This is a genomic window from Dactylosporangium sp. NPDC050588, from assembly GCF_040654975.1.
GTDB classification, from domain to species: domain Bacteria; phylum Actinomycetota; class Actinomycetes; order Mycobacteriales; family Micromonosporaceae; genus Dactylosporangium; species Dactylosporangium maewongense.
This window is the reverse complement of record NZ_JBFAJA010000024.1, coordinates 54,818-109,743: the sequence shown is the minus strand read 5'-3', so window position 1 is coordinate 109,743 and position 54,926 is coordinate 54,818. Positions and strand designations below refer to the sequence as shown.

General features: G+C 74.2%; 51 protein-coding genes and 2 pseudogenes (2 of these 53 running past the window's edge). 31 read left to right on the top strand and 22 right to left on the bottom strand.

Annotated elements, in window-relative coordinates:
• The 3 genes in view from AB0I21_RS18775 to AB0I21_RS18765 are tightly spaced (at most 5 nt apart) and all read right to left on the bottom strand, a layout consistent with a single transcriptional unit that may run on beyond the window.
• On the bottom strand, positions 1–891 hold the 5' portion of the coding sequence (locus AB0I21_RS18775; protein WP_360562612.1) for an ornithine cyclodeaminase family protein. It extends 36 nt beyond the left edge of the window; 891 of the gene's 927 nt are visible here — the first part of the coding sequence; the start codon lies at positions 889–891; its stop codon lies off the left edge, out of view.
• Between the two features lie 5 nt (positions 892–896).
• Positions 897–2,009 (bottom strand): alanine racemase, encoded by a 1,113-nt coding sequence (locus tag AB0I21_RS18770; RefSeq protein WP_360562610.1) that lies wholly within the window; start codon positions 2,007–2,009, stop codon positions 897–899.
• Positions 1,996–2,646, bottom strand: a complete 651-nt coding sequence (locus AB0I21_RS18765; protein ID WP_360562608.1) for a helix-turn-helix transcriptional regulator — start codon at positions 2,644–2,646, stop codon at positions 1,996–1,998. Before AB0I21_RS18765 ends, AB0I21_RS18770 begins: the two co-directional genes overlap by 14 nt.
• A gap of 83 nt (positions 2,647–2,729) precedes the next feature.
• Here AB0I21_RS18765 and AB0I21_RS18760 point away from each other — a divergent pair, with 83 nt between their 5' ends.
• The 6 genes from AB0I21_RS18760 to AB0I21_RS18735 all read left to right on the top strand — a co-directional run bounded on the left by AB0I21_RS18760 (position 2,730) and on the right by AB0I21_RS18735 (position 8,870).
• Entirely contained in the window at positions 2,730–3,803 is a 1,074-nt protein-coding gene (locus tag AB0I21_RS18760; RefSeq protein WP_360562606.1) for an NYN domain-containing protein, read from the top strand.
• A gap of 91 nt (positions 3,804–3,894) precedes the next feature.
• Positions 3,895–5,922: an RICIN domain-containing protein gene (locus AB0I21_RS18755; RefSeq protein ID WP_360562604.1), complete on the top strand. Its 2,028-nt coding sequence runs from the start codon at positions 3,895–3,897 to the stop codon at positions 5,920–5,922.
• A 56-nt stretch (positions 5,923–5,978) separates the two neighbouring features.
• On the top strand, positions 5,979–7,295 hold the full coding sequence (locus AB0I21_RS18750) for a PP2C family protein-serine/threonine phosphatase (RefSeq protein WP_360562603.1): 1,317 nt from the start codon (positions 5,979–5,981) through the stop codon (positions 7,293–7,295).
• Between the two features lie 52 nt (positions 7,296–7,347).
• Entirely contained in the window at positions 7,348–7,905 is a 558-nt protein-coding gene (locus AB0I21_RS18745) for a DUF5709 domain-containing protein (protein WP_360562601.1), read from the top strand.
• 3 nt (positions 7,906–7,908) lie between these two features.
• Positions 7,909–8,703: an MBL fold metallo-hydrolase gene (locus tag AB0I21_RS18740; RefSeq protein WP_360562599.1), complete on the top strand. Its 795-nt coding sequence runs from the start codon at positions 7,909–7,911 to the stop codon at positions 8,701–8,703.
• 11 nt (positions 8,704–8,714) lie between these two features.
• A complete protein-coding gene (locus AB0I21_RS18735) occupies positions 8,715–8,870 on the top strand; it encodes a hypothetical protein (RefSeq protein ID WP_344499508.1) in 156 nt (51 codons plus the stop codon).
• A 14-nt stretch (positions 8,871–8,884) separates the two neighbouring features.
• On the opposite strand, the gene AB0I21_RS18730 is transcribed toward AB0I21_RS18735, so the two are convergent.
• The 4 genes and pseudogenes from AB0I21_RS18730 to AB0I21_RS18715 all read right to left on the bottom strand — a co-directional run bounded on the left by AB0I21_RS18730 (position 8,885) and on the right by AB0I21_RS18715 (position 10,771).
• Positions 8,885–9,559 carry a hypothetical protein gene (locus AB0I21_RS18730; RefSeq protein WP_360562597.1) on the bottom strand — a complete coding sequence of 225 codons (675 nt, stop codon included), beginning with the start codon at positions 9,557–9,559 and terminating at the stop codon, positions 8,885–8,887.
• Between the two features lie 7 nt (positions 9,560–9,566).
• The gene (locus tag AB0I21_RS18725; RefSeq protein ID WP_360562595.1) at positions 9,567–9,785 is read right to left on the bottom strand and encodes a hypothetical protein; all 219 of its coding nucleotides are present in this window, start codon (positions 9,783–9,785) and stop codon (positions 9,567–9,569) included.
• A pseudogene (locus tag AB0I21_RS18720) lies at positions 9,779–9,913 on the bottom strand (YciI family protein); the annotation flags it as partial. The pseudogene AB0I21_RS18720 and the gene AB0I21_RS18725, both read right to left, overlap by 7 nt.
• A gap of 30 nt (positions 9,914–9,943) precedes the next feature.
• A complete protein-coding gene (locus tag AB0I21_RS18715) occupies positions 9,944–10,771 on the bottom strand; it encodes an NAD(P)H-binding protein (protein WP_360562594.1) in 828 nt (275 codons plus the stop codon).
• A 51-nt stretch (positions 10,772–10,822) separates the two neighbouring features.
• Here AB0I21_RS18715 and AB0I21_RS18710 point away from each other — a divergent pair, with 51 nt between their 5' ends.
• The 4 genes from AB0I21_RS18710 (at position 10,823) to AB0I21_RS18695 (ending at position 15,059) form a co-directional block, all read left to right on the top strand.
• Positions 10,823–11,197: a helix-turn-helix domain-containing protein gene (locus AB0I21_RS18710; RefSeq protein ID WP_360562592.1), complete on the top strand. Its 375-nt coding sequence runs from the start codon at positions 10,823–10,825 to the stop codon at positions 11,195–11,197.
• Complete coding sequence (locus AB0I21_RS18705) at positions 11,194–12,531, top strand: hypothetical protein (protein WP_360562590.1); 1,338 nt, start codon at positions 11,194–11,196, stop codon at positions 12,529–12,531. The genes AB0I21_RS18710 and AB0I21_RS18705 overlap by 4 nt, the downstream gene beginning before the upstream one ends.
• A 46-nt stretch (positions 12,532–12,577) precedes the next feature.
• Positions 12,578–13,768 (top strand): M20 family metallopeptidase, encoded by a 1,191-nt coding sequence (locus AB0I21_RS18700; protein WP_360562588.1) that lies wholly within the window; start codon positions 12,578–12,580, stop codon positions 13,766–13,768.
• Between the two features lie 64 nt (positions 13,769–13,832).
• A complete protein-coding gene (locus AB0I21_RS18695; RefSeq protein ID WP_360562586.1) occupies positions 13,833–15,059 on the top strand; it encodes an MFS transporter in 1,227 nt (408 codons plus the stop codon).
• On the opposite strand, the gene AB0I21_RS18690 is transcribed toward AB0I21_RS18695, so the two are convergent.
• From AB0I21_RS18690 to AB0I21_RS18680, 3 genes are all read right to left on the bottom strand, one after another.
• Positions 15,040–16,536, bottom strand: a complete 1,497-nt coding sequence (locus AB0I21_RS18690; protein ID WP_360562584.1) for a hypothetical protein — start codon at positions 16,534–16,536, stop codon at positions 15,040–15,042. The two genes, AB0I21_RS18695 and AB0I21_RS18690, sit on opposite strands and share 20 nt — an antisense overlap.
• 510 nt (positions 16,537–17,046) lie before the next feature.
• Positions 17,047–19,092 carry a hypothetical protein gene (locus AB0I21_RS18685; protein ID WP_360562582.1) on the bottom strand — a complete coding sequence of 682 codons (2,046 nt, stop codon included), beginning with the start codon at positions 19,090–19,092 and terminating at the stop codon, positions 17,047–17,049.
• Between the two features lie 151 nt (positions 19,093–19,243).
• Positions 19,244–20,350: a hemerythrin domain-containing protein gene (locus AB0I21_RS18680; RefSeq protein ID WP_360562580.1), complete on the bottom strand. Its 1,107-nt coding sequence runs from the start codon at positions 20,348–20,350 to the stop codon at positions 19,244–19,246.
• 70 nt (positions 20,351–20,420) lie between these two features.
• Here AB0I21_RS18680 and AB0I21_RS18675 point away from each other — a divergent pair, with 70 nt between their 5' ends.
• Positions 20,421–21,065: a helix-turn-helix domain-containing protein gene (locus tag AB0I21_RS18675; RefSeq protein WP_360562578.1), complete on the top strand. Its 645-nt coding sequence runs from the start codon at positions 20,421–20,423 to the stop codon at positions 21,063–21,065.
• On the opposite strand, the gene AB0I21_RS18670 is transcribed toward AB0I21_RS18675, so the two are convergent.
• Positions 21,037–23,649: an EAL domain-containing protein gene (locus AB0I21_RS18670; protein ID WP_360562576.1), complete on the bottom strand. Its 2,613-nt coding sequence runs from the start codon at positions 23,647–23,649 to the stop codon at positions 21,037–21,039. The genes AB0I21_RS18675 and AB0I21_RS18670 overlap by 29 nt on opposite strands.
• A 97-nt stretch (positions 23,650–23,746) precedes the next feature.
• On the opposite strand from AB0I21_RS18670, the gene AB0I21_RS18665 reads away from it, so the two are divergent.
• The 4 genes from AB0I21_RS18665 (at position 23,747) to AB0I21_RS18650 (ending at position 27,533) form a co-directional block, all read left to right on the top strand.
• On the top strand, positions 23,747–24,268 hold the full coding sequence (locus AB0I21_RS18665; RefSeq protein ID WP_360562574.1) for a SigE family RNA polymerase sigma factor: 522 nt from the start codon (positions 23,747–23,749) through the stop codon (positions 24,266–24,268).
• Positions 24,268–25,056 carry a hypothetical protein gene (locus AB0I21_RS18660; RefSeq protein WP_360562572.1) on the top strand — a complete coding sequence of 263 codons (789 nt, stop codon included), beginning with the start codon at positions 24,268–24,270 and terminating at the stop codon, positions 25,054–25,056. The genes AB0I21_RS18665 and AB0I21_RS18660 overlap by 1 nt, the downstream gene beginning before the upstream one ends.
• 66 nt (positions 25,057–25,122) lie before the next feature.
• Positions 25,123–26,271: a DUF3500 domain-containing protein gene (locus AB0I21_RS18655; RefSeq protein ID WP_360562571.1), complete on the top strand. Its 1,149-nt coding sequence runs from the start codon at positions 25,123–25,125 to the stop codon at positions 26,269–26,271.
• Positions 26,268–27,533, top strand: a complete 1,266-nt coding sequence (locus AB0I21_RS18650) for a HupE/UreJ family protein (protein ID WP_360562570.1) — start codon at positions 26,268–26,270, stop codon at positions 27,531–27,533. Before AB0I21_RS18655 ends, AB0I21_RS18650 begins: the two co-directional genes overlap by 4 nt.
• Positions 27,534–27,546: 13 nt before the next feature.
• On the opposite strand, the gene AB0I21_RS18645 is transcribed toward AB0I21_RS18650, so the two are convergent.
• The 4 genes from AB0I21_RS18645 to AB0I21_RS18630 are packed head-to-tail and all read right to left on the bottom strand — an operon-like array spanning position 27,547 to position 31,512.
• Positions 27,547–28,683 (bottom strand): M20/M25/M40 family metallo-hydrolase, encoded by a 1,137-nt coding sequence (locus AB0I21_RS18645; protein WP_360562568.1) that lies wholly within the window; start codon positions 28,681–28,683, stop codon positions 27,547–27,549.
• A 20-nt stretch (positions 28,684–28,703) separates the two neighbouring features.
• A complete protein-coding gene (locus tag AB0I21_RS18640) occupies positions 28,704–28,976 on the bottom strand; it encodes a hypothetical protein (protein ID WP_360562566.1) in 273 nt (90 codons plus the stop codon).
• Complete coding sequence (locus AB0I21_RS18635) at positions 28,973–29,785, bottom strand: sulfurtransferase (RefSeq protein ID WP_360562565.1); 813 nt, start codon at positions 29,783–29,785, stop codon at positions 28,973–28,975. Before AB0I21_RS18635 ends, AB0I21_RS18640 begins: the two co-directional genes overlap by 4 nt.
• Positions 29,786–29,823: 38 nt before the next feature.
• On the bottom strand, positions 29,824–31,512 hold the full coding sequence (locus tag AB0I21_RS18630) for a M4 family metallopeptidase (RefSeq protein WP_360562563.1): 1,689 nt from the start codon (positions 31,510–31,512) through the stop codon (positions 29,824–29,826).
• A 143-nt stretch (positions 31,513–31,655) separates the two neighbouring features.
• Here AB0I21_RS18630 and AB0I21_RS18625 point away from each other — a divergent pair, with 143 nt between their 5' ends.
• The 8 genes from AB0I21_RS18625 (at position 31,656) to AB0I21_RS18590 (ending at position 41,261) form a co-directional block, all read left to right on the top strand.
• Positions 31,656–32,933: a hypothetical protein gene (locus tag AB0I21_RS18625; protein WP_360562561.1), complete on the top strand. Its 1,278-nt coding sequence runs from the start codon at positions 31,656–31,658 to the stop codon at positions 32,931–32,933.
• The gene (locus tag AB0I21_RS18620) at positions 32,930–33,904 is read left to right on the top strand and encodes a glutamate ABC transporter substrate-binding protein (RefSeq protein WP_360562559.1); all 975 of its coding nucleotides are present in this window, start codon (positions 32,930–32,932) and stop codon (positions 33,902–33,904) included. Before AB0I21_RS18625 ends, AB0I21_RS18620 begins: the two co-directional genes overlap by 4 nt.
• Before the next feature lie 6 nt (positions 33,905–33,910).
• Positions 33,911–35,035, top strand: coding sequence for a hypothetical protein (locus tag AB0I21_RS18615; RefSeq protein WP_360562558.1), 1,125 nt, complete (start codon positions 33,911–33,913; stop codon positions 35,033–35,035).
• Positions 35,032–37,242, top strand: coding sequence for a tetratricopeptide repeat protein (locus tag AB0I21_RS18610; protein ID WP_360562556.1), 2,211 nt, complete (start codon positions 35,032–35,034; stop codon positions 37,240–37,242). Before AB0I21_RS18615 ends, AB0I21_RS18610 begins: the two co-directional genes overlap by 4 nt.
• Positions 37,243–37,628: 386 nt before the next feature.
• A complete protein-coding gene (locus AB0I21_RS18605; RefSeq protein ID WP_360562554.1) occupies positions 37,629–38,417 on the top strand; it encodes a protein phosphatase 2C domain-containing protein in 789 nt (262 codons plus the stop codon).
• Positions 38,414–39,697 (top strand): VWA domain-containing protein, encoded by a 1,284-nt coding sequence (locus tag AB0I21_RS18600; RefSeq protein WP_360562552.1) that lies wholly within the window; start codon positions 38,414–38,416, stop codon positions 39,695–39,697. Before AB0I21_RS18605 ends, AB0I21_RS18600 begins: the two co-directional genes overlap by 4 nt.
• A gap of 11 nt (positions 39,698–39,708) precedes the next feature.
• Complete coding sequence (locus tag AB0I21_RS18595) at positions 39,709–40,434, top strand: FHA domain-containing protein (RefSeq protein ID WP_360562551.1); 726 nt, start codon at positions 39,709–39,711, stop codon at positions 40,432–40,434.
• A gap of 44 nt (positions 40,435–40,478) precedes the next feature.
• Complete coding sequence (locus AB0I21_RS18590; protein WP_360562549.1) at positions 40,479–41,261, top strand: aminoglycoside phosphotransferase family protein; 783 nt, start codon at positions 40,479–40,481, stop codon at positions 41,259–41,261.
• Positions 41,262–41,267: 6 nt separating this feature from the next.
• Here AB0I21_RS18590 and AB0I21_RS18585 read toward each other — a convergent pair whose 3' ends face one another.
• Together AB0I21_RS18585 and AB0I21_RS18580 are read right to left on the bottom strand one after the other, a co-directional pair.
• Positions 41,268–42,479 (bottom strand): sigma-70 family RNA polymerase sigma factor, encoded by a 1,212-nt coding sequence (locus AB0I21_RS18585; protein ID WP_360562547.1) that lies wholly within the window; start codon positions 42,477–42,479, stop codon positions 41,268–41,270.
• Complete coding sequence (locus tag AB0I21_RS18580) at positions 42,467–42,838, bottom strand: YciI family protein (RefSeq protein WP_360562546.1); 372 nt, start codon at positions 42,836–42,838, stop codon at positions 42,467–42,469. The genes AB0I21_RS18585 and AB0I21_RS18580 overlap by 13 nt, the downstream gene beginning before the upstream one ends.
• An 87-nt stretch (positions 42,839–42,925) precedes the next feature.
• On the opposite strand from AB0I21_RS18580, the gene AB0I21_RS18575 reads away from it, so the two are divergent.
• Positions 42,926–43,354 (top strand): nuclear transport factor 2 family protein, encoded by a 429-nt coding sequence (locus tag AB0I21_RS18575; protein WP_360562545.1) that lies wholly within the window; start codon positions 42,926–42,928, stop codon positions 43,352–43,354.
• A 50-nt stretch (positions 43,355–43,404) separates the two neighbouring features.
• On the opposite strand, the gene AB0I21_RS18570 is transcribed toward AB0I21_RS18575, so the two are convergent.
• Both AB0I21_RS18570 and AB0I21_RS18565 read right to left on the bottom strand, forming a co-directional pair.
• Entirely contained in the window at positions 43,405–43,944 is a 540-nt protein-coding gene (locus AB0I21_RS18570) for a DUF3558 family protein (protein ID WP_360562543.1), read from the bottom strand.
• A 129-nt stretch (positions 43,945–44,073) separates the two neighbouring features.
• Entirely contained in the window at positions 44,074–45,432 is a 1,359-nt protein-coding gene (locus AB0I21_RS18565; RefSeq protein ID WP_360562542.1) for a serine hydrolase, read from the bottom strand.
• A 20-nt stretch (positions 45,433–45,452) separates the two neighbouring features.
• On the opposite strand from AB0I21_RS18565, the gene AB0I21_RS18560 reads away from it, so the two are divergent.
• Positions 45,453–46,253 (top strand): alpha/beta hydrolase, encoded by an 801-nt coding sequence (locus AB0I21_RS18560; protein WP_360562540.1) that lies wholly within the window; start codon positions 45,453–45,455, stop codon positions 46,251–46,253.
• On the opposite strand, the gene AB0I21_RS18555 is transcribed toward AB0I21_RS18560, so the two are convergent.
• Positions 46,216–46,734 carry a pyridoxamine 5'-phosphate oxidase family protein gene (locus tag AB0I21_RS18555; protein WP_360562538.1) on the bottom strand — a complete coding sequence of 173 codons (519 nt, stop codon included), beginning with the start codon at positions 46,732–46,734 and terminating at the stop codon, positions 46,216–46,218. The genes AB0I21_RS18560 and AB0I21_RS18555 overlap by 38 nt on opposite strands.
• A gap of 143 nt (positions 46,735–46,877) precedes the next feature.
• On the opposite strand from AB0I21_RS18555, the gene AB0I21_RS18550 reads away from it, so the two are divergent.
• Positions 46,878–47,159 carry an AraC family transcriptional regulator gene (locus tag AB0I21_RS18550; RefSeq protein WP_360562536.1) on the top strand — a complete coding sequence of 94 codons (282 nt, stop codon included), beginning with the start codon at positions 46,878–46,880 and terminating at the stop codon, positions 47,157–47,159.
• A 21-nt stretch (positions 47,160–47,180) separates the two neighbouring features.
• A pseudogene (locus AB0I21_RS18545) lies at positions 47,181–47,381 on the top strand (TSUP family transporter); the annotation flags it as partial.
• 47 nt (positions 47,382–47,428) lie between these two features.
• On the opposite strand, the gene AB0I21_RS18540 reads toward AB0I21_RS18545, so the two are convergent.
• Complete coding sequence (locus tag AB0I21_RS18540; protein ID WP_360562668.1) at positions 47,429–47,872, bottom strand: hypothetical protein; 444 nt, start codon at positions 47,870–47,872, stop codon at positions 47,429–47,431.
• Positions 47,823–49,004, bottom strand: a complete 1,182-nt coding sequence (locus AB0I21_RS18535; RefSeq protein ID WP_360562534.1) for an EI24 domain-containing protein — start codon at positions 49,002–49,004, stop codon at positions 47,823–47,825. Before AB0I21_RS18535 ends, AB0I21_RS18540 begins: the two co-directional genes overlap by 50 nt.
• A gap of 125 nt (positions 49,005–49,129) precedes the next feature.
• Here AB0I21_RS18535 and AB0I21_RS18530 point away from each other — a divergent pair, with 125 nt between their 5' ends.
• From AB0I21_RS18530 to AB0I21_RS18515, 4 genes are all read left to right on the top strand, one after another.
• Positions 49,130–51,607, top strand: a complete 2,478-nt coding sequence (locus tag AB0I21_RS18530) for an Hsp70 family protein (RefSeq protein ID WP_360562532.1) — start codon at positions 49,130–49,132, stop codon at positions 51,605–51,607.
• A gap of 79 nt (positions 51,608–51,686) precedes the next feature.
• Positions 51,687–52,148 carry an HAD domain-containing protein gene (locus tag AB0I21_RS18525; RefSeq protein ID WP_360562664.1) on the top strand — a complete coding sequence of 154 codons (462 nt, stop codon included), beginning with the start codon at positions 51,687–51,689 and terminating at the stop codon, positions 52,146–52,148.
• Between the two features lie 142 nt (positions 52,149–52,290).
• Complete coding sequence (locus tag AB0I21_RS18520) at positions 52,291–52,740, top strand: DUF427 domain-containing protein (protein WP_360562530.1); 450 nt, start codon at positions 52,291–52,293, stop codon at positions 52,738–52,740.
• A gap of 307 nt (positions 52,741–53,047) precedes the next feature.
• Positions 53,048–54,926, top strand: the 5' portion of a protein-coding gene (locus AB0I21_RS18515; RefSeq protein ID WP_360562529.1) for an Hsp70 family protein. Its footprint extends 437 nt past the window's final position; the window shows 1,879 of its 2,316 coding nt (coding positions 1–1,879); its start codon is at positions 53,048–53,050; the stop codon falls past the right edge of the window.

Genomic DNA, 54,926 nt, shown 5'->3' with positions numbered 1-54,926 from the left:
GTCCTGCAGGGCGATGCCGGAGGAGTCGAAGACGGTGATGTCGTCGGGTGAGCGGCGGCCGGGGGTGCGGCCCGCGAGGACGTCGCCGATGGCGGTCACGGTGAGGGTGCCCTCGGCGACGAGGGCGGCGACGTGCTGCAGCTCGCCGATGCGGACGGACTGGGACGGCAGGTCGCAGAAGAGGCGGGCGGTGGTCAGCAGGGCCGGTGGGAGCTCCTGCTTGCCGGCGGCGTCGGAGCCCATGCTGGCCACGTGGGTGCCGGGCCGCACCCAGGCGGCGTCGAAGAGGGGTGCCGTGGCGGTGGTGGCGGTGACGATGATGTCGGCGGCGGCGCAGGCCTCCTCGGCGGGGGTGAGCGTGCCGGTGAGGCCGCGGGCGGCGAGCCGGGACAGGAACTCCGCGCCACTGGCGGCGCTGCGGGCGACCACGAGGATCGTCGAGACGGGCCGCACCCGGGCGAGGGCCAGACACTCGTAGAGCGCCTGGTGTCCCGTTCCGAAGATGGCGAGTGTACGGGCATCGTCCCGCGCCAGCACGGAGGCGGCGACCGCGTCCGCGGCGGCGGTGCGGTAGGCGTTCACGACGCCCGCCTCGACGACCGCCTCGACGCGGCCGACGGACTGGTCGAGGAGCAGCACGACGGAGTTGTGCCTGGGTTGCCCGGCGGCGGCGTTGCCGGGCCAGTAGCTGCCGACCTTGACGCCGGCCAGCGAGGCCGACGCGCCGGGCTTGACCGTGAACCGGTTCGCCGGGTCGGAGCCGTGGCAGGCGACGGCGGGGAAGACCGACGACTGCGGCTCGGCGGCGGCGATCAGCGCCGAGCGCACGGCGGTGAACGCCAACTCCTCGTTGACGAGCGCGGCCGACTCGGCCTCGGGCAGGAACCGCATCGTGGTCACCATCCTCTGATTCGGGACCACACGGCCTCGACGGCGCGGGAGCCCGGCCGGACCACGTGGTAGCGGTCGTGCTGCGCGGCGGTGGCGCAGGCGTGGTTGGGCAGGATCCGCACCCGGGCGCCGACCGGCAGGGTGGGCAGCGCGGCGGAGCTGCCGGGCCGGACGGAGAGGATGCCGTGCTCCTGGCTGGCGTCGGTCATCAGCAGGTCGTCATACAGGGTGCCGTCGAGGTCGGCGACCAGCCCGTACCCCTGGTCGACGCGCTGGCGGGCGGTGCCACGGTCCCGGGACGTCGCCATCCAGCCGCCGTCGGTGAGGATCCAGCCCTTGTCGGGGCGGTGGCCGATCACGGTGGCGACCACCGTCATCGCCAGGTCCGACGGCGTGCACACGCCGATGCCGGCCATCACGAGGTCGAAGAGGAGGAAGTTGCCGGCCCGGACCTCGGTGACGCCGGTGAGGTCGGTCGCGAAGTGCGCGGTCGGCGTCGATCCGACGCTCACCACCGGCGCCTCGAAGCCGGCCGACCGCAACACCGCGGCGGCCCGCACCGCGCAGTCGCGCTCGTGCGCGGCGGCCGCACGGAGCGCGGTGACGCCGTCGGCGAAGTACGACTCGCCGGCGTGCGTCAGCACCCCGCGGGGCACGGCGCCGCGCGCGGCGAGGGTGCGCGCGATGTCCAGCAGGACCGGGTCGGTGGGCTGGACGCCGCCGCGGTGACCGTCGCAGTCGACCTCGATCAGCGCCGGCACGCCGGCGGGCACGGCGGCGGCCTGCTCCACGCTGTCGAGCAGCACGGTCAGGTCGACCCCCCGGTCCCGCAGCGCGGTCACCCGCGGCAGCTTGTCCGGTGCGATGCCGACGGCGTACAGGATGTCGCGGTACCCGGCGTCGGCGAACGCGGAAGCCTCGGCGAGCGTCGACACGGTGATCGGGACGGGCCGCCCGTCGTCGAGCAGCGCGGCGAGGTCGACGGACTTCGTTGTCTTGACGTGCGCCCGCAGCGGCACGCCGAGCCCGGCGAGATGCTTGCTGAGGCGGTCGGCGTTCGCCCGCACCACGGTCGCGTCGACCGCCAGGAACGGTGTCTGCGCGTCATCCAGTGTCAACGGAGCTCCTCCGGCTCTCGGCGAGGTCGGCGTAGGCCGCGGACCGGGAGACCCCGAGCCGCGCGGCGACCCGGGGCACGGCGTTGCGGACGGCGAAGACGCCGCGCCGGTCCAGCGCGCGCAGGAGCGCGAGCCGTTCGGGCCGGGTCAGCGCCGCCACCGGCCTTCCCCGTGCCAGCTCCTCCGCCCGTACCAACGCATCGACGACATCATCGAAGTCGTCGCTGAACGTGGTGGCCGGCACCTGCGCGGCCGCCGCGCCGGCCAGGGCGGTGAGCAGGTCGCCGGCCTGCCGCAGCGCCGTGACGTCGACGTTGACGCAGAGGGCGCCGAAGACGTGGCCGGCGCCGTCGCGCAGCGGCATGGTCGAGGACTTGACGATCCGGCCGTCGGGGGCGCGGGTGACGTAGTTGACGTCGTTGGTGGCGGCGTCGCCCTGGGCGAGCACGGCCAGGCCGATCTCGCTGATCGCGTCGCCGGCCTTGCGCCCCGTCACCGAGCCGGCGACCGCGACGACCGACTGCTCGCCCCGCCGGTAGTCGTGCAGGACGACCTCACACATCGGCCCGAACGTCGCCGCCAGCCCGTCGATGACCGGCAGCAGCGCCGCCAGGATCGCGTCCGCTCCTGCATCCACCCGCTCATAGTAGACGTCCAGCTTCTGGACGAAAAGTCCAGCCCAGCGAGCCGATGATCGCCGACGGGCGTAGGGTGACCGGCGTGGACTCCGAAGACCGGATCGCGCTCTTCCTCGACTACGAGAACCTGGCGCTCGGCGCCCGGGACCACCTCGGTGGCATGACCTTCGACTTCCGGCCGATCGCCGACGCCCTCGCCGAGCGTGGCCGGGTGGTGGTCCGCCGGGCGTACGCGGACTGGTCGTACTTCGACGAGGACCGCCGGATGCTGACCCGCTCGCACGTCGAGCTGATCGAGATGCCGCAGCGGATGGGCGCCTCGCGCAAGAACGCCGCCGACATCAAGATGGCGGTCGACGCGATGGAGCTGGCGTTCGAGCGCGACTACATCTCCACGTTCGTCCTGTGCACCGGCGACAGCGACTTCACCCCGCTCGTCGACAAGCTGCGCGGGCTCAACAAGCGGGTCATCGGCGTCGGCGTCGAGAAGTCCACCTCGGCGCTGCTGCCTCCGGCGTGCGACGAGTTCCTGTACTACGACCGGCTCGAGGGCGTGGACGCGCGCTCGAGCCGGACCCGGGGCGGCGGCCGGACCGCACGCGCCACGCCGGAGCCGGAGCCGCGCCGGGCTAAACCGGTGCCCGAGCCGGAGCCGGAGCCGGTGCCCGAGGTCGGCGACGTCGACGAGCTCGCCGTGATCGTGGCGCAGACCGTCGCCGGGCTGCAGGGCAGCTCCGGGGGAGAGGTCACCGCCTCGACGCTGAAGCGGACCCTGCTGCGCAAGGACCCGACGTTCAGCGAGTCCGACTACGGGTTCCGCGCGTTCGGGGAGCTGCTGCGCCACCTCGGTGACCGCAACGTCATCGAGCTGTCCGGCGGCCGCGCCAAGGGCGACCCGGAGGTGGCGCTGCCCGAGCACGGCGACCGGGAGGACGGGTTCGCGCTGCTGCGGTCCGTGGTGCTGGACGCCGGGGGCGGCGGCGCGGCGCTGTCGGGGCTGAAGAACCAGGTCCGCCGGGTCCGGCCGGACTTCAGCGAGAAGAAGCTCGGCTACCGCACGTTCCTGCAGTTCTGCAAGGCCGCCGCGACCGGCGGCGCGGTCCAGCTGCGCTGGAACCCCGAGGCGGACGACTACCTGGTCACCGCGACAAGTTAGCGCGCACATCCGCGACGGACTGGGCATTGACGGCATGGCATGTGAGCGATAACAATCGTCGCCACCCGCCTAGAGACATGGACACCAGCAGATGAAGCATGCGGTCCGCCTCCTCGCGCTCCTCGCCCTGCTCGCCGTGTATGTCGCCACCCCGGCCCGGCCCGCCCTGGCGGCCGTCACCGGCACCCAGGTGCCCGTCCCGCCGCCGCCGATGGGCTGGGCCTCGTGGAACACGTTCGCCGCGAAGATCAACTTCAACGTCATCAAGGCGCAGGCCGACGCCCTCGTCTCGTCCGGGCTGGCCGCCGCCGGCTACAAGTACGTCAACATCGACGAGGGCTGGTGGCAGGGGACCCGCGACGCCGCCGGCAACATCACCGTCGACACCGCGGAGTGGCCCGGCGGCATGGCCGCGATCGCCGACTACCTGCACGGCAAGGGCCTCAAGGCCGGCATCTACACCGACGCCGGCCGCGACGGCTGCGGCTACTACTACCCGACCGGCCGCCCGGCGGCGCCCGGCAGCGGCAGCGAGGGCCACTACGCGCAGGACATGCTGCAGTTCTCCCGCTGGGGCTTCGACTTCGTCAAGGTCGACTGGTGCGGCGGCAGTGCCGAAGGGCTCGACCCGCAGAGCACGTACCGCGCGATCAGCGCCGCCGTCACCAGCGCCGCCGCGACCACCGGCCGCCCGCTCGTGCTGTCCATCTGCAACTGGGGCGTGCAGAGCCCGTGGAACTGGGCGCCCGGCATGGGCGCGATGTGGCGCACCAGCACCGACATCATCTACTACGGCCAGACCGCCACCCAGGCGATGGTCCTCAGCAACTTCGACCAAGGCCTGCACCCCGCGGCCCAGCACACCGGGTACTACAACGACCCCGACATGATGATCGCCGGCATGCCCGGGCTGACCGCCGCGCAGAACCGCACCCACATGGGCCTGTGGGCGATCTCCGGCGCGCCGCTGCTCATCGGCGACGACCTCGCCACGATGGACGCCACGACGAGGGCGACGCTCGGCAACGCCGAGGTGATCGCCGTCGACCAGGACCCGCGCGGACTGCAGGGCGTCAAGGTCTCCGATTCGCAGGGGCGGCAGGTGTACGGGAAGGTGCTCTCCGGCTCGGGACGGCGCGCCGTGCTGCTGCTCAACCGGGGGACCGCCGCGGCGTCGATGACCGTCCGGTGGGCGGACCTGGGCCTCGCCGCGACGTCGGCATCCGTGCGGAACCTGTGGTCCGCGCAGAACGCGGGGAGCTTCGCCACGTCGTACACCGTCAACGTCCCGGCGAACGACGCGGTGCTGCTGACCGTCACCGGCACCGAGGCCGCCGCCACCACCTACGAGGCCGAGGCGACCGGCAACACCCGCACCGGCGCGACGGTCGCCGCCTGCGACGGCTGCTCGGGCGGCTCGAAGGTCGGTGGCATCGGCAACGGCGGCACCCTGCGCTTCAACGCCGTCGCCGCACCGTCCTCGGGCCTCGCCGTGGCGACCATCGCGTACACCAACGGCGACCCCACGACGCGCACGGCGACGCTGCAGGTCAACGGGCAGCCCTCGACGGTCGTCGCGTTCCCGCCGACCGGGTCGTGGACCACCGCCGGCACCGTCTCGGTCATCGTGTCGCTGACCGCCGGCTCGGCCAACACGCTCACGTTCTCCAACGCCGCCGCCTGGGCGCCGGACCTGGACGCGATCGAGGTCCGCCAGCTCGCGTCGGCGCCCGCGGCGGTGCGCGTCCAGGGCGTGCAGTCCGGCCGGTGCCTGGACGTCGACAACTCCAGCACCACCAACGGCGTGCAGCTGCAGCTGTGGGACTGCAACGGGCAGGCCAACCAGGCCTGGACCGTGACGTCGAGCAAGCAGCTGACGGTGTACGGCGCCAGGTGCCTGGACGCCTACAACAACGGCACCACGAACGGCACCGCCGTCGTCATCTGGGACTGCAACGGCCAGGCGAACCAGCAGTGGAACGTCAACGCCGACGGCACCATCAGCAGCGCGCAGTCCGGCCTGTGCCTGGACGCCAGCAACCGCGGCACCGCCAACGGCACGAAGATCATCCTGTGGGCGTGCGGCTCGGGCACGAACCAGCGGTGGACCCTGGCGTAGCCGTTGATGGTTCGCGCGCCGGCGGCGGGGTAGAAGTCGCAGCGAGGGGGTGTGCCGTGGCCGCGTCGGAGGACCGCCGGCAGTGGCGGGCGGCCGTGGTGGACCTGCTCCAGCGGGACCGGCTGGCCCAGCCGGACGAGCTGGGTGCCGTGGCCGCCGCCGCGGCCGCGCCGCTCGGCCTGGACGTCTGGGTCTACCTGGTCGACCAGGAGCAGCGGGTCCTGCTGCCGGTGCCGCGCCCGCCCGCGGCACCGCCACCTCCGCTCCCCGTCGAGTCCACTGTGGCCGGACAGGTCTTCATGACCGTCCGGCCAAGGGCGTCCACGGTGGACGGACGGCAGCGGCTGTGGATGCCGCTGCTGGACGGCACGGAGCGGCTCGGCGTGCTGGAGTTCGGGCTCGGCGACGGCGGGTCCGCCGACGACCCCGGGCTGCTGGCCGGCTGCGACCTGTTCGGCCAGCTCCTCGGTCACCTCGTGGCGACGAAGATGCCGTACGGCGACGCGCTGCTGCAGGTCCGGCGGCAGCGGCGGATGTCGGAGGCGTCGGAGCTGCTGTGGCGCCTGCAGCCGCCGATGACGTTCGTGAGCGAACGAGCCGTGGTCTCGGCGATCCTCGAACCCTGCTACGAGGTCGGCGGCGACGCGTTCGACTACGCGGCCAACGACGGGACGCTGTTCTTCGCGATCTTCGACACCGCCGGCCACGAGCTGCGGGCCGGGCTCGGCACCGCCGTCGTCATGTCCGCGATCCGCGCCGCCCGCCGCGGCGGCGAAGGGATCGCCGCGATGGCCCGCGCCGCCGACCGCGCGCTCGAGCGGCATCTGCCGGAGCTGCGGTTCACCACCGCGGTCCTCGCCGAGCTCGACCTGGACTCCGGCCGGCTGCGGTACGTCAACGCCGGCCACCCGCCGCCGCTGCTCATCCGCCGGGGCAGGGTGGTCCGCGGCCTCGACGGCGGCAAGCGGCTCCCGTTGGGCCTCGGCGAGGCGGCGGGTCTCAGCGCGGCGCCGGGTCGTGGTGAGGCGGCGGGTCGCGGCGATGCGGTGGTCGTGGGCGGGGACGAGGTCGCCGAGGAGCTGCTGGAGCGCGGTGACCGCCTGTTGCTGTACACCGACGGCGCCACCGAGGCCGTCGGCCGGGACGGCGGGGTGTTCGGCGTCGAAGGGCTGGTCGAGCTCGTCGAACGCGACACCGGCGAGCTGCCGGCCCCCGAGGCGCTGCGCCGGCTCTGCCACTCCGCGCTGGCGGGCTACGCAGGCACTCCGGCCGACGACGTCACGCTGCTGCTGGTGGAGTGGGCCCAGGACGCCGCGCGGCGGATGCTGCCCCTCGCCACGGCGGACCCCATTCCACCCTGGGGCGAATTCTGACAATTCGCCCCGATTCGCGTGTCACCCCGTGCGGGTGGGGTAGCGAATGAGTATGCGTACTGACAACTTCCCGAGCCTGGTGTCCGACCCCGAGGCCCTGGGGCTTCCCGGTACCGCCGACTACGACTCCACCGCGGGGGACGACGTCGACACCGGACGGGTCGCCGACGGCCCGGACCCGGCGCTGCTGCCGCTGGACCGCGACGACCAGCCGCTCGGGCTCGACCACGCCGACCCCGAGTCGCTGGACGACAAGCTCGACCGCGAACTGCCCGACACGTCGCCGGGGGAGGCCGGCCTGCGGCCCGACGCCACCGCGTCGCCGATCGCCGCCGAGTCGTTCGACCCCGACGCGACCGGCGAGACGCTGGACTCCGTCGACCGGGACACCGCGCTGGACGACGCTCCGGTCGAGCCCAACCTCGGCTCGCAGGTCTCGATGTACGACACGGGCGCCGGCGCCCGCGGCGGCACCGTCGGCCGGCTCGTCGAACCCGACGAGGGCACCGGCGAGGACACCGAGAAGGACGCGATCGCCTACGACGCCGGCGCCGCGGGCGGTGGGGCCACGGCCGAGGAGCTGGCCGTGCACGAGATCCCGGAACGGTGACCCATGGAGACGTCAGCGACGTTCATCGGCAACGCGACGGTGCTGCTGCGCCTCGGCGCGTTCACGCTGCTGACCGACCCCAACTTCCTGCACGCCGGGCAGCGCGCGTACCTCGGCTACGGCCTGTGGTCGAAGCGGCGCCTCGAGCCGGCGCTGGGCATCGACGACCTCCCGCCGCTCGACGGGGTCGTGCTGTCGCACCTGCACGGTGACCACTTCGACCGGGTCGCCCGCCGCGGCCTGCCCCGCGACCTGCCGTTCGTGACGACCCGCACGGCGCAGCGCCGGCTGTACAGGTGGCGCTTCACGGAAGCGGTCGGCCTGGCCACGTGGGAGGACGTCACGTGGCGGCGCGGCGGCCAGGCGCTGCGGATCACCGCGGTCCCCGCGCAGCACGGCCCTGCCGGCGTGCACCTGGCCCTGCCGGAGACGATGGGCACCGTCATCGACTGGTCCCGCGACGGCCACCGCCGGCTGCGCCTCTACGTCACCGGCGACACGCTCTTCCGCCGGTCCGTGCTGGGCCAGATCCCCGAACGCTTCGGCGACATCGACGCGGTGCTGATCCACCTCGGCGGCACCCGCATCCTCGGCGTGCTGGTCACCATGGACGCCCGCGACGGGGTCGCGCTGTCGCGCCTGATCCGCCCGCGCACCATCCTGCCGATCCACCACGACGACTACACCGTCATGCGCGACCCGCTGCACCACTTCGAGCGGCTCGCTGACGGCCTCCCGGTGCGCACCATGTCCCGCGGCGAGACGGTCGACCTGACCGCCGTCTCCGCGATCCAGTGAGGGGAATCGCCATGACCACCGACCCCGACCAGTTCCTCGACTTCCTCGACGACGACCAGCCCCCGGAGCCGGCCAAGGACTCGGACGCGGTGTCCCTGGAAGGCCGCGAACGCCCCCGCGACGAGGACGTGACCACCGACGAGACGGCACCCGAACCCCCCGACTGACGGCGGGGTCGCGATCAGCCGTCGCCGTCCGCCCCGATCAGCTCTGCCAGCGCCCGCCGCAGCCCGGCGTCGGGCGCCGCGACCGCGCTCCACACCGCCGTGCCACCCGTCACGGCCACGGCGACCCTCGCCGCGCCCTCGAACCGGTGCACCGCGTCGCACCCCTGGTTCATCGCCCACCCGTACGTCACCGGCAGCGCGGTGAGCCTGCCGTTGAGCGCCTCGAGGGCGCCGGCCGGCAGCGGATGGTCGAAATCGGCGGCCATCTCGCCCGCCCACAGCACCGCGTCCCACGCCGCCGCGAAGACGTACTCGGAGAACGCCTCGGCATACCGGCTCCGCGTCACGCAGGCGTCGTCGTCCGGGTCGACCAGGTACACCGGCGGATCACCGTACGACGCCTCGACTGCCACGACCCACCGGCAGCAGTGCTGGCCGTCGGTCTCCAGCAGCAGGTGCCCGCTGTCGAGGAACCGCCCGACGGCCGGGCTCCCGAAGTCCCGTGCCGTGGTGACCAGGTTCGAGCTGACCGCCGCGAGGCGCCGGTCCCCGCCGCGCAGGAACCACTCCCGGACCGCCTCCGGTAGTTCCCCTCCGATCCACCGCTCCAGCACGGCCACCTCGTCCGGCGCTGCCGCCGGCTCCCCGCCCCCGCCGAGCACCTCGAACGCCGCGTCGGTCCATCCCACGGTCCGATCACACCACGCCGTGCGGGAGTTCGGTCAGGCGGCGGTCGAGGAAGCGGCGCCCGGGGCCGTCGTCGGTGAGGGCTCTCGCGCGGAGGTAGGCGGCGCGGGCCTCGGTAGCCTCCTGCGCGGCGTCCTCGGCGAGGTCGAAGTCGCCGAGGACGCCGATGAGGGTGGCCAGGACGCGCCCCCACTCGGCACGGAAGATCCCGTCGAGTGCGGTTACCAATACACCTCCGATGGCCGGATCTCGACGGCTCCGCCGTGGCGGGCCGCCGGGACGCGGGCGGCCACCTCGATGGCCGCGTCGAGGTCGTCGGCCTCCAGGATGAACACGCCGACGGCCTCCTTCATCCCGACGAACGGCGAGCCACGAAGTCGACAGCCTCAGGAGGCGAATGCCGCGGCGTTGCGGGACGCCCAGGTCTGGAACGAGACGGGCGGGCGGCCCAGCATCCGCTCGACGTCGGGGCTCACCGCCTGCTCGTCCGGCAGGGGCCGGCCGAGGATGGCCAGGGTGCCGTCCGCGACCGGCGGGGGCATGAAGGTGAGCAGCTGGGCGCGGGCCTCCTCCGGGGTCTGCTCGACGAGGTCGACCGGCGCGCCGGTGGCGGCGGCGATCGCCGCCGCGCGGTCGCGGGGTGTGGTCGCCGCCGGTCCGGTGAGCACGTACGTGGCGTCGTCGTGCTCGGCGCCGGCGAGCAGGACCGCCGCCGCGACCGCCGCGATGTCGTCCGGGTCGACCAGTGGGAGGGCGACGTCCACGTACGGCGCGTACGCCACCCGATGCGAACGGATCGTCGGTGCCCAGGCGAACGTGTTGCTGGCGAAGCCGCCCGGGCGCAGGATCGTCCAGCGCACGCCGGCGCCGCGGACCGCCGCCTCCAGGTCGCGCAGCGGGGCGTGCGACGGGGTGTCGGGGCGGGTGCCGGCGGCCTGGGAGGACAGCAGGACGATGCGCGGCACGCCCGACTCGCGGACCGTGGCGACGAGCGCCCCGTGGTCGACCGGCGCGCCGGGCACCAGCAGGAACAGCGCGTCGGCGCCGTGCAGGGCCGGGCGGAGGCTCGCCGGGTCGGCGAGATCCGCGGCGAAGGAGCCGTGCGATGGTCCGGCGTTGCGGGAGACGGCGGCGACGGTGGCGCCGGCGGCGGTCAGGGTCTGTACGAGAGGGCGGCCGACGTTGCCGGTCGCACCCGTCACGACGATCTTCATGCCGGCGAAGCTAGCATCGTGGGGATAGTAGGTACCTACAGGAAAGTGACCATGCAGAAGGAAACCATCCCGGAACTGGCGTGCCCGATCGCGCCCGTGGTCGACATCGTGTTCAGCCGGTGGACGACGCCGATCCTGTGGACGCTGCACGAGCACGGGCGGCAGCGGTTCAGCGAGCTGGAGCGCCGCATCGGCACGGTCACGGCGAAGGTGCTCACCCAGCGGCTGCGGCAGCTGGAGCGGGACGGCCTCGTCGTCCGCACGTACACGCCGGAGATCCCGCCGCGGGTCGAGTACGAGATCAGCGACCTCGGCCGCAGCCTCGGCCCGCTGTTCCACTCGCTCGCCGACTGGGCGGGCGGGCACCTGCCGGCCGTCGACGCGGCGCGGGCCTCCTACGACGCCGCCGGCAAACCGCGCCCATGACAGCGGATCGGATGCGGGCGTTCGCCGTGCTGCTCGACCGTTCGGTGGAGCGGATCGCCGAGCTGTCCGCGGACGGCCGCCGGTTCGACCGGCGCGCGGTCGTGGGGCTCGCGGACATCTGGGACAACAGCACGTTCCCGCTGTTCGACACGGCGCTCCTGCGGCCGTCGTGGCTGCGTGAGCGGCGGGCGGCGGCGGCCCTGCGGTGGATGGCGGACGGCAGTCCCGCGCGCCGGGCGTGGATGATCGAGCAGGCCGCCGGCCACCGGCTGGAGTCCATGCTGCCGGAGCAGCGGGACCAGCCCGCGCACGTACGGGACTACAAGGCAGACCTGCGGCCGGGCGTCGTCCCGCTGACCGCGGCGGCGGCCGCCGGCACCGCCCGCGACTACGACCTGACCGGGGCCCGGGTCCGCACCGTACACCTGGAGCGCGGCGAGCACGGCATCCATGGCTACCTGTGGCTCGAGGCGCCGCGCCGCTACCCCGCGCCCGACAACGCCGGCGAAGCGATCGTCGAGGTGATGCTGGAGGACGTCCGGGAGGCCCGGTTCGACACCGGCGACGGCTCGGGGGCGGCGCTGACGGTCGACGGTGACGGGGTCGAGGTGCGGGTCGGCGCCCGCGGCCGGTTCGGCGCCGCGTCGGCGCGCGTCGGCTTCGACGACGACACGTGGCACCTGTCGGGTGCGGGCCGGGACGCGGCGGCGGCCGATCCACGCGGCCGCGCGTTCCGGCGCGAGCCGATCGGCTGGCCACCGGCCCGTGGCGCGGCCCGGGACGCGGCCCTGGTGGTGCACGAGGCGATGCTGGAGCTCCGGTCGGTGCGCTACGCGCACAACGTCGGGTCGGTTCGGTTCGGGCAGCTGTGCGCCGCGTTCGCCGGGGCGGGCACCGGCGTGCTCGCCGCGGCGGGCCGCCCCCGACGGGTCCGTGACCGCGCGTTCCGGGAGCTGGCCGAGGGGTGGCTCGCCGCGAGCCCCTGCCTGGCGGACCGCATCACGGACCGGTTCCCGGACGGCCACTGGGCCCGGGCGGCGGTCCCCGCAGGCGGCCCGCCACCGGCCCCGGCGGCGGCGATACCCGGGCCGGCCGAGCTCACCCTGGTCCACCACGTCGCGGCGCACGTCCGCTACGACGCCCCGCGCGACGCCTCCACGATCGTCAACCTGGCCGTCCCGGACGGCGACGGCCCGTGGAGCCCGCGGGCGCTGGAGTTCGAGCGCACCGCGGCCGTGTCGATCGACACGCCCGCGCTCACCGGCCCCCACCCCGTCTCGCACACCGCCGGCCGGTCGCTGTCCTTCACCGACGGTTCATTCTCCGTGACGTAGCGATCGCGATGCCCGGCGGGCCCGGCGAAGCGATAGCGTCTGCGGGATGGGACTGCGTGACGACCTCATCGACCTGCGCCGTGATCTGCACCGGCACCCGGAGATCGGCCTCGACCTGCCGCGCACCCAGCGGAAGGTGCTCGCCGCGCTCGAAGGCCTGCCGCTGGAGGTGACCACCGGCACCGCGCTGTCGTCGGTCACGGCCGTGCTGCGCGGCGGCCGGCGTGGCGGTGTGCACAGTCCGGCGGTGCTGCTGCGCGGCGACATGGACGCCCTGCCGGTCACCGAGCTCGCGGACGTGCCGTTCGCCTCGGCGGTGCCGGGCGCCATGCACGCCTGCGGTCACGACCTGCACACCGCCGGGCTGGTCGGCGCGGCCCACCTGCTCGCCGGGCGCCGCGACGAGCTGGCCGGCGACGTCGTGTTCATGTTCCAGCCGGGGGAGGAGGGCTGCAACGGCGCCGGGCTGATGATCGACGAGGGGGTGCTGGAGGCCGCCGGCTCCACCGTGGTCGCCGCGTACGGGCTGCACGTGCTGGCCACGGACTTCCCGCGTGGGGTGTTCGCGTGCCGGCCGGGTGCGCTGATGTCCGCCGCGGCGGGCCTCTACGTGCGGGTCGTCGGCGCGGGCGGGCACGGGTCGGCGCCGCACGACGCCCGCGACCCGATCCCGGCCGCGTGCGAGATGGTGACGGCGCTGCAGATGATGGTGGGGCGCCGGTTCAGCCCGTTCGAGCCGGTCGTGCTCACCGTCGGCGAGTTCCACGCGGGCACGCTGCGCAACGTCATCCCCGACGAGGCGGTGTTCTCCGCGACGGTACGGACGTTCAGCGCCGCCGCCGCGGAGCAGATCGCCCGGGACTCGGTGCGGCTGTGCGAGGGCATCGCGGCGGCGCACGGGCTGCGCGCCGAGGTGCGGTTCGAGCCGGAGTACCCGGTGACGGTCAACGACGACACGGAGGCGGCGTTCGTGGCGAGCACGGTCCGCGACGTGTTCGGGGCCGACCGGTTCCAGCACATGGAGCACCCGGACCCGGGCTCCGAGGACTTCTCCCGTGTCCTGCAGCGGGTCCCCGGCGCCTACCTGTTCCTCGGCGCGGCGGGCGGCGACGACCACACCGTCATGCCCAACAACCACTCGCCGCGCGCGGTCTTCGACGACAGCGTCCTGCACGACGGCGCCGTCCTGCTCGCCGAACTGGCCCGCCGCCGCCTGACCCCGGGGCCCGCCGCCTGACCGGGTCCGGCGCCACCTGACAACGGGGTAGAAAACCGTACGTACGTCTTGTTAGAGTCCCGGCGTGCTACCCGAACCCGGACCCGTGCGCCTGCTCGCCGGCGCCACCCTCATCAACACGTTCGGCAACGGCGTGTCGATGGCGTCGGTGGCGCTGTTCCTGACCCGGTCCGTCGGGCTGAGCGTGCGGGAGACCGGCCTCGCGCTGACCGTGACCGCCCTGGTGTGCCTCGTGTCGAGCGCGCCGATGGGGTACGTCGCGGACCGCCGCGGACCGCGTGGCGTCCTGCTCGCCGGCCTCCTCGTGCTGTGCGCGGGCTCGGCGGCGCTGGTGACGGTGCAGGACTTCTGGACGTACCTGCTGGTCGGGGTGCCGATGGCGGTCGGCGACGCGGCGCAGCGGGCGGCCAAGGGCGCGGTCATCGCCGGCGCGGTGCCCGCCGACCGGCGCGTCTACACCCGCGCCTACCTGCGCTCCGTCACCAACGCGGGCATCGCGGCCGGCGCCGCGGTGGCCGGCATCGGGCTCGCCGTGGACACCCGCCAGGCGTACCTCACGCTGATCGCCATCGACGCGGTCACGTACGCCGGCGCCGCGCTCGTGCTGCGCCGCCTCGCCCCGGTGCCGGCCGCGCCCAAGCGGCAGGACGGCCCCCGGCTTGTCGCGCTGCGGGACCGGCCGTTCCTGGCGTTCGTGGTCCTGGACGGGCTGATGGCCACGCACTTCGGGCTGTTCGAGGTCGCGCTGCCGCTGTGGATCGCGCACCGCACCGACGCGCCGCGCTGGCTGATCGCGGTGCTGTTCGGCATCAACACGACCGCCGTCGTGCTCTTCCAGGTCCGGGCCGCCCGAGGTACCGAGGAGCTGCCCGGCGCGGCGCGCGCCTCGCGACGAGCGGGGCTGGCGCTGTTCGCCGCGTGCGGGCTGTTCGCGTTGAGCGGCGGCGTGAGCATGCCGGTGACCGTGGCGCTGCTGGTCCTCGGGTCGATGGTGCACGTCGCCGCCGAGCTGTGGCACTCGGCCGCCGGGTGGGGCATCTCGTTCGGGCTTGCGCCGCCGGACGCGCACGGCCAGTACCAGGGCGCCTATGCGATGGGCATGCAGCTGGGCCAGATGCTCGCGCCCTTCGTGGTGACGACCCTCGCGGTCGGCTGGGGCGCGCCGGGCTGGCTGCTGCTGGGCGCGGCGTTCGCGGTCCTCGGCAGCCTGGTCCCGCCGGTCGTCGCGTGGGCCCGCGCGTCAGCCGCGGCGCACGGGCCCACGCCGGCGGTCAGCTCGCGAACGCCTTGACCTCGAGCAGACCGACCGAGCTGGTGCCGTTGGACTGCAGCACGACCCGCAACCGAGCGGTGCTGACCTGCGTGAACGTCACCGTGATGTACGCGTTGGCCGTCACCGGGTAGCCGCTGGCACCGGGCACGTCGGCGTACGCGCTGCCGGTCCAGTACTGCAGCTTCCAGCTCGACGGCACGTCGATGCCCTGGTTGTCGTCGAACAGGTACACCTGCGCGCGCTTGAGCGTCTGGTTGCTGCTCCAGGTGAGCTCCGCCCACTGCTGGCCGCTGTTCGGCCACGTGCCCCAGCGCGGGTTCACGGTGTCGTTGGACGACGGCGGGTCGATGCCGTCGTTGATCGCCGCGACCGACTCCCACGCCGACGTGTACGACGCGGACGCCGTCGCCGACCGGGCCAGGTTGCTGTCCTGGGGCGGCGGGTTGCTGCCGCCGCCCTTGATGAGGAACAGGTTGTCGGCGACGTTGTAGTACTGCGCCAGGTACGACCCCGCCGGCGGGTTGGTGTGGTAGTAGTCGTCGTGGTTGCAGTCGAGCCGGTCGTCGTGGGACCGGTTCGTGCACACCGTGCGGATGACGACGTTGTCGCCGTCCTTGTAGCACATGACGTCCCACTCGTCGGTGCAGTGTCCGTAGCCGGACGCGTTCGGCGCGTTGTTGTTGACGGCGCCGAGCGTGTGCCCGAGCTCGTGCGCGGCGACGCCGGCCGACCAGCAGCCGTTGTCCGCCCGCGCGTACTCCGGTCCGGTGTTCGACCGGTTCGCGTCGCTCTTGCGCGTGTCGCCGGCCAGCCCGCCGATGCCGCAGTACACGTTGGCGTCGACGAACTGCAGGTACTTGCGGTCCGTCCGGTTGTAGCCGGCCGCCTTGACCGCGTTGAGCAGCGGCGCCCAGTCGTTGGCGTTCAGTGCCGAGTCGGCGATCTTCACGTCCCGCACGACCGGCCGGCACGCGCCGTTGACGGTCTCGGTGACGTACCGGACGTGCCGCTCGCCGCCCGTCTCCTTGGCGCTCTCGTTGAAGATCGTGTCGACGCCCTCGGCGAGGGTGCGGAACGTCTCGAGGTACTGCGTGTACCGGCTGGTCGAGCCGTGGATGTAGAGCACCTCGACCCGTCGCCCGCTCGTGCCGTCGCCTTCGCAGACCGCGAGCGACTGCACGGTGGCCGCGGCCTTGGCCGTGCTGCCGGCGAGGGCGGGCACGGGCGTCTTCACCGACAGCCCGGCCGGGGCGGCGTCCGGGCCGTGCGTGCACATGATCGGGCTGGTGCCTTTGACCTCGAGCAGCCCGGCGCCGCACGGCCCCGCGGCCCGCCGCTGCAGCCCGTCGTAGACAAGCCCTTTGGCGGCGTCGTTCTTCGGCAGGCCGGCGCTGCTCTCACCGGCGGACGCCGTGCCCATGAAGGCGCCGGTCACGGCCAGGCCGAGCGCCGCGACGGCCGCGACGACCAGGCGGGTGGTTCGTTTTCGGGGCATGATTCGGACTCCCTGTCACAAGGGTGGGGGGCGGGGCCGATGCGCATCGACGAAATCCTTTTCGGCACCCTGGCAGGGCGAATCGCCCCGCGTCAATCCTTGTGACAGGATGTGCGGAGATTTAAGGTCCCCCACAACTCCCGAAACCTTTTCGCCCCTCCAGCCGCTCTGAAACTTTCTCCCCGCCACCCCACCCCCGCATGGACATTGCACGATCAACCCTCAATTCAGAGATCGTTTGCAGCTGGATCGCGCACGGCCTATGGCGCAAACCGCACAAATACGTGCATTGACCAACGTCGGCGTGCCTGCGGGGTTTGGGTGTGGAGGCAGTCGCCGCCTGCGGTCTCATGTGCGCTATTCACTGCTCGCGTCCCTGTCTGCTTGCGTGCCCTGTCCGCGTGCCCTTGTTTGAGGGTCCGTCTTGGGCGGCACAGACGTTGATCAATCGGCGTGCAAAGTGGACGGACGGCTGTTGTCGGCCGTCCGTCCACTTTGGAGCAGGGGTGGTTACCAGGCGATCGCCTGTTCCCACATGCGTACGTAAGCCTCGGCGCCGGACAGGAGTTGCTGGCGGAGCAGGGTGCTGTCGGGGCCGGCGCGCTGGATGAGGTCGGTGGTCCAGTCGGCGAAGAGGCCGTACTGCGCGGCGCCGTCGGTGTTGACGTCGAAGGTGCGCGAGCCGAAGACCTGCTTCGTGACCGTGGTGCCGTTCGGTGCGGTGAACGGGTAGAGCAACGGCGTCGTGGCCGCGTCGGGGCGGGGGTTCGCCTGGTCGCCGAGGCCGTTGACGTCGGTGCCGTAGCCGTATCCGGTGATGGCGTTGCCGTGCGGGGCGGCGCGGTTGGCACGCCACTCGCTCAGGAACTCCGGCACCGAGTTGGCGTAGGTGGCCACGAAGCCGCCGAGCGCGAGAATCCGGTCGATCATGGTCGGGTCGGACCAGCTGTGCACCGAGGTCACACCCGGGTAGCGGGCGGCCGCGGCCATGTCGAGCACGGCCTGGGCGGTCTTCACGCTCATGTGGTCGACGTGGATGATCATGCCGCGGTCCATCATCCGCTGGATGAGGTAGCGGCCGAGGCTGGTCAGGCCGCGGGTGTTGCAGATCTTGCCGCTGGGGTAGACCGGCAGCACGGTGCCGGGCGGCAGGCTCAGCACCCCGAAGCTCAGCAGCCGGACGAGGTCGTCCTGCACGAGGGGCTGCTCGTTGTCGGACGGGCCGGTGCAGCTGGTCGCGGTCCACCAGTGGCCGGTGGACAGCAGGTTGCCGACGTTGACGAACGCCCCGGTGAGGCCCGCGTCGAAGCGGGTGCCGCCGAAGGCGTTGTCGAACTTGTGGATCGGGTACAGGCCGGAGACGCCGATCGCCTGCAGTTCGTCGAGACCGGCGTCGATCTGGGCGGTGGTGCACTGCGGGACGTCGTTGCTCTCGCGGCAGCCGAAGATCTCGGAGTTCTCCACGCCGATCGTGACGGCCAGCTTGCCCTGCGCGGCGATGCTGCGCACCTGGGCCGGCGTGGTCGCGATGCGGAACCAGCCCTTGCCGGCGCCGCCGTTCTGCGCGTCGATGTAGTCCTGCATCGAGTACAGGTAGCGGGACTGGACCCGGATCTGGTCCATCTCGTCGCAGGGGGTGTCGCGGAACGGGAAGAGCTCGCAGATCGACCGGTTCGCGACCAGCAGCGCGTTGAGCACCCGCTGGCCGGCCCGCCAGGACCGTTCGATGCCCCGGTAGTACGACTGCTCGTGCAGCAGCGAGTTGTGCTGCGGCCAGTCGCCGAAGGTCGGCCAGCCGTCCTCGGGTGAGTTCGCCGCGTCGGTGCCGCCGACGATGGCCTCGAAGAGCGCGCCGACGTTGAGGCTGCGGTGCGTGTCGCAGCCGGCGAGCGCGACCTGCACGCCGCCGGATGCCCACGCCTCGCCGCAGTGCATCTGCCCGCCGAACGCCGCGGCGGCCGTGATGTGGGCGTGCGCGTCGATGGTGCCGACGAGCCTGCCGCCGCTGTCGACGCCGGGCGCGGCGGTGCCGGTGACGCCCGGGTCGATGTCGGGCGGGGTGAAGCAGCCCGTCGCGGTGGCGAGGGCCACGGTGTACGACGTGCCGGCCGCGCCGAGGCTCCACAGGAACGAGCCCATGGTCTGGCCGGTGGCCGTGGCGGTGAACCGGTAGCGGTCGCCGGCTTTGGTGACGGTGAAGTCGGCCCGGTCCCCGTAGGAGTCGCCGGCCATGATGAAGCCGACGACGCTCTGGTACGCGGGCTTGCCGTCGGAGCCGAACAGCTCGTACCGGCCGAGTTGGGTGGCCTCCAGCCGGAACGGCGTGGCGCCGGAGGCGGAGGACGTGAAGCCGTACCCGGCCCCGCTGCGCACGACGTAGCCGGTCGCGCTGGAGCCGTTGAAGACCCGCAGCGTGGCGCAGGTGCCGTCGAGCGCGTCGGCGTTGGCGGTGATCGCAGCGGCGGAGGCCGGTGGTGCGGCCGCGATCGAGGCGGCCGCGACGGAGACGAGCAGTGTGGTGAGGAAGGCGGTCGGGTGGCGTAACGACAGGGACATAAGGCGGTGCCCCTTCATGCGTGCCGGAAACACGCGCTCCGGCGGCCGGTGTGAAGTCAGACCAGCGTCCGATAGGCAGCGGTCACTGTCAACAGGAAGCGAGAATCTTTCGGTTTTCCTGCCGCTGGGCCGCCGGTGCGCGGTGCGGGCGTCAAACGCCGGCGGGGGAGTGGGCGGACAGGTCGGCGCGGATGCGGTCCAGCGTCGTGGCCATGGCCTTCGGCATCGAGCGGTCCCGGCCCGTGACCCGCTCGTAGAGGAGCATGCCGCGGCCCGCGCTGAGCGCCATCGTCTGCACGAGCCGGGTGCCGCCGGGCACGGGGGAGAGCTGGAAGCGCCAGGTGGTGCTGTCGAAGAAGGGGGCCCGCCACAGGGTGCGGAACGCGAACTCCTCGCCGGGCTTCGCGGTGGTCACCACGCACTCGCGGGTCCAGCGGGCGATGCCGTGGCGGCTCGACCCGCGGAAGCGGGCGCCGGTCGCGGGGCCGGTCGCGGCGTCGTCCCACTCGCTGCGGTAGCACTCCGGGCTCCAGCGGCCCATGCGCGTGACGTCGGAGATCGCGGCGTACACGGCCTCGGGGCCGACCGGGATGACGACCTCCGCGCGGGCCGTCAGCGCGATGTCGGGGTGCGCCGGCGCGAGGTCGCCGTACGCGTCCTGGAGACGGCGGGTGTACCGGCCGCGGGTGAGCCGCAGGATCATCCGCAGCGGGGCGCTGCGCAGCACGGTGCGGGCCAGCTCGGCGTCGGCGGTCATCACCCACGGCACGGCGAAGCCCATCCTGATCGGCAGGGCCTTGCGCATGGCCTTCTCCATGGCCGCGTGCCGCTTCGGGCTGATGCGCTCGGCGACGATCGGCACCACGACCGCCTCCTCCTCGGCGAGGTGCGGGGTCATCAGGTCCCGCAGCCGCACCGCGGCGTCGGCGAGGTCGGCGGCGCCGCCCGGGCCCTCCTGCAGGGCGGCCCGGATGGTGTCCATCAGGGGGTCCAGCTCGCCGTGGTCGTCGCTGAGCGCGTCCAGCTCCGCGGACGGCCCGACCGCCTCGCGCAGCATCGGCCACAGGAACCGGTCCTCGCCGACGTGGTGGTGGTGGATCATGTCGATCACGTCGCCGATGTGGGCGCGCAGCGCGGTGAGCTGGCGTGGGCCGGGCCGTCGCCGGCCCGCGGCGAAGTCTTGCGCGAATGCGGCGAGCCGGTCGAGCTCGACCCGGATCGCGGCGTGCATCAACAGGTATCCGGACTGGTCTGTCATCGTGTTCGCTCCTCGGTTATATTCGGTACAGCCACACTGTATTCGAGCCAGCAGGTATGGAGTCAATATCGTGGACACGACACAGAGCCGGGCCTACCGCTCACCGCGGCGCCAGGCGCAGGCCGAGGCGACCCGGGCCGCGATCGTGCGCGCCGCCGGGCGGCTGTTCGCCGAGCGTGGCTACGCCGGCACCACGATGCAGGCGATCGCCGACGAGGCCGGCGTCGCCGTCGAGTCGGTCTACAAGGCCGGCTCCAAGGCGCAGCTGCTGCGCCGCGCCCACGAGGAGGCGGTGGCCGGCGACGACCGGCCGATCGCCCTGTACGACCGGGACGAGGTGCGCGCCGCGCTCGCCGTCGACGACCAGCGGGAGCTGATCCAAGCGTTCGCCCGCACCGTCGCGGACCGGGCGCAGACGCTGACCCCGATCAGCCGGGCCTTCGTCCAGGCCGCCGGCGCCGACCCGGCGATCAACGAGTCGTGGGAGGAGCTGGAGGAGCAGCGCCTCACCGACATGCGCCGGCTGGTGGAGTCCGTCGCCGCGCTCGGTCCGCTGCGCGACGGCCTGAGCGTCGAGCACGGCGGCACGCTGCTGTGGACGGTGCTCAACCATCAGGCCGGCTGGCTGGTCGCGCACCGTCTCCGCTGGGACGACAAGCGGGTCGCCGACTGGATGGCGGAGCTCGTCACCTGCCTGCTGCTCCCAGCCGCATAGGCAGCAGCGCGTCGAACTCCGCGGCCGGCACGGCCTTGGAGAAGTGGAAGCCCTGGCCGACCTCGCAGCCCAGGCGGTGCAGCTCCGCGGCCTGCTCGGCGTGCTCGATGCCCTCGGCGACCACGCCGAGCCCCAGCGCGGCGGCCAGGTCGAGGATCGCCCGCGCCAGCGCGGACTGCTCGGCGCCGGCCGCGACCCCGTCCACGAACGGCTTCGGGATCTTCAGGACGTCGATCGGGAAGTCGTGCAGGCGGGACAGCGACGAGTAGCCGGTGCCGAAGTCGTCGACGGCCAGCTGCACGCCGAGGGCCTTCAGCTCGCCGAGGCGGTGCTGGGCGACGTCCGCGTCCTCCTGCAGCAGCGACTCCGTGATCTCCAGCGTGAGCAGGTGCGGCGCCAGCCCCGACCGGGCGAGCGTCTGCTGCACGTACAGGACGACCGCGGGATCCTGGACCTGCCGCGGCGACAGGTTGACGCTGATCTTCAGCCCGGGCCACGCGGCCGCCTGGCGGCAGGCGGTCTCCAGGACCGTGTATCCGAGCGGCAGGATCAGCCCGCTCTCCTCGGCGAGGGGGATGAACCGGTCCGGCGGGATGAACCCGTGTCGCGGATGCGGCCAGCGTACGAGCGCCTCGGCGCCCACGATCGCACCGTCGGACAGGTCGACGAACGGCTGGTAGTACACCTGCAGCTCATGCCGCTCGACGGCGCCGCGCAGCTCCTCGGCGAGGTCGAGCTTCTCCAGCAGACCCGCGTGCATGCTCGGGGCGAAGTAGGCGAACCGGTTGCGCCCCTGCCGTTTCGCCATGTGCATCGCCACGTCGGCGTTGCGCAGCAGCTCGTCGGCGTCGGGGAGCCGGTCGGGGTCGGGCAGCGCGATGCCGACGCTCGCCTGCGGCTGGATCTCCCGGCCGCCGATCGCCAGCGGCTGGCGCAGCGTGGCGAGGATCCGTTCGGCGACCCGGGCGGCCTCGGCGGCGTCGTCGAGGTGCTCCAGCAGCATCGCGAACTCGTCGCCGCCGAGGCGGGCGGCGGTGTCGGCGGAGCGCAGGCACGTGCGCAGCCGGTCGCCGACGGCCCGCAGCAGGGCGTCGCCGGCCGAGCGGCCCAGGGAGTCGTTGACGGTCTTGAAGTCGTCGAGGTCCACGACGAGGACGGCGATGTGCTGGTACGGGGTCCCGCGCCGCTCCAGCGCGTGGTGCACCCGGTCGGCGAGCAGGGCCCGGTTGGCCAGGCCGGTCAGCTCGTCGTGGAACGCCCGGTGGGTGAGCTGGTCCTCCAGGGCTTTGCGTTCGGTGATGTCGCGGGTGGTCAGCAGGTAGCCGCTGACGTCGGCGTCGTCGACGACCCGGCCCACGGTCTCGGTCACGATGTACTGCCCGTTGGCGCGCCGTAGCCGGCACTCGATGGGCCCGACCCGGCCGCCCTCGGTGACGGCGCTGCCGAGCAGGACCGCGACCCGGTGCCGGTCGTCGGGGTGGACGAGGTCGGTCAGCGGCGTGCCGAGCAGCGCGTCGGGGTGGTGGTCCAGCAGCGAGCGCACCGACGGCGTCACGTACTGGATGGTCGCGTCCCGGCCGCAGATCGACAGCACGTCGGTGACCTGCTCGGTGAGCCGCTGGAAGCGGTCCTCGGCGCGCTGCCGCTGGACGTCGCGCAGCGCCGCCATCAGGTCCGCCATGCGGATCAGGATCAGCACGAACAGCACGCACGACGCGGCGAGGAACACCGCCAGCTCCGCCACCGCCGCCGACTCGACCGTGATCACGGCCGGGATGAGCAGCGCGGCGACCGCGAGCAGCACCGCGAAGCGGCCGCTGGTCAGCCGGGCCGGCCCCGGCGCCACGGGATCGTCGAGCCGGCGCATGCCCGGGTGCAGGGCGGCGCAGCCGATGCCGAGGTAGAACAGGATCCAGCCGGCATCGACCCAGCTGCCGGCGTGGAACTGGTCCCGCAGCGACTGCCACGCGAAGATCGCGTCGGTGGCCAGCAGCGCGAGGAGGCTGCCGAGCAGCAGCCAGAACGGCGTGTCGCGGGCGGTCCGGCCGCTGCCGAGCCGGGCCAGGACCGCCAGCACCAGCACGTCGCCGAGCGGGTACGCCACCTCCGTGGCCCGCTCCAGCACCGTGCCGCCGGTGACGTTGCTGAGGTACGGCCCGATCAGGAACACCCAGGTCAGCAGCGACATGCCGACGGTGATGATGGCGGCGTCGAGCAGTGCCGCGCGGTCGCCGCCCGGGCTGCGCCGCCGGACCAGGATCACCAGGGCGGCCGCGAGCAGCGGGTACAGCGCCAGGTACCAGACGTCGGCGAGCGACGGCCCCGCCGGCTGCCGGTCGTCCACCAGCTGCGGCCAGTAGAACAGCGCCTCCCCGACGGTGTACGCCACCAGCCCGACGGCGATGAGCACCCACGGCAGCGGCCGCGCCGGCCGGTGCCGGGCCGCGCCGGCCACGATCGCGACCACCGTCGACGCCGAGATCACCGTCCACAGCACCGACCGCAGCGGCGAGTCGGGCGTGAGGTAGTACGCCGCGCTGAGCGTCACAACGACGCACACGTACGCCCGGACCAGCACGGACACCCCCTCTTCCACCCATCTGATCGGCCGCCGCGGGGCCGGGTTTACGAAGTCGCACCAACGCGGCAACCCGGAACGCCGCGCCGCCCGTCCCACAGGGGTGAAGACGTCGGACGAAGCAGAGTTCCGCGACTACGCGGGGCCACGGATGGCCACCTGGCGCCGGACCGCGTTCCTGCTGTGCCGCGACTGGCACCTCGCGGACGACCTCGTGGCGACGGTGCTGGACAAGCTGTTCCGGCAGTGGCACCGGCGGGACTCGATCCACAGCCTCGACGCGTACGTCGGCGGCATGCTCGCCCGCGCCGTCGTCGACGAGCACCGCCGCCCGTGGCGGCGCGAGGTGCCCGGCGACGACCTTCCGGCGCCCGACCCGCCACGGCACGCCGACGCGACCGTCGAGCGGCTGACCCTCGACACCTACCTGGCGCAGCTCGGCCCGCGGCGGCGGGCCGTGCTGGTGCTGCGCTTCTACTGCGACCTCTCCGTCGAGGAGACCGCCGAGATCCTCGGCGTCTCCGCCGGCACCGTGAAGAGCCAGACCGCCCGCGGCCTGGAGACCCTGCGCGCCCTCGCCGCGCCACCGACCCCGACCCCGGTCCCGACCGTCAGGCAGGCATGATGAGCCACCAGCAGCTGTTCGACACCGTCCTCAGCGACGAGCCCCCGGCCCGCGACACCCTCGACACGCTCGTGCGCCGCTCCCGGCGCCGGGTCCGGCACCGCCGCCTCGCGACCGCCGGCGGCGGGGTGGCCCTCGCCGCGTTCGCCGCCGCGCTGATCCTGCCGGGGGCGGCGCCACCGGCCCTGACCGGCGCCCCGCCGAACACGTTTCCGACCGCGCCGGAGCAGACGGCGAGCGGCCTGCTCGGGCTGAAACCGGTCGAGCCCCTCGAGTCCGCCGTCGAGCGGCTCGCCGGGACGGTCCCGGTGGTGGTGGCGCAGGTCGTCCCGGGGGCGCGGGTCGTCGGGCGCCCCACAGTGGAGCGGCGGGTGGTGCCGGCCGCCGCCGACTCGCTCGAGCAGACCTACGCGTACGTGGTGACCGCCGACGTGACCGCCGGCGGGGTGACGGGCGCGCTGCGGATCACCATGGTGCGGCAGTACGCGGCGTCGGTGACCACCTCGTGCCACCCCGACCTCACGATCACCGTCGTGCCGGGCATGACGCCGCCGTACACGGCGTACTCGTGCATCCTGGAGGACGTGGTGCCGTCGTACACGACGGAGACCGTCCGCGACGAGCGGCCCGGCATGATCCGGAACATGGCGCGGCACGAACGCGGCGACGGCAGCACCGTCGAGGTGTCCGTCAGCAACGAGCCGTCGCTGACCGGCAACCCGCCCCTGACCGGTGAGCAGGCCGTCGAGATCGCCCGCGACCCGAGGCTCACCCTGTACCCCGCCTGACCCGGTCGGGTGGACACGGCCGCCACATCACCGGCGCGTCCGGACAAAACGGTCATACTCGACGGCGTGCAGAAACGCTGGAGCCTGCTCGCCTGCGCGCTGGTGCTGCTGTCCGCGGCGGCGTGCGGCGGGGGCGAGGACAAGGACACCGGGACCCGCCGGCCGGCCGCCGCCGGCGGGCCGCCCGGCGCCCGGAGCGTGTGCGTCCCGTCGGCGCCGGGGCCGACCGCGACGGCGGCCGGTGCGACAGCAGGTGCGGTACCCGCCGTGACGGCCACGCAGACCGTCGCCGCGGCCGTCGCCAAGGCGCAGGCGTTCCTCGGCACGCTCACCGCGACGCAGAAGACGGCCGTCCTGCTCGACTACGCCGCCCTCGACGCGAAGCGGTGCGGCTGGTCCGGGCTGCCCGACGGCGAGTTCGACGGGCGCGGCGGGCTGAAGGTCGGCGACCTCGGCGTCGCGCAGAAGGCGGCCGCGCTCGCCGCGGTGCAGAGCGTCCTGTCCGCCGACGGCTACACGCAGGTGCTGCACCAGATGGCCGCCGACGACGTGCTCGCCGAGGACGGGCGGCTGCTCGAGGAGGGCGAGCTGGGGCAGGGCGACTACCACATCGCGCTGTTCGGCCAGCCGTCCGCGACCCAGCCGTGGACGCTGCAGTTCGGCGGCCACCACCTCGCCGTGCACGTGTCGATGGGCGGCGGCACGGTGAGCGTCTCGCCGCACTTCAGCGGCGCCCAGCCGGTCAGCTTCACCGCCGGCGGCAAGACCATCGAGCCGATGGGGCAGGAGGCCAAGGACGTCTTCGCCCTGTTCAAGTCGCTCACCACCGAGCAGCAGGCCGGCGCGCGGCTCACCGGCACGTACGACGACGTCGTCATGGGCCCCGGCGTCGACACGGGCTACCCGGCGCAGGCGGGCCTGCCGTACCGCAGACTCGACGCCAAACAGCAGGCCCTGGCGCGGTCCGTCATCAAGGGCTGGGTCGCCGACGGCGCCCCGGAGCTGGCGCAGCCGCTGCTCGACCTGTACGCCTCGCAGCTGGACCAGACCACGATCGGCTACACCGGCACCGTCGACCCCAAGAGCGAGAACGCCTACTTCCGCATCGACGGCCCGCAGGTGTGGATCGAATGGCTCAACGCGGGCACCGGCGGGCTGCACTACCACACGGTGTACCGCGACAAGCGGCTCGACTACGGCACGGGCGCCGGATGATGCGCCGCCTGCTGCGGGCCGCGGCGCTCGCGGCCGTCCTCCTCGCCCTGCAGGCGTTCGCGCCGGCGCCCGCGCACGCGCACGACCCCGGCACGACGCTCGTCACCGTCGGGTCCGCGGGCGCCACCGAGCTGGCGATCAACGCGCAGATCCCGCTGTCGCGGATCGACCTGGCGTACCACACCCGGCTCGACTCCGACCCCGGACCGGCCGTGCGGGCGTCCGCGAACTGGCTGACGACGCTCGTCCGAGACCGGGTCCGGCTCACCGCCGACGACGGCGTGACCTGGCCGGTCACCGTCGACGAGGTTGCGCCGGACCAGATCCGGGGCGTCGACACCGCCCGCGTGCGGCTCACCGCCGCGCTGCCGCCGGCCGCCGACCGGGCCCGGTCCGCGCGGCTGCGGTGGGACGTCGTGACCGACGTCGTCCACTCGCACAAGGTGCTCGTCACCACCGACGCGGGGGCGATGGTGCTGCTCAACCACCAGGCCCCGGTCATGCGGCTCGAGATCGCGGCCCCGCCACCGGCGTCCGTGCCGGCGGCGTCGATGCTGCACGCCGGCTTCGAACACTTCCGGCAGGGCGCCGACCATCTGCTGTTCCTGTGCGTGATCGCCCTCGCGGCCGCCCGCCGCTCGCTGCGCCGCGCCCGGCTGCGGGCCAGGGTCACGCTCATGGCCGGGATCACCGCCATGTTCACGGCCGGGCACTCCGTGAGCCTCGCGCTCGCCTCGCTCGGCTGGGTGTCGCTGCCCACCCGGGTGGTGGACGCGGGCATCGCGCTCACCATCGTCGTGGCCGCCGCCCACGCGGTGCGCCCGGCGCTGTCGGCGCGCACCGAGCTGGCCCTGGCCGCCGCCTTCGGGCTCGTCCATGGTCTGGGCTTCGCCGGCACGTTGCAGCGCCTCGCCCTGACCGGCACGGACCTCGTCCTGCCGCTGCTCGGCTTCAACCTCGGCCTGGAGGCCGCGCAGCTGCTCGCGCTGGCGCTCATCGCCGTGCCGGTCGCCGTCCTGGCCCGCTCCCCGGCGGTGTCGGTGACCCTGGCCGCCTCGGCCGCGGCGGTGGCCACCGGCTGGGTCGTGGAGCGGGCGTTCGACCTGACGAACCCGGTCCAGCCGCTCACCGGCATGCTGCTCGGCACCCCGGAACGCCTCGCCGGCGCCCTCTTCGCCGCCACCGCGGTCCTGCTGATCGCCAGGGCGACCCGCCCCGAGGACGGCCCCGCCGCCGCTCAGCCGGCCCGCCGGGACGGCTGAGCGGCGGGCGGCGTCAGGCGTCGAGGCGGTGCAGCAGGAGCGCCGTCATCGCCCGGACGCCGACGCCGATGGCGCGCTCGTCCACGGTGAAGCCGGGCGAGTGGGGCAGACCCTGCTCGCCGACGCCGAGGTAGAACATCGCGCCGGGGACCCGGTGCAGGAACAGCGAGAAGTCCTCCCCGCTGAACGGCCACGCCGCGGGCATCGTCATCACCGTGTCGACGCCCGGGTGCCCGCGCAGGTGCGCGGCAGCCGCCTCGGTCAGCTCCGGCGAGCACACCATCGCCGGGAACGGTGGCGCCGGGAACGTGATCCGCGCACCCGCCTGCGCGGCCAGCCGCCGCAGGTCGTCGCGCACCTCGGGGTGACGCTCCTCGGGCCAGGCCCGCACCCACACGTCGGCGGTGACCGGGTCCGCGTCCGCGGCCAGCTGCGCCCCGGTCAGGACGAACCGGGCGAGCGGCCCGTCGGGGGTCTGCAGCGCGGCCATCAGGTCGGCGAGCTCGGCGTCCGACTCGGGGCGCCGTACCGTCGACATCGCGGCGATCCGGTCCAGCAGCGCGCGTCCGGTGTCGGCGCCGGGCAGCTCCAGGTGGGCGACGTCGAGCCCGGGAAGGCCGGCGCCGGGCATCGCGGCGAACACGCCGACCGGCAGGGGCCCGCAGTGCAGCGCGTACGCCTCCTCCGGCAGGTGCGGCTCCAGGACGCCGTCGTCGAGCATCGCCCTGGCCCCCTCCAGGGTCTCCTCCGCCGGCTGGAACACCACCACGACCCGCCCCGCGAACCGGTCCCGCAGGCCGGCGAGGACCTCGGCCACGCCGACCCCGACCACGGTGTGCACGTCGTGCCCGCAGAGGTGCGCGGCCCCGGCAGTGCCCTGCTCGACCACCAAGGCGTCCATGTCCGCCCGGTACAGCAGCGTCCGCCCCTCCCGGGCGCCTTCCACGACGGCGACGACGCCGTGCCCGCCGACCCCGGTCCGCACGTCCAGGCCGGCGGCGCGCAGCCGCTCCGCGACCAGCCCGGCCGTCCGCCGCTCCTCACCCGCCGGCTCCGGCCACCGGTGGATGTCCCGCCGCAGCCCGATCAGCGCCTCGTCCAGCGGTGCGGCCGTCGCATCGATACATGCATGATCCCAGATCCCCGTCATGCGGCCCAGCATAGATCCGCTCAGCGCTGCGCCTGGGCGATCACGCCGCGGACGTGGTCGGGCTGGGCGACGTGCCACAGGACGATCGGGCGCGGTCCGCGGCGACGGCGGTTGACGTTGACGCCTGCCTCGTTGAGCGCGTCCGCGAGACCCGGGAACTCGCCGAACGCGATGCTGCCCGTGCCGCCGCGGGGGCGGTCCCGCACGACCGGCGGGGCGAGCGTGCTCAGGTATGCCTCCGTGCGGCGCGTGAACGGCCGCCGGTTCCGGCCGGCGCGATGTCCCCCGGTCACGGGCCGGTGGCCACCGGACGGTCCGGGTCGGCGATCCACTCGCTCCACGATCCCGCGTACAGGCGCGGCGTGAACCCGGCCAGCTCGAGGGCGAGGACCTCGTGCGCCGCGGTCACCCCGGAGCCGCAGTAGGCCGCGACCGGCCGGTCGCCGGTGACGCCCAGCGCCACGAACCGCTCCCGCAGTTGTTCCGGCGGCAGGAACAGCCCGTCGGGGTCGCTGTTGTCGAACGTCGGCGCCGAGACCGCGCCCGGGATGTGGCCGGCGACCCGGTCGAGCGGCTCGACCTCACCGCGGAACCGCGGCCCGAGCCGCGCGTCGAGCAGCACGCCGTCCTTGAGGAAGTCCGGCACCTCGCCGACGGTCAGCAGGTCGTCGCGGGCGTCGCCGGCGGTGAAGTCGCCGGGCGGGACCGGCACGGGGTCACCGGACTCGGTCGGCCGGCCGGCCCGGATCCACGCGGCGATGCCGCCGTCGAGGACCCGGACGTCGTCGTGGCCCCAGTGCCGCAGCATCCACCACAGCCGGGCGGCCACCGACGCGTCCCGGTCGTCGTAGACGACCACGGAGGCGCCGGAGTCCACGCCGAGCCGCCGCATCGCCGCCTGGAACGCCGCGGCGGTCGGCAGCGGGTGCCGGCCGCCGGCGCCGGGCGGCGCGGCGAGGTCGGTGTCGAGGTCGACGAACCGGGCGCCCGGCAGGTGCGCGGCCCGGTAGCGCTCCAGCGCCGGAGGCGGCTGCGGGGTCCACCGCGCGTCGAGCAGCAGGACGCCGTCCCCGACATCCTCAACCTGAACGAGTGGACCCATCAGACCGACCTCCGACGTGTAGCGACCAGAAGGTGATCCTATGCGCAGGCGGCGTCGGTGCCGGCCACGTTGACCGCCGTCCACGCCAGCTGCACCGCCTTGTACTCCGCGCCGCAGCTGCCGTACAGGTCGGCGGCGGCCTGGAGGGTGTAGGCGCGGGCGGTGTTGCCCGGGTTCTCGGCGCTGACGTAGCTGGTGTTGGAGACGAAGTACACGTCCAGCGCCCGGTACCAGATCTTCTCCGCCTTCGCCCGGCCGATGCCGGTGACGGCGCCCGCGTTGCCGCAGATCGGCGACGTGCCGAACGCGGTCTTGCCGGTGCCCTCGGCCAGGTTGAAGAAGAAGTGGTTGCCCACGCCCGAGGACAGGTGCGGGTCGACGTTCGGGGTCTCGGCGGACCAGCAGCTGTGCGACCTGCCGTCCAGCGCCGGGTCGAACATGTAGCGCAGCGGCGCGCCGGTGCCGAAGATGTCGATCTTCTCGCCGATCAGGTAGTCGCCGGGGTCGGCGGGGTTGGCGGCGTAGAACTCGACCATGGTGCCGAAGATGTCGCTGGTCGCCTCGTTGAGCCCGCCGGATTCGCCGGTGTAGGTGAGGTCGCCGGAGACGCTCTTCTCGGTGATGCCGTGGCTCATCTCGTGCCCGGCGATGTCCAGCTGGACCAGCGGATGAGCGTTGCCGCGGCCGTCGCCGTAGGTCATCCGGCCCTTGTCCCAGAACGCGTTGACGTACTCGTCGCCGAAGTGCACCCGCGACGGCACCCCGCGGCCGTTGTTGTTGATCCCGCGGCGGCCGTGCACGGTCTTGAAGTAGTCGTAGGTGGCCGCGGCGCCGTAGGCGGCGTCGACGGCGGCCGAGGCCGGGTCGTCGTTCGTGCCGGTGCCCCAGGTGTTGTCGGCGTCGGTGAAGAGCTTGCAGCTGCCGTTCTCGTCCTCCTGGTGCGCCATGTCGCAGACGGTGCCGCGGCCGCGCGTGGTGTCGGTGAGCCGGAACGTGGTGCCGAACCGCTGGGCGTCGATGCCGACCTTGCCGCTGTACAGGCTGTTGCCGGTGCCGGCGACCGTCTCGACCTCGTCCCAGGAGCGGACGACGCCGCCGGTGTGGGCGTCGGTGAGCACGTGCAGCCGAGACGGGGTCTGCCCGTCCTTGGCGACGCCCTCCACGATGCTCTCCCAGGTGAGCCGGCCGGTGCCGGTGGACGCGTCGACCAGCAGCCGGGGCGCGCCGGCGCCGGCGACCTTGCCGGTGAAGTGCGCCTTCGCCGCGGCCAGGGCGTCGGTGGCGGAGATCTTCGGCGTGACGTCGACCTGCAGCGGCTTGGCGAGGCTGTTGGAGGCGCCCTTGTACGTGCCGCCGGGGCCGGTGTGCACGACGATGTCGCCGCCGTAGACGCGCAGCCCGCGGTAGGTGCGGGTGAACCGGACGTGGGAGCCGCCGCCGGCGCCGTCGACGCGGCTGCCGTAGAACGCGAACCGGTCCTCCGGCGTGGCCCGGACGTCGCCGCCGTGCGTGTCGAGGGCCTTGCGGGCCGGCGCGGCGGCGGGGTCCGCGGCCTCGGCCTGGGACGGGTCGACCGACGGCTCCGGGGAGGCCTCCTGCGACTCGTCGGAAGAGGCGCCGGCGCTGGCGGCGCCGGCGGACGGGGTGGACTGCGATGTAGGTGTGCATCCGGCCACCGCGACGGCGGAGACCGCCGCGACGACCGTGAGGAAATGGCGAACAGACATGGGATACAGAACGCAGGTTTCACACTGCCGGTTCGGCCGGGCGCAGGTCTTTGGCACGAAGCCGGGAGTTGCGTCGGGCACCTGTCGGATGGTTGACGCCGCCCGATATGTTCGTGGGCATCATCGAGACGGGGAGATGTGTGTTGGCAACCGCGTGGCGTCGACTCATCCGCCGGGCCGCCACGAGCCCGGGCCGGCTCACCACGCTGACCGCCGCCGTGGTCGTGCTCGCCGTCGCGTTCGGGCTGGCCGGGGTGCTCACCATGCGGGCCGGGGTGGGCCTGGTCAGCGACGTGACCGACCGCAGCGGGCCGCTCAGCCTGCAGGCGCAGGACATCTACCGGTCGCTGTCCGACGCCGACGCGACCGCCGCCAGCGCGTTCCTCGCCAACGGCGTCGAGCCGGCGGAGCTGCGCAAGCGGTATCTCGACGACATCGCCAGGGCGTCGTCGGCGCTGACGGCCGCGCTGCACAACGCCGAAGGCCGAAGCGCGGCGGCGCTCGGCGTGCTGGTCCGGCAGATCCCCGTCTACACCGGCCTGGTCGAGTCGGCCCGCACGTACAACCGGCAGGGCATCCCGCTCGGCGGCGCCTACCTGCGGGAGGCGTCGGCGCTGATGCGGCAGACGATCCTGCCCGCCGCGCAGGACCTGTTCCGGGCCGAGGCCGCGCGCCTCGCCGACGCGCAGCGGGCCGTCGCCCGGTGGCCGTGGACGGTGACCCTGCTCGGGCTGGCGCTGCTGGGCGTGCTGCTGCTGACCCAGCTGTACGTGACGCGCCTGACCAACCGGCGGCTCAACCGCGGCATGGTCCTCGCCACGGTCGCCGCGCTCGTCGCGTGCGGCTGGCTCGCGGTCGCCTCCGCGGGCGCGGCCGGCCACATCAGCGAGGGCCGCGACGCCGGGTCCGAGCAGGTCGGGTTGCTCGCCGAGGCGAGGATCACGGCGCTGCAGGCGCGCGCCGACGAGGGACTGACGCTGATCGCCCGCGGCGACGGCAAGGCGTTCGAGCAGGACTTCACCGCCATGATGGAGCGGCTGGCCGGGCAGGACGGCCTCCTGCAGCGGGCGCGTGACCAGGCGCCCGACGCGGCGGCCCGGTCCGCGGTGGAGGCCGCGCAGCGGCACGCCGCCGACTGGCTGACCATCCACCGGCAGGTCCGCTCGCTCGACGACGGCAGCCAGCACGCCGAGGCGGTCACCCTGGCCACCTCCGGCGACGCCAGCGCGGCCGCCGCGGCCGGCCGGCTCGACGCGGCCCTCGCCGAGGGGATCGCCGGCAGCGGGCGGCACTTCGACCGGGAGGCGGCCGGCGCCGGGGACGCGCTCGGCGGCGCCGACGTGGCCGTCGCGCTGCTCGCCCTCGCCGTCGCGGCGGCCGCCGCGTTCGGCCTGAACCAGCGGATCGCGGAGTACCGATGAAGAAGCTCGCCGTGGCGGCCGCCGCCGTGCTCGTCCTCGCCGGCTGCGGGCAGACCCCGGCGGCGCCGCAGGCCGACAGCTCGGCCGCCGCCGCGGTGCCCCGGCCGCTGAACGTGCAGGACCCGGCCGTGCCGCCGTCGCCGCCGGCCACGCCGCCGCCGGTATGCGACCCGAGGGCCAGCCTCCGGCCGCCGGCGACGCTGCCCGCGCCCGGGAAGATGCCGGCCGGCTCGGCCATGGCGACGATCGCCGCGCGGGGACGGCTGATCGTCGGCATTGACCAGAACGCGTACCTCACCAGCTACCGCGACCCGGTCACCGGCCAGGTCGTCGGCTTCGAGATCGACATCGCCCGGGAGATCGCCCGCGCGCTGCTCGGCAACCCCGACGCGATCCAGTGGCGGGCGATCACCACCGCCGACCGGATCCCGGTCCTGCAGCGGCGCGAGGTCGACATGGTCATCCGCACGATGACCGCCACCTGCGAGCGGATGCAGCAGGTCGCGTTCTCCACCGAATACCTGACGTCCGGGCAGCGGCTGCTGGTCAACCGCGGCTCCGGCATCAAGGACTTCGCCGACCTCGGCGGCCGCAAGGTGTGTGCGACGCGGGGCAGCACCAGCATCGTCACGATCATGAAGCAGCCGTCGAAGCCGGTCGCCGTCGCCACCGACAGCACCCTCGACTGCCTGGTCATGCTGCAGCAGGGGCAGGTCGACGCGGTGTCCACCGTGGACGTGCTGCTGCTCGGCCTCGCCGCGCAGGACCCCGGCACCGAGGTCGTCGGCGCCCGGATCAGCGACGAGCCGTCCGGCGTCGCGATGCCCCTCGAAACGCCCGACCTGGTCCGCTTCGTCAACGGCGTCCTGGACCGCATCCGGGCCAACGGCACCTGGACCACCATCTACAGCACCTGGTTCGCCAAGTACGGCCCGGTGCCGTCGCCGCCGCCCGCGAAGTACGTGGACTGACCGACCATGGTCACCGCCACCGACCGCGCCGTCGCCGACCTGACTGCCGCGCACGACCGGCTCGCGGCCGCGCTGTACACCGTGGACACCCACCCGGCGCAGGTGCTGCGCGACGTGCCGCTGCACGGCGCCACCGCCGCCGCGTGGCCCGGCGCCGACGTCGCCCGGCTGTGGTCCGGGTTCGTCGCCGTCCGCGACGTCCTGGAGCAGCTGCGGGCGCTCAAGGGGCGCTCCCGCGACGTCGCCACCGCCCGCATCCTCACCACACCCGTCGCCACCGACCCGCTCGACGGCCTGCCCGCACTGCCGCCGGCCGCCCTCCTCGCCGACCTCGAACAGCGGTGTGCCGGGACGGTCGCGGTGCTCGACCGCATCGAGGCGGCCCGCACGGCGCTCACCGACCGGATCATCGAGCTCGACACCGCCCTCGAGGCGGCCGTCGCCGCGCACCACCGGGTCGGCGCCGACCACACCCCGACCACCGGACCGCTCCAGCAGCGGCTGCGGCAGGTGTACGGCGCCGCGCTCGGCGACCCGCTCACCATCGACGAGCCGGCCTGGACGGCGCTGCGCGACGACCTCACCGCGGTGGTCCGGCGGCTCGCCGACCTCGCCGCGCTGCGCACCGCGCTGCCGGCCCGGCTGACCCGCCTCGACACGCTCCTGGACGCGCTCGCCGCCGCCGAGCAGCGGGCGCGCCAGGCGTACGCGGCCGCGGCCGAGAAGATCGCCGACCCCGGCCTGCCGGACCCGCCGGACGTCCACGACCGGTTCGCCGGCGAGGTCGCCGCCGCCGTCCGCGCCACCGACGCGCTCGACCTCGACGGCTGGCCGGCCCTCGACCGGCGGCTCGCCGCCCTCGACCGCGACCTGACCGCCGCCGTCACCGCCGCCGAGGACCGGGCCACCGCGGCGACCGGCCTGCTCGACCGGCGCCTCGAGCTCCGCGGCCGGCTCGAGGCGTACCGGGCGAAGGCGGTCCGCCTCGACCGCGTCGAGGACCCCGCGCTGATGTCGCGGTACCAGGCCGCCCGCGACCTGCTGTGGACCGCGCCGTGCGACCTGCGGGCGGCGACCAGGGCCGTGTTCGCCTACCAGCAAGCGCTGTCCACCGAAGGGACCACGACATGAGGTGTACGCGTGCCGGCTGCCCGGGCTCGTACGACGAGGACGGCTACTGCGACGAGTGCGGCCACAAGCAGGCCGGTGTCCCAGCTCCCGTCACTGAGGCATCGGCGGCCCCCGTCACCGATGCCTCGACGCCCTCCGCGCCGAGTTCGTCGTCGGGCCGCACGACCGGCCGCGGGCGGGGCGCGCCGGTCCTGGCCGCGCTGCCCGTCGTGCCGCGCCGCGACCCCGCCGCCGCGGTGCTGCCCGACCCGCAGGTGCCGGAGCACCGCCGGTTCTGCGGCAACTGCGAGCAGCCCGTCGGCCGCGCCCGCGGCGACCGGCCCGGCCTCGTCGAAGGCTTCTGCACGAACTGCCGAACCCAGTACAGCTTCCGGCCGTCGCTCCCGCCGGGCGCGGTCGTCGCGGGCCGCTACGAGGTGCTCGGCGCCATCGCGTACGGCGGCCTCGGCTGGATCTACCTCGCCCGCGACCGCAACGTCGGCGACGAGGTCAGCGACCGCTGGGTCGTGCTCAAGGGCCTCATCGACTCCGGCGACCCCGACGCCACCGCGGCCGCGATCACCGAACGCCGCTTCCTGGTCGAGGTCGACCACCCGTCGATCGTGAAGATCTACGACTTCGTGTCGCACCCCGACCCGCGCAGCGGCGACCGCGTCGGCTACATCGTCATGGAGTACGTCGGCGGCCTCTCGCTGCGCGACATCTACCTCGCCCGCCCGGTGACCGGCGGGACCCGCCAGCCGCTGCCGCTGCCGCAGGTCATCGCCTACGCGTGCGAGATCCTGCCGGCGCTGGGTTACCTGCACGAGCGGGAGCTGCTGTACTGCGACTTCAAGCCCGACAACGCGCTGCACACCGACCAGCGGGTCAAGCTCGTCGACCTCGGCGCCGTGCGACGCGCCGACGACGACGTCAGCGCCGTGTGGGGCACGGTCGGCTACCAGGCGCCGGAGGTCGCCACCGCGGGCCCGTCCGTCGCCTCCGACCTCTACACCGTGGCCCGGGCGATGGCGGTGCTCAGCTTCGACTTCCGCGGCTTCACCACCACGTTCGTCGACCGCCTCCCCGACCCGGCGACGGTGCCGTTGCTGGCGCAGCAGGAGTCGTATCACCGGCTGCTGCTGCGCGCCACGGACCCCGAGCCGGGCCGCCGGTTCGGCTCCGCCGCGGAGATGGCCGAGCAGCTCACCGGCGTCCTGCGCCAGGTCCTCAGCGCCGCCGACGGCCAGCCCCGCCCGGCGGTGTCGAGCCAGTTCACCGGCGAGCGCAAGGCCTTCGGCACCGCGGCGGGCGTCGTCACGGCGGTCCCGACGTCCGGCGCCGGGCTCGACGGCGCCGAGGTCGTCGCGGCGCTGCCCGTGCCGACCGTCGACCCCGCCGACCCGGGGGCGGCGCTGCTCGCCACGATGCAGACCGCCGATCCCGCGATGCTGCAGGCGGCCCTGGCCTCCGCCGGCGCCGACGGGGTCGAGGTCGCCCTCGCCGTGGTCCGCGCCCGCATCGCCACCGGCGACCTCGCCGGGGCCGCCGCCGACCTCGACGCGATCACCGACGCCGACTGGCGGGTCGACTGGTACCGCGGCATGGCCGCCCTCGCCGGCGGCCGTCCCGGGGACGCCAGGGCCGCGTTCGACGCCGTCTACGGCGCGCTGCCCGGCGAGCTCGCCCCGCAGCTCGCGCTCGCCGCCGCCGCGGAGGCCGGCGGCGACACCGACACCGCCCTGCGGCTCTACGCGGCGGTCTGGCGCACCGACCACGCCTTCGTCAGCGCCGCCTTCGGGGTCGCCCGGATCCTCGCCGACCGCGACGACCTGGCGGGCGCGGTCGCGATCCTCGACGCGGTCCCCGACAGCTCCAGCCACAGCGTGCCGGCACAGGTGGCCGCGGTCAGGGCGCGCCTCGCCGCCCCGGCCGACCGGCTCGCGGAGGCCGACCTGCTCGACGTCTCGGGCCGGGTCGAACGCCTCGGCCTCGACGTCGAGCGCCGCGCCCGCCTCACCGTCGAGGCGCTGCGCGCCGCGCTCACCTGGGTCCAGGCCGGCAACGCGGGCACCGCCGCCGTGCTGACCCACCGGCTGTCGGAGCGGGACCTGCGCCTGGGCTTGGAGCGCGCCTTCCGCGTCCTGGCGAAGGTCGCCCCCGACCGGGACACCCGCATCGACCTCGTCGACCAGGCCAACCGTGTCCGCCCCCGGACGTGGCTGTGACCGCCCCCTGCCCGTCGTGCGCCGCCCCCACCGCCGCCGGCGACCGCTTCTGCGAGTCATGCGGCACCCCACTGACCACACCCCCCGCATCCGCTGGCCGGCCGGATGCGCTGGCTGATTCTGTCGCCACCCCAGCGGACGCCGGCCGATCGGATGCGCTGGCTGATCCTGCCGCCACCCCCACAGACGCTGGTCAATTTGACCTACAACACATTGATCAGCGTATGCCTGGGAAGCGCGCTGAATCCGCCCTCGCCGCCTCCCGCCCAGACGTTGGTCGATTGGACGTGGGTCACATTGAGCGGCGTATGGGTGAGGGGGCGGCCGAGGGGGTTTGGCGGTCGTCGAAGGCTGGTGACGGGCCCTGCGGTGCGTGCGGGGGAGTGGTGGGTGATGACGGCTACTGCGACGCCTGCGGGGCGCGGCGGACGGTCGGCCTCGACCACGCCGAGGACGAGCTGCCCGGGGTCGCCGCCGTCACGGATCGGGGGTTGCGCAAGGGGCGCAACGAGGACGCGTACGCGATCGGGGTCGCCGGCGGCCGGCGGGCCGTCGTCGTCTGTGACGGGGTCTCCAGCTCGCCCGACTCCGACACCGCGGCGACCACCGCCGTCGTCGAGGCGATCGGGGTGCTCGTCGGCGGTGGGGACATCGCCGGGGCGTACCGGGCGGCGTCCGATGCCGTCGCCCAGCTCGCGACGGTGCCCGTCGACGCGCCGGCCTGCACGTTCCTCGCGGCCGTCGTCGAGGACGGGCAGGTGAGCGTCGGGTGGGTCGGGGACAGCCGCGCGTACTGGCTCGACGCGGACGGCGGCGCCCGCTGCCTCACGGTCGACGACTCGCTCGCCGGGCAGCTCGCCGCCGCGGGTGTGGACGCCGCGGCGCTTCGGCTGTCGGCGCAGGCGGCGGCGCTCACCCGCTGGCTGGGCGCCGACGCGCCCGCCGGGGACCCGCACCTGGTCACCCTGCGGCCGGAGGCGGGAGGCGTGCTGGTGCTCGCCAGTGACGGGCTCACGCGGTACACCACCTGGAGCGACGACATCGACGGCACGATCGGCGCCAGGGAGCTGGCGCGCACCCTGACCACCTTCGCGCGCGACGCCGGCGGCGCGGACAACATCACCGTCGTCGCCGTCCCGATCCACTCAGCAGACCGAGGAGAGGTCCGGCCATGACCGACGTCGTAGCGGAAGTCTTCCAGAACGAGTACCTGCCGGTCGGGGCCACCGTCGCCGACGCGGTCGTCACCGTCACGGTCGGCGGCGGTCTGGGGGTGGCTTCCGGCGCCCCCGCCGCCGAGGTGATCATGATCGACTGCTCCGGGTCGATGAGCGGGGAGCGGCTCGTGCAGGCGCGCAAGGCCGCCGCGGTCGCCGTCGACACGCTGCGCGACGGGGTGGCGTTCGCGGTCGTCGCGGGCACCGACTGGGCCCAGATGGTGTACCCGGACCAGCAGGCCCTCGCCGTCGCCGGGCCCGCCACCCGCGCCGCGGCGAAGGACGCGATCAAGCACCTGAAGGCCGGCGGCGGCACCCAGATCGGCACCTGGCTCACCCTGGCCCGCGAGCTGTTCCTCGCCGACCGCGCCGAGATCCGCCACGCGATCCTGCTCACCGACGGCCGCAACGGCGAGTCGGCCCGCACGTTCGACGCGGCCCTGGAGCAGTGCAAGGGCCTGTTCGTCTGCGACAGCCGCGGCGTCGGGCAGAACTGGAGCGCCGCCGAGCTCATCAAGGTCGCCGACGCGCTGCTCGGCACCGCCGACGGCATGAAGGACCCGGCGGGCCTCGAGGCCGACTTCCGCGCGATGATCGAGGCGGCGATGGGCAAGACCGTCGCCGGTGTGACACTGCGCCTGTGGACCCCCGCCGGCGCCACGGTCCGCTTCGTCAAACAGGTCCACCCGGAGATCCTCGACCTCACCGGCCGGCGTACCGACGTCAGCGCCCGCGTCGGCGACTACCCGATCGGCGCGTGGGGCGCGGAGAGCCGCGACTACCACCTCTCCGTCGAGCTGGACCCCGGCACGATCGGTGTGCTCGGCGAGGAGAAGCTCGCCGCCCGGGTCAGCGTCGTGCGCGGCGAGGAGGTCCTCGCCAAGGGCCTCGTCCGCGCGGTCTGGACCGACGAGGACGAGAAGTCGACCCGCCTCAACCGCCGCGTCGCGCACTACTCCGGCGCCGCCGAGCTGGCCGCCGCGATCCAGGAGGGTCTGGCGGCCCGCGAGGCCGGCGACACCGTCACCGCGACCGCGCGCCTCGGCCGCGCCGTCCAGCTGGCCACCGAGTCCGGCCGCTCCGACACCGTGCAGCTGCTCGCCCGGGTCGTCGAGGTCCAGGACGCCGTGACGGGCACCGTGCAGCTGAAGCGCCGGTCCGAGAACAAGGACGTCGACATCGACGCGGAGATCGCGTCGCTCGGGTCCCGCAAGACGACGCGCGTCCGCCCGAACTGAAGGAGACCACCGTGGCCGTCTGCCCGAAGGGACACGAGTCGGAGACGACCGACTACTGCGACGAGTGCGGGGCCGCCATGAACCCGCCCTCGTCGCCGTCGCCCGCGGTGGACTCGCCGCGGCGGCCGGCGGTGTGCCCTGAGTGCGGCACGCCGCTGACCGGCCGCTTCTGCGAGGTCGACGGCTACGACACCCTGGCGGTCCCGCCCACCGCCCCGCCGCGGGAGGAGGCAGCGCCGCGGGAGGAGGCAGCGTCACGGGAGGAGGCAGCGCCGGCGGAGGTCCCGGAGGCGGAGGTCCCGGAGGCGGCGCCGCGGGAGGAGGCGGCGGGCTGGCACGTGGTGGTCTCCGCCGACCGCGCCCACTTCGACCGCGTCCAGGCGTGGAACGGCGCCGACCCCACCATCGCCTACCCCCGCTTCTGCCCCGACCGCCGCTTCCCCCTCACCGGCGACCAGGTCCTCATCGGCCGCCGCAGCCGCTCCCGCGGCAGCTACCCCGACATCGACCTCGCCGGCCCGCCCGAGGACGTCGCCGTCTCCCACCTGCACGCCCTGCTCGTCTCCCAGCCCGGCGGCACCTGGGCGGTGGTCGATCTGCGCTCGGCCAACTGCACGTTCGTCAACGGCGCCGACGACCCGATCGAGCCGGAGCAGCCGGTCCCGCTCGCCGACGGCGACCACATCCACGTCGGCTCGTTCACCAGGATCACCCTGCACGCGACCCCGCTGCCGTGATTATTCGGTCGCCGCGGCCGTCCCGGGCGCGGTAGAACGGGCGGATGACCGAACACCGGCTCCCCGGCGGGCGCAGCTTCGGCGCCGTCCGCGTCGGCGACGAGGTCCGCCGCCCCGCCCAGCCATGGACGGCGACCGTACAGACGGTGCTGCGGCATCTGGAGGACGCGGGCTTCGCCGGTGCGCCACGCACCCTCGGCCTCGACGACCAGGGCCGCGAACGCCTGACGTTCCTGCCCGGCGAGACCCTGGGCGACCCCCGCCCATGGCCGGACTGGCTGCGCTCCGACGAAGCCCTCCGCCAGGTGGGCGGATGGCTCCGGCAGCTGCACACCGTGACGGCCGCGTTCCGCCCGCCCGCCGACGCCGTCTGGTTCACCGGCCGCCCCTGGCAGCCGGACCTCCTGATCGGCCACCTGGACGCGTCGCCGTGGAACGTCGTCTGGTCCGGCGACACCCTGGCAGGGTTCGTCGACTGGGACACCGCCAGCCCCTGCCAAGCCGAGGACGACCTCGCCTTCTCCGCCCTGACCTGGGTCCCCCTGTTCCCGGCGGACCTCACCGAAGAGGTCGGCTTCCCCACGCCACCCGACCGCCGCCACCGCTTCCACCTGCTCCTCGACGCGTACAGGTACCCCGCCGACCGCTCCCCGATCCGCAGCGCGATCCTCAGCCGCGTCGCCCGCAACGTCGCCGTGATCCGCGAGCTCGCCGCCACCGGCGCCCCGCCGTTCCAGGCGATGCTTCCCTGGGCCGCCGACCTGGAACGCTCCGGCGCCGAGACCGCCGCCCTGCCCGACGACTTCTGGCGGCGCCCGGGCCGCTGACGACCGTCAGCCGAGGAGGAGCCGGGCGGCCCGCGACTCCAGGTAGCGCTGCTCGGGCCGGCTGAGCGTGCGCCGCGCCGCCAGCCGGTACTGCTCCCGCGCCCCGGCCCGGTCGCCGGCCAGGTCCAGCAGGTGGGCCCGCACCGCCGCCGTCCGGTGGTGCCGGGCCAGCACCGGATCCCCGGCGACCCGGTCCAGCGCGGCGAGCCCGGCCGCCGGGCCGTCGACCATGGCGAGCGCCACGATCCGGTTCAGTGTGACCATCGGGCTCGGGGCGAGGGCGTGCAGCAGCCCGTACAGGGCGAGGATCTGCGGCCAGTCGGTGTCCTCGGCGCGCGCCGCCTCGTCGTGCACCGCCGCGATCGCGGCCTGCAGTTGGAACGGGCCGATCGGGGCCCGCGCCAGCGTGCTGGTGATGATCGCGACGCCCTCGGCGATCGCGGCCGCGTCCCAGCGGCGCCGGTCCTGCTCGGCGAGCGGGACCAGGGTGCCGTCCGGTCCGGTCCGCGCAGGCCGGCGCGCGTCGGTGAGCAGCATCAACGCGAGCAGCCCGGCCACCTCGCCGTCGTCCGGCAGGCGCCGGTGCAGCTGCCGGGTCAGCCGGACCGCCTCCCGGGTCAGCTCGACCCGGTTCAGGGCGTCGCCGGAGCTGGCGGTGTAGCCCTCGTTGAAGATCAGGTAGAGCACGTGACGGACCGCGGTGAGGCGCTCGCCGAGCTCGCCCGGCTCGGGCAGCTCGAACCGGGTGCCGGTGTCGCGGATCCGCTGCTTGGCCCGGCTGATCCGCTGGCCGACGGTGGCCTCCGGCAGCAGCAGCGCCCGGGCGATCTCCGCGGTGCTGAGCCCGCCGACCGCCCGCAGGGTGAGCGTGACCTGCGCCGGCACGCTGAGCGCGGGATGGCAGCAGAGCAGCAGCAACGCCAGCTCGTCGTCGCCGCGGACCTGCGGCTCGGGCTCGTGCTGCACCGCCTCCTCGCGGCGCCGGCGGGCCGTCTCGTTGCGCAGCAGCTCCACCCGACGGCGGCTCGCCACGGTGATCAGCCAGTTTCGCGGATGCTCCGGCACGCCGGTCTCCGGCCACCGCCCGGCGGCCGCGATCAGCGCCTCCTGCACCGCGTCCTCGCAGGCCTCGAAGTCGCCGTAGCGGCGCACCACGGCGGCCAGGACCTGCGGCGCGCACTCGCGTAACAGGTCCGGCAGCCCGGTCACAGCTCCCATTCGCTCATGTCGAGGACCGGGCGCACCTCGACGCGGGTGTACGCGGCGTCCGGCGCCTTCGCGGCCCACGCGACCGCCTCGTCGAGGTCCGCGACGTCGATCAGGTAGAAGCCGGCCAGGTGCTCCTTGACCTCGGCGTACGGGCCGTCGGAGGTGATCGTCCTGCCGCCGCGCACCGAGACCTGGGTGGCGAGGGCCGGGTCGCCCAGCCCTTCGCTCACCACCAGCACACCGGCCTCGCGCATCTCCTCGGTCAGCCGCAGGTGACCGAGGCCGAGGTCGGTCCGCTGCTGGTCGGTCAGCGTCTCCCAGACCGCGAGGGACTGCGGGTTCGACTGGATCAGGATCATGTACTTCATGGTTTCTCCCCTTCGCTCTCACCGGGATGTCGAAACCGGCCGGCCCGGCTTCGACATCCCGGGAAAGAGAGAAAGGTAGGACCCGTCATGGACGAGATCCGGGAAGTCATCGAGGGCAAGGCCGCGCTGCTGCGGACAGGTGACGCCAAGGCCATCCTGTCGCACTACGCGCCCGGCTGCGTCGAGTTCAACTTGGCCCCGCCCCTGCGCCAGCCCGGCGACGGCCGGGACCCGGCCGTGCTGGAGGCCTGGATGGCCACCTTCGAGGCGCCGCCGCGCCGCGAGGTCACCCGGCTGGAGATCACCACGGACGGCGACGTGGCGTTCGCGACCAGCCTCGACCGCCTGACCGCCGTGCCGCGCGGCTCGACGGAGAGCTTCAGCCTGTGGTTCCGGGTGACGCTGGGGCTGCGCCGCGTCGACGGGCGCTGGCTGGTGACGCACGAGCACGAGTCGGTGCCGTTCGAGATGGACGGCTCGTTCCGCGCCTCGACCGGGCTGACCCCCACCGACTGAGCCGGCGGGGACCCTGGGGAGCCCCGGGGGGCCCTGGGAGCCCTGGGGGATCAGGCCAGCTTCGGGAGGACGGCCTCGGCGGTGCGCTGCTCGACCTTGAGGTTGGCGGCGTCGGTGGAGGCGGAGGTGGCGTAGACGTCGACGACCTTGCCGCCGGCGTAGACGTACAGGTGGCCGGCCAGGGAGTAGGCGGCCTCACCGATGCCGTCGACCTGCTTGGCGTCCTTGTTCTGCACGTCGAACTGGTCGCGGGTCTCGATGTTGACGGTCACGTCGAGCTGGCCGGAGCTGAGCTGCCACTGGCAGTAGCGGGCGCCGGAGGTGGCGCCGCCCTCGTTGGTCATGAGCATGACCCGCTGGCCGGTGAGCCGGTTGACGTCGGCCTTCGTCAGCAGGGTGCAGATGTCAGGCAGGTTGACGGCGGCGGCCGACCTGGTGGGGGTGGAGGTGGGGGTGGGGGCGCTCGACGCGGCGGCGGCCGCGCCGCCGGTGGGGGTCGGGGTGTCGGTGGCCTTGTCGAGGACGCCGCACCCCGTCAGGGTCGCGGCGGTCAGCAGGGCGGTGGCGGCGGTGACGGCAAGGCGGCGCATGACGGCTCCTCAGGGGACGACGCGAAGCTACGACGAGAAGGGGGCGACGCTATCGGTTGCACTTGACCCTGACGGATCAACGATCGCGCCGCCCCCGCATCGGAGCCACCTGGCACTTTTCCGGGACCTTCACGACCTGACGCGCACCACCGGGTGCTCGGTGAACTCGAAGCCGACCGAGTCCACCGGGGTGATGGTGGCGCCCGTGTCGTCGAATTCCACGGTGTACGAGCGGGTCGCCGGATCCGCGGTGTGGCAGATCCGCAGCTCGAACGTGGTGGGCCCGAGCCAGGCACCCGTGGTGGCGACCGGGTTGGCCACGCCGTCCGAGGTGGTCATGGTCGACGAGGTCCAGCGGCCGGGCTCGCACGCGAACCGGTGGACGCCGTGCTCGTCGTGCAGCTCCGCGAGCCAGCCGTTCGCCGCTCGTACAACGGCGAAACCGACAATCCGGGAAGGCTGGTCGATCTCCGGACGATGGTGACGGCGGGGCGGTGCGGGTGGGTCGGCGGTGTGGAAGCGGCCCGGAAGATCCGCGCGCGGCTCGGCGGTGCCGGTGAGCGCGGGCAGCGCCAGGGGCGGCAGGTCCGCGGCGGGCGCCTCCATCAGGTGCGCGAAGACGGCGTCGAGCACGGCCTGCATGTCGGTGGTGCCGGAGGTGACCGCGACGACCGTGTCCAGCCGCGGCGAGACCACGATGAACTGCCCGAACGCGCCGTCGCCCCGGTACGCGTCGTGCCGGCACCGCCAGAACTGGAAGCCGTAACCCTGCTGCCAGTCGAGGGACTCCTGCGAGCCGGTCGGGTCCACGTTGGGGACCTGCTCGGCGGTGGCCGCGTCGATCCACTCGGCCGGCACCAACTGGCGGTCCTGCCAGCGGCCGCGCTGCAGGCACAGCTGCCCGAACGCCGCCAGGTCACGGGTGCGCAGCGTCAGCCCCCAGCCGCCGGTGACGATCCCGCGCGGGCAGGTCTCCCAGGTGGCGGGCCCGAAGCCGAGCGGCTCGAAGAGCCGCGGGCGCAGGTAGTCCAGCACGGTCTCGCCGGTGCGCCGCTGCACGATGGCCGACAGCGCATACGTGGCGCCGCTGTTGTAGACGAACCGGGTGCCGGGCTCGTGCACGACCGGGTGGCGCAGGAACCCGCGGACCCAGTCGTCGTCGGGGTCCGCGGCCATCGAGTCACCCGACTCGCTGTCGTGCCCGGTGGTCATCGTGAGCAGGTGCCGCACCCGCATGCCGCGCAGGTCCCCGCCCGGGAGATGGTCCTCGACCAGGTCGTCGACGGACAGCAGCCCGTCGGCGACGGCCAGGCCGACGGCCATCGACGTGAAGCTCTTGCTCAGCGAGTACAGCGTCTGTGGCTGGTCGAGCTCGTACGGGTGCCACGCGCCCTCCGCGACGGTCCGGCCGCCGCGCAGCAGCACGAAGCTGTGCACGCCGAGCCGCTCCGCCGCGCGGAGGAACCCTTCGATGGATGCAGTCACCATGCGAGCCTACGATGATCACGATGCCCGCACTACGACGCGTGACCGTGCACCGCGCCGACGTGACCCTGTCCGTCCTCGCCGGCGGTGACGGTCCACCGGTGGTCCTGCTGCACGGCCTGGCCGGCAGCGCCGCCGAGCTGGAGCCGACCGCGCTCGGGCTCCTCGACTCGTACACGGTGATCGTCCCGGACCAGCGCGGCCACGGGCACTCGACCCGCCACCCCGCCGACGTGTCCCGCCGCGCCTACGCCGACGACGTCCTCGCGGTCCTCGACGCCTTCGCGCAGGGCCCGGCCGTGCTGGTCGGCCAGTCGATGGGCGCCCACACCGCGATGCTCGTCGCGGCGTGGCACCCCGACCGGGTCCGCGGCCTGCTGATGCTGGAGGGCGGCGTCGGCGGCGACGACGGCGACTACCCGAGCCGCCTGGAGGCGTGGTTCGCGTCGTGGCCGGTGCCGTTCCCGACCAGGCAGGCCGCGGTCGAGTTCCTCGGCGGCCGCTCCCTCGCCGCCGCCTGGGCCGCCGACCTGGAGGAACGCGACGGCGCCTTCTGGCCCCGCTTCGACGGCGCGGTGATGACCGCCGCGATCAGGGGCGTCGCCGGCGAGGCCCGCTGGGACGACTGGGCCGCCGTCACCGCAGCGACCCTGCTGGTCCGCGGCGCGGCCGGCACCGGCCCCGAGGGCGAGGTGGAGCGGATGCTGGCCCTGCGCCCCGGCGTCGACCACGTCGTCGTCCCGGACGCCGGCCACGACGTCCACCTCGATCAGCCCGGCGCCTGGCTCACCGTGCTGCGCTCGTTTCTGCGGCGGCTCGCGTAGCCTCGCGCCGGCGGACCAGCTCCTCGACGGCGGACGGCAGGGTGGTCTCGAAGTCGATGAGCTTCGCCCAGGTCGGGGTGACGACGATGCGGACCATGCCGTCGTAGAGGGAGCGGACCTCGGCCTCCCACTCGACGCGCTGCTCGGGCGTCATCGCGTAGCTGCCGTTCATCTGCAGGTACTCGTCCGGGATGCCGTCGACGACGTCCAGCTCGGCCCGCCCGCGCACGAGCAGGATCTTCGGCGGGTGGACCTCGGTGTCGACGGTCAGGGCGACCATCGGGTTGGCGCGCAGCGCGTGGAGCTTCGGGGCGTTCGTCGAGGTGCACATGACGATCTCCGAGCCGTTCCAGGTGAACGCGATCGGGATGCTGCGCGGTGTGCCGTCCTTGGCGACGTAGGCCAGGCGGCACAGGTCGCGGGCCAGCAGCTCCTGGCTGATCGGCCGGTTCAGGACCTCGGTGATCTCGGTGGGTCGCATGGTGGTCGCTCCTTGGTCAGCGTCGTCGGTCGCTCTGGGACGGAGCCGGCCGGGTGTTCTCGACATCCGGGGCGCACGAATTCTGAATTGCGGTGCCGGTCCCGGGCCGAAGGGCCGGGCCGACCGCGCTCGCGGCGGCCGTCATGGGCACGGACGCCGACCTGCGGACGCTCGCCGCGCGGTTCACGCTGTCCCGGGAGGCCGTGATCCGCCGGTTCGCCCGCGAGACCGGGATGACGCCGCACGCGTTCCGCGTGGTCGCCCGGCTGAATGTCGCGCGGCGGCTGCTCCGGGCGGGGATGGCGCCGGCCGAGGCGGCGGCCCGGTCCGGGTTCGCCGACCAGAGCCATCTGGGCCGGCAGTTCCGCGCCGTGTTCGGCACGACGCCGGGGCGCTACCGCACCTTCGTTCCAGACAGGTGGTGACGAAGCGGCCAGGATCGGCGCGTGGACCTGATCGTGCTGCTGGGGGCGGGACTGCTGGGTGGCGTCGTCAACGCGCTGGCCGGTGGGGCGACGCTGCTGACCTTCCCGGCGCTCATGGCGGCCGGCCTGCCGCCGGTCGTGGCGAACGCGTCCAACGCCGTGGCGCTCTCGCCCAGCCACCTCGCCGCCGCCGTCGCCGACCGGGACAGCCGCCCCGCCGCCGACCGCCGGCTCCGGGGTCTACGCGCTGCGGTTCTGGTGAACGAACCTCAGCCGATGCGGATGACCATGACCTCGTCGTCGGCGACGTCGGCGACGCAGTCGTGGAGCAGGATGATGACGTCGCGCCCGGCGGCGCCCGCGTCGGCGGGGTCGATGTCGATGCGGTCCTCGGCGAACCGGTCGCGGAACTCCGCGTCGCCGAAGGCGTCGGGGTCGAGGCTCGGCAGGAAGGTGCGGTGCCGCGGGGTCAGCAGGACCGTGAACTTGTCGTCGTCCTCGGGCACGTCGTGGAGCAGCTGCTCGTACTCGGACGTGTGCAGGGTGATGCCGCGGTCGCCGAGCAGCTCCAGCACCGGCAGGATCACGTAGGCCGACCAGTCGAAGGACACGCGCAGCGGCGTGCCGAGCTTCTCCAGCACGGCCGCGGGATCGCGGGTGAACTCAGGGACCGAAGCTGCCTTGAGGGAGTTGAAGGTGGCCACTGCCGACATGGCGCTGACCGTACCGCAGGCCCGGATCGACCCACTGCGGGGGCGTCGCGGAAGCCAGGATCCGGCGGTGCAGCAGGACCGCGCCGACCAGTACAGCGGGCGCCGTGACCAGGTACAGCACGGCGCCGGGCGCGGCGAAGATCTCGGGGATCGGCACGATCACCAGGAACCGCAGCGACAGCACGGGCAGGATCAGCGCGATCACGCTCATCATGCCGAAGCCGGTGACGTACGAGCGGTGCCGCCACGCGAACCGCAGGTGCTGCTTCGCGCCGTGGACGCCGTGGTGGTGCAGCGACACGGCGAGCACCAGGACCCCGACGAGGAAGCCGTTGAAGAACAGCCCGACCCCGAACGCGACGGCGATGTTGAAGCCGGGCAGCAGCAGCAACGGCAGGAAGACCAGCCAGCCGACGTGCAGGACCACCGTCACGACGGCGGTCTGGCGCAGGCACACCAGCGACGCCCGCCACCAGGACGGCGGGGTGACGCCGCCGCCGGTCAGGGCGACCACGCTCCGGGTCATGAACGGCAGGAAGAACGCGCCGAAGAACATCGTCACCGGCACCGTCAGCGCCGTGATGAGCAGGTGGAACGCGGTCTCGGCCACCCACCGCATGACCCAGCCGAGGGCCCACCGCAGCGCCGACGGCCAGCTCGCGACGAACCCGAGCAGCCAGTCGACGGCGGCGTTGATCACCATCGAGACGCCCTTCTCGACGCCGAGGAGACAGACCGCGGTCAGCGCGACCGGCAGCAGCGCCCACAGCCACAGCCGGGGGCTGCGGACGAAGAGCGCGAGCCCGCGCCAGAAGAAGCCGATGCCGATGAAGAACCGGCCGACGCTGCTCGCGGCCCGCTTGGCGCCGGCGACGGTGTGCCGGGTCGCGGTCCCGGCGGCGCCGGCGACCCGGACGGCGGCCGCCTGCGCCGCGGCCTGCGCGGCGTGTGCCGCCTGGGCGGCGACCTGAGCGGCCTGCCCGGCCTGCGCCGCGGCCTGGGCGAGCCGGTCCCCCCGGACGCCGCTGGGCGATTCCAGGTCCGACGAGGCGCCCGACGGCGAGCCCGGCGAAAGGCTGGGCACGAAGGGCGCCGCGTACGGCGCGGCCGGCGGGCGCAGCTGTTCGTCCAAGACGTGCCTCCTCGCTGTCGGCGGGGGAGCGACAAGACGCAGAGCGTAGCGGCTCGCCGGGCGAGCCCGCAGGGTACCTCGTTCGTGTGTACCGCTGAACAGTCATGACTTCGTAAGGTCATCGGGTGGTGACGGACGGCGCGGCGGGGCTCGGCATCGATTTCGGCACCTCCACCACCGTCGCCATGCTCGCCGGCGCCGACGGGGTCGCCCGGCCGCTGCTGTTCGACGCGAGCCCGCTGCTGTCCTCGGCCGTGTTCGCCGCACCCGGCGGCGACCTGCTGACCGGCGCGGACGCGGAGCGGGCGGCGGTCGCGTTCCCCGCCGCGTACGAGCCCAACCCGAAGCGCCGCGTCGACGAGCGGACCGTGCTGCTCGGCGAGCGGGAGGTGACCGTCGTCGACCTCGTCGCCGCCGTCCTGCGGCGGGTCGCGGTGGAGGCCGAACGGTCCACCGGCGTGCCGCCGCCGACCGTGGTGCTGACCCACCCGGCAACGTGGGGACCGACCCGCCTCGCCGTCCTCGCCGAGAGCGCGGAGCGGGCCGGGCTCGGCGCCGTCCGGTTCGTGCCGGAGCCGGTGGCGGCCGCCGCGTACCTCACCGGCACCCTGCGGCAGGAGCTCCCGCCGGGACGGTGCCTGGTGGTCTACGACCTGGGCGCCGGCACGTTCGACGTCAGCGCGGTCCGGGCGACCGGCGCCGGCTTCGAGGTCGTCACGTCGGCCGGGATCGCGGACGTCGGCGGGCTGGACCTCGACGCGGCCGTCGTCGGCCTGGCCCGGGAGACCGCGGGGCCCGCGGTGTGGCAGCGGCTGGACCGGCCGCAGACCCAGCCGGACCAGGAGGCCCGCCACCAGCTGTGGCACGGCGCGCGGGCGGTCAAGGAGCAGCTGTCCCGGCACGCGACCGGCGACCTGCGGATCCCGGTCGCGGCCGCGACGATCCACGTGACCAGGGAGGAGTTCGAGGCGCTCGCGCTGCCGTACCTGCGGCGGACCGTCGAGGTGACGCTGCGGACCCTCCGTGCCGCCGGCATCGACACCGACGAGGTCGCCGGGCTGTTCCTCGTCGGCGGCGGCTCGCGGGTGCCGCTCGCGGCGACGCTGCTGCACCGGGCGACCCGCATCGCGCCGAGCGTCCTGGACCATCCCGAGCTCGTGGTCGCCGCCGGCAGCCTGCACGCGCGGCCGCCCGGCGACCCGCACACGGACCAGCCTGTTGACCCGCACATTCCCGGCCAGCGGCAGCCGAGCGTGCCGTTCGACGTGCCTTTTGACGTGCCTTTTGACGTGTCGCCGACGGCGCCGTTCGACGCGTTGCCGCCGGGGCTCGTGCTGCCGGAGCCCGCGACCGCCGTGCTGCCGGAGCCGCGCCTGCCGATCGACGGGGCGGTGTTCGAGCCGCTGCCGCCGGCGGAGCCGGCCTGGGAGAGCGAGCCGGTGATCGACCCCGTCGCCCCGGCGGTCCGGCCGGCGCGCACGGTCGCGGACTGGGTCCGCCGCGGCGGCGTGTGGGCGGCGCTCGCCGCCCTCGTCGCGGGGGTCGCCGCGGTGGCTGCCTGGTGGCCCGGTCCGAGCCCGTCGCGGCAGGAGCAGCACGCCGGCGTCACCCCGACCGTCACCCCCACCGCCGCCGTCACCCCCACCGCCGCCGTCACCGCCACCGGGCTCGGGGCCGCCACCGAGCTGCCCGGCCACGGCGGCGCGATCCTCGCCCTCGCGTTCGCGCCCGACAGCGCCACCCTGCTGTCCGGCGGCGGCGACTCGGCCGTCCGGCTCTGGGACGTCGCCGGGCACGCCGAGCGCGGCGGCCCGCTCACCGGCCACACCAACCCGGTCCGCGCGGTGCGGTTCAGCCCCGACGGGACCACGTTCGCGACCGGCGGCTACGAGTCCGGCCGCAGGTGGCGTACCGACGCGGCAACCGCGACCGGAGCGACGACCGCGGTCCCGGCGACCACCGGTGCCGCGCGCCCGACCGCGGGGATCGCCGACATCGCCTACCAGCGCGGCGGCACCCCGGTCGCGGTCGGCTTCGCCGGCGGGAGCTACCGCCTGTGGGACCTCGCCGCCGGCACCGAGCTCGGCCCGCTCGACCAGCAGCCGGACCCCGCGGCCGGCACCACCGCCGACGCCGTGCTCGACCCCGGTGGCCGGTGGGCCGCGTTCGCCCACGACCGCACCGTCGAGGTCCACACCGTCGACGGCCGCCACCGCCTGGCGGCGCTGACCACCAGCCCCGCGACCCGCCTCGCGTTCAGCCCCGACGGCCGGACCCTGGCGGTCGCCGCGTTCGCCGGGGGCGCGGCCGTCGTCGAGCTGTGGGACCCGGCCGCGGGCACGCTCACCGCCACCGCCACCGCCGGCGACCTCGGCCACACCGCGCGCATCACGTCGCTCCTGTACGACCAGCGCGCCGCACTCATCGCCTCCGGCGACGCCACCGGCCGGGTCGTCCTGCTCGACGCCCGCACCCGCCGGCGGATCGCCACCACCGGCCCGACCGGCGCCCCGATCCAGGCCCTCGCCTTCAGCCCCGACGGCGCCTGGCTCGCCACCGGCGACAGCCGGGGCATGATCCGCCTCCACCCGATCCGCCGCTGAGGAGCCCATAGCCAGCTTTTCCGGCGGGGCAGGCGGCCACTTTGTCGCGCCCCGCGGCTACGCTGCCCGGGTGCTGCCGGTGCTGTTCCTCGACGTCGACGGTCCGTTGATCCCCTTCGGCGCGGTCGCTGCGCGCTCGGCCCCGGCGACCGGCGGCGGCAACCCGCTGCTGTCCCGCATCGATCCCGCCCACGGCACCTGGCTCGCGGCGCTGCCGTGCGAGCTGGTCTGGGCGACCACCTGGATGGACGACGCCAACGAGGTCGTCGCGCCGCGGCTCGGCCTGCCCCGGCTGCCGGTCGTGGACTTCCCCGACGAGGACCCGCCGGGCCGGGTGCACTGGAAGACGCCCGGGCTCGTGGCCTTCGCGGCCGGCCGGCCGTTCGCCTGGCTCGACGACGAGATCGGCGCCGCCGACCGGGACTGGGTCGCCGCCCACCACCCCGCCCCGGCCCTGCTGCACGCCGTCGACGCCCGGCACGGCCTCACCCGCGCCGACGTCTCCACTGTGGCGGCGTGGCTCGAGAGCCTCAGCCCGTGAACCGCTCCACGTCGCCCTCCGCCACGGCGGCGTCGAAGGCCTTGGCGTCGACTGTTGAGCTCGCGGAGCAGATCCGCCCGATCGGTCGCCATTCCCGCACGCTACCGGGTTTTCTGTCGTACCCGGGCGGCATGATGGGGGTATGACCGAGTCGGTGTGGGACTATCCACGGCCTCCCCGGGTCGAGCCGACGGCGCGGCACATCGTCGTCCGGCACGCGGGGCAGGTCGTCGTCGACACGCGTGCGGCGCTGCGGGTGCTCGAGACGTCGCATCCCCCGGTGTACTACGTGCCGCCCGCCGACGTGGCGGTGCCCCTCCAGCCGACGCCGCACCAGACGTTCTGCGAGTTCAAGGGCGTCGCCACCTACTGGGACGTCGCGGGGGTGGCCGGCGGCGCGTGGTCGTATGAGGAGCCGGCGAGCGGATATGAGGCGCTGCGGGGCATGCTCGCGTTCTACCCGTCCAGGTTCGACGAGTGCACGGTCGACGGCGAGCGGGTCACACCCCAGCCGGGTGACTTCTACGGCGGCTGGCTCACCAGCGACATCACCGGCCCGATCAAGGGAGGCCCCGGCACGCTCGGCTGGTAGGGGTGCGGTCGAGGGCGGCCCCTGGACGTGGCCTCGGGTGGTCCGGTGGGGACAGTTCTCGCGGTGTCCCGTGGAGGGCAGTTTCTCGCGGTGTGCCGTGGGGCGGTCCCACGGTGTCGGGCGGGGGCACCTTTTTGGGGGCAGTTTTCGCGGTGTCCCGTGGGGCGGTTCCGCGGTGTCGGGTCGGCAGCATTCGCCGTGTCTCGCGGGGTGGTTTCGCGGTGTCCGGTGGGGGACTGTCCCGCTGCGTCAGGTGGAGGACAGTCCGGCGACCGCCGGGTGGCGGGACCGGTTAGGCTCGCCGACCGTGACAGGTTTCCAGCTCGGGGTCGACTTCGGCACGTCCACGACGATCGCGATGCTGCGGCGGCCCGACGGGCGGGTGCAGCCGTTGCTGTTCGACGGGTCGCCGTTGCTGTCGTCGGCGGTGCTGCTCGGGCCGGACGGGCGGCTGCACACGGGCCGGGACGCCGCCCACCTGGCGCGCAGCGCGCCGGAGCGGCTGGAGCCCAACCCGAAGCGGCGCGTCGACGACACCAGCGTGCTGCTCGGCGACGCGGAGGTCGGGGTCCGGGAGCTCGTGGCGGCGGTGCTGCAGCGGGTCGCGACGGAGGCCGCCAGGGTCGCCGGGCCGGTCACGGCCGTCACGCTGACGCACCCCGCCAACTGGGGCGCCGGCCGGCGCGCGGTGCTGGTCGACGCGGCGCGGCAGGTGGGGTTCGCCGACGTGGACCTCGTGGGCGAGCCGGTCGCGGCGGCGACCTACCTGGCCGCCACCCGCGGCGGTGAGCTTCCCGTCGGGGCCTGCGTCGTCGTGTACGACCTGGGCGCCGGCACCTGCGACGTCACCGTCCTGCGGCGGGCGCCGCACGGCTTCGAACCGGTCGCGTCCGACGGGCTCAACGACGTCGGCGGGCTCGACGTGGACGCCACGGTCGTCGCGTTCCTGGAGGCCACGTACGGCACGCTGTGGTCCGACGCGGCCGGCCGCCGGCAGCTGTGGGACGACGTGCGCTCGGCGAAGGAGATGCTGTCACGGGCCAGCGGCACGGTCGTCATGGTGCCCGCGCTCGGCAAGGAGGTGCCGCTGGGGCGCGAGCAGCTGGAAGGGCTCGCCCGGCCGGTGCTGCGCCAGACGGTCTCGATGACCAGGTCGCTGCTGACCGAGGCGGCCGTGCCGGCGTCGGCGATCGCGGGGCTGTTCCTCGTCGGCGGGTCGAGCCGGATCCCGCTCGTGGCGACCATGCTGCACGAGTCGATCGGGATCGCGCCGATCGTCGCCGAGCAGCCGGAGCTCGTCGTCGCCGAAGGCGCCCTGCACGCGACGGGCAGCCCGGCCGGCGCGGCCCCGGGCTCCCCGGTGTCCGGCCGGCCCGCGACGCCGAACCGGCCAGGTCCGGGCCAGCAGCCGTTCCAGCCGGCGGGGACGCAGCCTACGGGCTCCCCGGCGCACGGTTTCCCGGGAGCGGCGCCGGCCTCGCCCGCACCGGTCGCGTTCCAGCCCGGCCAGCAGACCACCGGCGCCCCCGTCTCCGGCACCCCGTTCTCAGCGGCGCCGTTCCCCGCAGGCCCGGCGGCGGGTCCGCCGACGACGGCGCCGTTCCCGGGAGGGCCGACGTCAGGTTCACCCGTGACAGCGCCCTTCCCGGGAGGCTCCACGTCGGGTCCGCCCGTGACGGGGCCGTTCCCGGGGCGCCCGACCTCGGCGCCGCCGACGACGGGGATCTACGACACCGGCGCGTACACGGGCGGGATGCCCGCCGCCGCGTTCCCCGACTCCACCGTCGCCGGCGGCATGCGACCGGCGCCGATGCCGGTGTCCGCCAGCCCGTACGCGTCCGCGCCCACGTCCGCGACGCCCGGCGGGCCACCGTCGGCGACGCCCGGCCCGCTGCCACCGGCCGCGCCCGCGTGGCAGCCGCCGGGTCAGCGGCCGGCCAGCAGCGGCGGCAGCCGGGCCGGCGGGATCGCGGTGGGCCTCGGGCTCATCCTCGTCGTCGTGCTGCTCCTCGGCGGCGGCGTGGTCGCGTACGTGCTGCTCAAGAGCGGCGACAAGGGCGGCGGCGGCACGCCGGGCAGCACCTCGACGGGCGGGCAGGCGAGCGGGCCCGGCAGGTTCCAGATGACGAAGCTGCCCCAGAACATCTGCCCCACCGTCGACCTGGCGCCGATCACCAGCCAGTACG

What these genes read in the sequence shown, in the direction of transcription:
- AB0I21_RS18700 (WP_360562588.1), top strand. Translation starts at nt 12,578, where the DNA reads ATGGGACTGCGTGACGACCTCATCGACCTGCGCCGTGATCTGCACCGG.
- AB0I21_RS18735 (WP_344499508.1), top strand. Translation starts at nt 8,715, where the DNA reads ATGACCACCGACCCCGACCAGTTCCTCGACTTCCTCGACGACGACCAG.
- AB0I21_RS18645 (WP_360562568.1), bottom strand. Translation starts at nt 28,683, where the DNA reads ATGACGGGGATCTGGGATCATGCATGTATCGATGCGACGGCCGCACCG.
- AB0I21_RS18630 (WP_360562563.1), bottom strand. Translation starts at nt 31,512, where the DNA reads ATGTCTGTTCGCCATTTCCTCACGGTCGTCGCGGCGGTCTCCGCCGTC.
- AB0I21_RS18680 (WP_360562580.1), bottom strand. Translation starts at nt 20,350, where the DNA reads ATGACAGACCAGTCCGGATACCTGTTGATGCACGCCGCGATCCGGGTC.
- AB0I21_RS18635 (WP_360562565.1), bottom strand. Translation starts at nt 29,785, where the DNA reads ATGGGTCCACTCGTTCAGGTTGAGGATGTCGGGGACGGCGTCCTGCTG.
- AB0I21_RS18550 (WP_360562536.1), top strand. Translation starts at nt 46,878, where the DNA reads ATGGGCACGGACGCCGACCTGCGGACGCTCGCCGCGCGGTTCACGCTG.
- AB0I21_RS18690 (WP_360562584.1), bottom strand. Translation starts at nt 16,536, where the DNA reads ATGCCCCGAAAACGAACCACCCGCCTGGTCGTCGCGGCCGTCGCGGCG.
- AB0I21_RS18685 (WP_360562582.1), bottom strand. Translation starts at nt 19,092, where the DNA reads ATGTCCCTGTCGTTACGCCACCCGACCGCCTTCCTCACCACACTGCTC.
- AB0I21_RS18745 (WP_360562601.1), top strand. Translation starts at nt 7,348, where the DNA reads ATGCGTACTGACAACTTCCCGAGCCTGGTGTCCGACCCCGAGGCCCTG.
- AB0I21_RS18540 (WP_360562668.1), bottom strand. Translation starts at nt 47,872, where the DNA reads ATGTCGGCAGTGGCCACCTTCAACTCCCTCAAGGCAGCTTCGGTCCCT.
- AB0I21_RS18705 (WP_360562590.1), top strand. Translation starts at nt 11,194, where the DNA reads ATGACAGCGGATCGGATGCGGGCGTTCGCCGTGCTGCTCGACCGTTCG.
- AB0I21_RS18585 (WP_360562547.1), bottom strand. Translation starts at nt 42,479, where the DNA reads ATGGGAGCTGTGACCGGGCTGCCGGACCTGTTACGCGAGTGCGCGCCG.
- AB0I21_RS18560 (WP_360562540.1), top strand. Translation starts at nt 45,453, where the DNA reads ATGCCCGCACTACGACGCGTGACCGTGCACCGCGCCGACGTGACCCTG.
- AB0I21_RS18520 (WP_360562530.1), top strand. Translation starts at nt 52,291, where the DNA reads ATGACCGAGTCGGTGTGGGACTATCCACGGCCTCCCCGGGTCGAGCCG.
- AB0I21_RS18575 (WP_360562545.1), top strand. Translation starts at nt 42,926, where the DNA reads ATGGACGAGATCCGGGAAGTCATCGAGGGCAAGGCCGCGCTGCTGCGG.
- AB0I21_RS18615 (WP_360562558.1), top strand. Translation starts at nt 33,911, where the DNA reads ATGGTCACCGCCACCGACCGCGCCGTCGCCGACCTGACTGCCGCGCAC.
- AB0I21_RS18650 (WP_360562570.1), top strand. Translation starts at nt 26,268, where the DNA reads ATGATGCGCCGCCTGCTGCGGGCCGCGGCGCTCGCGGCCGTCCTCCTC.
- AB0I21_RS18710 (WP_360562592.1), top strand. Translation starts at nt 10,823, where the DNA reads ATGCAGAAGGAAACCATCCCGGAACTGGCGTGCCCGATCGCGCCCGTG.
- AB0I21_RS18600 (WP_360562552.1), top strand. Translation starts at nt 38,414, where the DNA reads ATGACCGACGTCGTAGCGGAAGTCTTCCAGAACGAGTACCTGCCGGTC.
- AB0I21_RS18755 (WP_360562604.1), top strand. Translation starts at nt 3,895, where the DNA reads ATGAAGCATGCGGTCCGCCTCCTCGCGCTCCTCGCCCTGCTCGCCGTG.
- AB0I21_RS18565 (WP_360562542.1), bottom strand. Translation starts at nt 45,432, where the DNA reads ATGGTGACTGCATCCATCGAAGGGTTCCTCCGCGCGGCGGAGCGGCTC.
- AB0I21_RS18555 (WP_360562538.1), bottom strand. Translation starts at nt 46,734, where the DNA reads ATGCGACCCACCGAGATCACCGAGGTCCTGAACCGGCCGATCAGCCAG.
- AB0I21_RS18610 (WP_360562556.1), top strand. Translation starts at nt 35,032, where the DNA reads ATGAGGTGTACGCGTGCCGGCTGCCCGGGCTCGTACGACGAGGACGGC.
- AB0I21_RS18570 (WP_360562543.1), bottom strand. Translation starts at nt 43,944, where the DNA reads ATGCGCCGCCTTGCCGTCACCGCCGCCACCGCCCTGCTGACCGCCGCG.
- AB0I21_RS18590 (WP_360562549.1), top strand. Translation starts at nt 40,479, where the DNA reads ATGACCGAACACCGGCTCCCCGGCGGGCGCAGCTTCGGCGCCGTCCGC.
- AB0I21_RS18620 (WP_360562559.1), top strand. Translation starts at nt 32,930, where the DNA reads ATGAAGAAGCTCGCCGTGGCGGCCGCCGCCGTGCTCGTCCTCGCCGGC.
- AB0I21_RS18580 (WP_360562546.1), bottom strand. Translation starts at nt 42,838, where the DNA reads ATGAAGTACATGATCCTGATCCAGTCGAACCCGCAGTCCCTCGCGGTC.
- AB0I21_RS18660 (WP_360562572.1), top strand. Translation starts at nt 24,268, where the DNA reads ATGAGCCACCAGCAGCTGTTCGACACCGTCCTCAGCGACGAGCCCCCG.
- AB0I21_RS18715 (WP_360562594.1), bottom strand. Translation starts at nt 10,771, where the DNA reads ATGAAGATCGTCGTGACGGGTGCGACCGGCAACGTCGGCCGCCCTCTC.
- AB0I21_RS18740 (WP_360562599.1), top strand. Translation starts at nt 7,909, where the DNA reads ATGGAGACGTCAGCGACGTTCATCGGCAACGCGACGGTGCTGCTGCGC.